51 protein-coding genes, 2 tRNA genes and 1 pseudogene (1 of these 54 running past the window's edge) are annotated in these 56,797 nt (G+C 72.7%); 43 read left to right on the forward strand and 11 right to left on the reverse strand.

The annotated features are described in order from the left end of the window. The 4 genes from KDN32_RS05475 to ettA all read left to right on the forward strand — a co-directional run. On the forward strand, positions 1-268 hold the 3' end of the coding sequence (locus tag KDN32_RS05475) for a dynamin family protein (protein WP_249216364.1). The gene continues 1,520 nt to the left of window position 1, outside the view; the window shows 268 of its 1,788 coding nt (coding positions 1,521-1,788); the start codon falls outside the window, past its left edge; it ends in the stop codon at positions 266-268. A gap of 42 nt (positions 269-310) precedes the next feature. Continuing rightward, on the forward strand, positions 311-1,966 hold the full coding sequence (locus KDN32_RS05480) for a YfjP family GTPase (protein ID WP_211731057.1): 1,656 nt from the start codon (positions 311-313) through the stop codon (positions 1,964-1,966). Between the two features lie 143 nt (positions 1,967-2,109). Next, positions 2,110-2,508, forward strand: coding sequence for a single-stranded DNA-binding protein (locus KDN32_RS05485; RefSeq protein ID WP_211731058.1), 399 nt, complete (start codon positions 2,110-2,112; stop codon positions 2,506-2,508). A 44-nt stretch (positions 2,509-2,552) separates the two neighbouring features. Further along, the gene (gene ettA, locus KDN32_RS05490; RefSeq protein ID WP_211731059.1) at positions 2,553-4,235 is read left to right on the forward strand and encodes an energy-dependent translational throttle protein EttA; all 1,683 of its coding nucleotides are present in this window, start codon (positions 2,553-2,555) and stop codon (positions 4,233-4,235) included. Positions 4,236-4,367: 132 nt separating this feature from the next. Here ettA and KDN32_RS05495 read toward each other — a convergent pair whose 3' ends face one another. The 3 genes from KDN32_RS05495 to KDN32_RS05505 form a co-directional block, all read right to left on the reverse strand. Beyond that, positions 4,368-4,856: a MarR family winged helix-turn-helix transcriptional regulator gene (locus KDN32_RS05495; protein WP_211731060.1), complete on the reverse strand. Its 489-nt coding sequence runs from the start codon at positions 4,854-4,856 to the stop codon at positions 4,368-4,370. A 15-nt stretch (positions 4,857-4,871) separates the two neighbouring features. Then, on the reverse strand, positions 4,872-6,086 hold the full coding sequence (locus KDN32_RS05500; protein ID WP_211731061.1) for an acetyl-CoA C-acetyltransferase: 1,215 nt from the start codon (positions 6,084-6,086) through the stop codon (positions 4,872-4,874). A 90-nt stretch (positions 6,087-6,176) separates the two neighbouring features. Beyond that, positions 6,177-6,773, reverse strand: a complete 597-nt coding sequence (locus KDN32_RS05505; protein ID WP_211731062.1) for a TetR/AcrR family transcriptional regulator — start codon at positions 6,771-6,773, stop codon at positions 6,177-6,179. Positions 6,774-6,896: 123 nt separating this feature from the next. Between KDN32_RS05505 and KDN32_RS05510 the strand changes: the two genes are divergently transcribed. Then, the gene (locus KDN32_RS05510) at positions 6,897-7,079 is read left to right on the forward strand and encodes a hypothetical protein (protein WP_211731063.1); all 183 of its coding nucleotides are present in this window, start codon (positions 6,897-6,899) and stop codon (positions 7,077-7,079) included. A gap of 81 nt (positions 7,080-7,160) precedes the next feature. After that, the gene (locus KDN32_RS05515; protein WP_211731064.1) at positions 7,161-8,009 is read left to right on the forward strand and encodes an acyl-CoA thioesterase; all 849 of its coding nucleotides are present in this window, start codon (positions 7,161-7,163) and stop codon (positions 8,007-8,009) included. Here KDN32_RS05515 and KDN32_RS05520 read toward each other — a convergent pair. After that, a complete protein-coding gene (locus tag KDN32_RS05520; protein WP_211731065.1) occupies positions 7,993-8,370 on the reverse strand; it encodes a globin in 378 nt (125 codons plus the stop codon). The genes KDN32_RS05515 and KDN32_RS05520 overlap by 17 nt on opposite strands. Then, positions 8,367-9,479, reverse strand: a complete 1,113-nt coding sequence (locus KDN32_RS05525) for a mechanosensitive ion channel family protein (protein WP_211731066.1) — start codon at positions 9,477-9,479, stop codon at positions 8,367-8,369. The genes KDN32_RS05520 and KDN32_RS05525 overlap by 4 nt, the downstream gene beginning before the upstream one ends. A 31-nt stretch (positions 9,480-9,510) precedes the next feature. Here KDN32_RS05525 and KDN32_RS05530 point away from each other — a divergent pair, with 31 nt between their 5' ends. Continuing rightward, entirely contained in the window at positions 9,511-10,260 is a 750-nt protein-coding gene (locus KDN32_RS05530; protein WP_211731067.1) for a DUF5130 family protein, read from the forward strand. A gap of 305 nt (positions 10,261-10,565) precedes the next feature. On the opposite strand, the gene pepN is transcribed toward KDN32_RS05530, so the two are convergent. Beyond that, positions 10,566-13,106, reverse strand: coding sequence for an aminopeptidase N (pepN, locus tag KDN32_RS05535; protein WP_211731068.1), 2,541 nt, complete (start codon positions 13,104-13,106; stop codon positions 10,566-10,568). Between the two features lie 79 nt (positions 13,107-13,185). Here pepN and KDN32_RS05540 point away from each other — a divergent pair, with 79 nt between their 5' ends. The 13 genes and pseudogenes from KDN32_RS05540 to tig all read left to right on the forward strand — a co-directional run bounded on the left by KDN32_RS05540 (position 13,186) and on the right by tig (position 24,630). Further along, positions 13,186-13,785, forward strand: coding sequence for a mycothiol-dependent nitroreductase Rv2466c family protein (locus KDN32_RS05540; protein ID WP_211731069.1), 600 nt, complete (start codon positions 13,186-13,188; stop codon positions 13,783-13,785). 76 nt (positions 13,786-13,861) lie between these two features. Next, positions 13,862-15,655: a methionine--tRNA ligase gene (gene metG, locus KDN32_RS05545; protein ID WP_211731070.1), complete on the forward strand. Its 1,794-nt coding sequence runs from the start codon at positions 13,862-13,864 to the stop codon at positions 15,653-15,655. Beyond that, complete coding sequence (locus KDN32_RS05550) at positions 15,652-16,221, forward strand: LURP-one-related family protein (RefSeq protein ID WP_249216365.1); 570 nt, start codon at positions 15,652-15,654, stop codon at positions 16,219-16,221. Before metG ends, KDN32_RS05550 begins: the two co-directional genes overlap by 4 nt. Before the next feature lie 7 nt (positions 16,222-16,228). Then, complete coding sequence (locus tag KDN32_RS05555; RefSeq protein WP_211732381.1) at positions 16,229-17,110, forward strand: alpha/beta hydrolase; 882 nt, start codon at positions 16,229-16,231, stop codon at positions 17,108-17,110. 3 nt (positions 17,111-17,113) lie between these two features. Continuing rightward, positions 17,114-17,914 carry a DUF3626 domain-containing protein gene (locus KDN32_RS05560; protein WP_307853747.1) on the forward strand — a complete coding sequence of 267 codons (801 nt, stop codon included), beginning with the start codon at positions 17,114-17,116 and terminating at the stop codon, positions 17,912-17,914. Positions 17,915-17,966: 52 nt separating this feature from the next. Further along, positions 17,967-18,476: a ribose-5-phosphate isomerase gene (locus KDN32_RS05565; RefSeq protein WP_211731071.1), complete on the forward strand. Its 510-nt coding sequence runs from the start codon at positions 17,967-17,969 to the stop codon at positions 18,474-18,476. Beyond that, positions 18,469-19,376, forward strand: a pseudogene (locus KDN32_RS05570) (Fpg/Nei family DNA glycosylase). Before KDN32_RS05565 ends, KDN32_RS05570 begins: the two are co-directional and overlap by 8 nt. After that, positions 19,373-20,455: a PP2C family protein-serine/threonine phosphatase gene (locus tag KDN32_RS05575; RefSeq protein WP_211731072.1), complete on the forward strand. Its 1,083-nt coding sequence runs from the start codon at positions 19,373-19,375 to the stop codon at positions 20,453-20,455. The pseudogene KDN32_RS05570 and the gene KDN32_RS05575 overlap by 4 nt, the downstream one beginning before the upstream one ends. 72 nt (positions 20,456-20,527) lie before the next feature. After that, positions 20,528-20,601 (forward strand) — tRNA-Gly (locus KDN32_RS05580). Between the two features lie 44 nt (positions 20,602-20,645). Further along, a tRNA-Pro gene (locus tag KDN32_RS05585) sits at positions 20,646-20,721 on the forward strand. 200 nt (positions 20,722-20,921) lie between these two features. Next, complete coding sequence (locus tag KDN32_RS05590) at positions 20,922-21,515, forward strand: hypothetical protein (protein ID WP_211731073.1); 594 nt, start codon at positions 20,922-20,924, stop codon at positions 21,513-21,515. Between the two features lie 97 nt (positions 21,516-21,612). Beyond that, on the forward strand, positions 21,613-23,085 hold the full coding sequence (locus KDN32_RS05595) for a PepSY-associated TM helix domain-containing protein (RefSeq protein WP_211731074.1): 1,473 nt from the start codon (positions 21,613-21,615) through the stop codon (positions 23,083-23,085). Positions 23,086-23,235: 150 nt separating this feature from the next. Beyond that, on the forward strand, positions 23,236-24,630 hold the full coding sequence (tig, locus tag KDN32_RS05600) for a trigger factor (protein ID WP_211731075.1): 1,395 nt from the start codon (positions 23,236-23,238) through the stop codon (positions 24,628-24,630). A 72-nt stretch (positions 24,631-24,702) separates the two neighbouring features. Here tig and KDN32_RS05605 read toward each other — a convergent pair whose 3' ends face one another. Further along, entirely contained in the window at positions 24,703-25,902 is a 1,200-nt protein-coding gene (locus tag KDN32_RS05605; protein WP_211731076.1) for a phosphotransferase, read from the reverse strand. Positions 25,903-25,925: 23 nt separating this feature from the next. Here KDN32_RS05605 and KDN32_RS05610 point away from each other — a divergent pair, with 23 nt between their 5' ends. The 6 genes from KDN32_RS05610 to KDN32_RS05635 all read left to right on the forward strand — a co-directional run bounded on the left by KDN32_RS05610 (position 25,926) and on the right by KDN32_RS05635 (position 30,528). Continuing rightward, the gene (locus KDN32_RS05610; RefSeq protein ID WP_211731077.1) at positions 25,926-26,354 is read left to right on the forward strand and encodes a MarR family winged helix-turn-helix transcriptional regulator; all 429 of its coding nucleotides are present in this window, start codon (positions 25,926-25,928) and stop codon (positions 26,352-26,354) included. Positions 26,355-26,409: 55 nt separating this feature from the next. Then, positions 26,410-26,880 carry an SRPBCC family protein gene (locus KDN32_RS05615; protein ID WP_211731078.1) on the forward strand — a complete coding sequence of 157 codons (471 nt, stop codon included), beginning with the start codon at positions 26,410-26,412 and terminating at the stop codon, positions 26,878-26,880. A gap of 104 nt (positions 26,881-26,984) precedes the next feature. Continuing rightward, positions 26,985-27,590, forward strand: coding sequence for an ATP-dependent Clp protease proteolytic subunit (locus tag KDN32_RS05620; RefSeq protein WP_211732383.1), 606 nt, complete (start codon positions 26,985-26,987; stop codon positions 27,588-27,590). A gap of 4 nt (positions 27,591-27,594) precedes the next feature. Further along, positions 27,595-28,203, forward strand: coding sequence for an ATP-dependent Clp protease proteolytic subunit (locus KDN32_RS05625; RefSeq protein WP_211731079.1), 609 nt, complete (start codon positions 27,595-27,597; stop codon positions 28,201-28,203). Positions 28,204-28,333: 130 nt separating this feature from the next. Next, a complete protein-coding gene (gene clpX, locus KDN32_RS05630; protein ID WP_211731080.1) occupies positions 28,334-29,614 on the forward strand; it encodes an ATP-dependent Clp protease ATP-binding subunit ClpX in 1,281 nt (426 codons plus the stop codon). Positions 29,615-29,745: 131 nt separating this feature from the next. Continuing rightward, positions 29,746-30,528 (forward strand): flotillin family protein, encoded by a 783-nt coding sequence (locus KDN32_RS05635; protein ID WP_211731081.1) that lies wholly within the window; start codon positions 29,746-29,748, stop codon positions 30,526-30,528. 387 nt (positions 30,529-30,915) lie between these two features. Here KDN32_RS05635 and valS read toward each other — a convergent pair whose 3' ends face one another. After that, positions 30,916-33,549 carry a valine--tRNA ligase gene (valS, locus tag KDN32_RS05640; protein ID WP_211731082.1) on the reverse strand — a complete coding sequence of 878 codons (2,634 nt, stop codon included), beginning with the start codon at positions 33,547-33,549 and terminating at the stop codon, positions 30,916-30,918. A 75-nt stretch (positions 33,550-33,624) separates the two neighbouring features. On the opposite strand from valS, the gene KDN32_RS05645 reads away from it, so the two are divergent. Then, positions 33,625-34,557 (forward strand): GNAT family N-acetyltransferase, encoded by a 933-nt coding sequence (locus KDN32_RS05645; RefSeq protein WP_211731083.1) that lies wholly within the window; start codon positions 33,625-33,627, stop codon positions 34,555-34,557. Between the two features lie 10 nt (positions 34,558-34,567). Continuing rightward, positions 34,568-35,587, forward strand: coding sequence for a hypothetical protein (locus KDN32_RS05650; protein ID WP_211731084.1), 1,020 nt, complete (start codon positions 34,568-34,570; stop codon positions 35,585-35,587). A gap of 13 nt (positions 35,588-35,600) precedes the next feature. On the opposite strand, the gene KDN32_RS05655 is transcribed toward KDN32_RS05650, so the two are convergent. Together KDN32_RS05655 and KDN32_RS05660 are read right to left on the reverse strand one after the other, a co-directional pair. Continuing rightward, complete coding sequence (locus KDN32_RS05655) at positions 35,601-36,533, reverse strand: quinone oxidoreductase family protein (RefSeq protein ID WP_211731085.1); 933 nt, start codon at positions 36,531-36,533, stop codon at positions 35,601-35,603. 24 nt (positions 36,534-36,557) lie between these two features. After that, positions 36,558-38,498: a M48 family metalloprotease gene (locus tag KDN32_RS05660; RefSeq protein WP_211731086.1), complete on the reverse strand. Its 1,941-nt coding sequence runs from the start codon at positions 38,496-38,498 to the stop codon at positions 36,558-36,560. A 50-nt stretch (positions 38,499-38,548) separates the two neighbouring features. Between KDN32_RS05660 and folC the strand changes: the two genes are divergently transcribed. The 9 genes from folC (at position 38,549) to rodA (ending at position 47,405) form a co-directional block, all read left to right on the forward strand. Next, complete coding sequence (folC, locus tag KDN32_RS05665) at positions 38,549-39,916, forward strand: bifunctional tetrahydrofolate synthase/dihydrofolate synthase (protein ID WP_211731087.1); 1,368 nt, start codon at positions 38,549-38,551, stop codon at positions 39,914-39,916. Further along, the gene (locus KDN32_RS05670) at positions 39,913-40,314 is read left to right on the forward strand and encodes a DUF4233 domain-containing protein (RefSeq protein ID WP_249216366.1); all 402 of its coding nucleotides are present in this window, start codon (positions 39,913-39,915) and stop codon (positions 40,312-40,314) included. Before folC ends, KDN32_RS05670 begins: the two co-directional genes overlap by 4 nt. Beyond that, the gene (locus tag KDN32_RS05675) at positions 40,311-40,745 is read left to right on the forward strand and encodes a GNAT family N-acetyltransferase (RefSeq protein WP_211731088.1); all 435 of its coding nucleotides are present in this window, start codon (positions 40,311-40,313) and stop codon (positions 40,743-40,745) included. The genes KDN32_RS05670 and KDN32_RS05675 overlap by 4 nt, the downstream gene beginning before the upstream one ends. Before the next feature lie 9 nt (positions 40,746-40,754). Continuing rightward, positions 40,755-41,186: a nucleoside-diphosphate kinase gene (ndk, locus tag KDN32_RS05680; protein WP_211731089.1), complete on the forward strand. Its 432-nt coding sequence runs from the start codon at positions 40,755-40,757 to the stop codon at positions 41,184-41,186. 458 nt (positions 41,187-41,644) lie between these two features. Next, positions 41,645-42,646, forward strand: a complete 1,002-nt coding sequence (locus tag KDN32_RS05685) for a rod shape-determining protein (RefSeq protein ID WP_443678609.1) — start codon at positions 41,645-41,647, stop codon at positions 42,644-42,646. Then, a complete protein-coding gene (mreC, locus tag KDN32_RS05690) occupies positions 42,646-43,584 on the forward strand; it encodes a rod shape-determining protein MreC (RefSeq protein WP_211731091.1) in 939 nt (312 codons plus the stop codon). The genes KDN32_RS05685 and mreC overlap by 1 nt, the downstream gene beginning before the upstream one ends. Beyond that, the gene (gene mreD / locus KDN32_RS05695) at positions 43,581-44,093 is read left to right on the forward strand and encodes a rod shape-determining protein MreD (protein ID WP_211731092.1); all 513 of its coding nucleotides are present in this window, start codon (positions 43,581-43,583) and stop codon (positions 44,091-44,093) included. Before mreC ends, mreD begins: the two co-directional genes overlap by 4 nt. Continuing rightward, a complete protein-coding gene (gene mrdA / locus KDN32_RS05700) occupies positions 44,090-46,210 on the forward strand; it encodes a penicillin-binding protein 2 (RefSeq protein WP_307853750.1) in 2,121 nt (706 codons plus the stop codon). Before mreD ends, mrdA begins: the two co-directional genes overlap by 4 nt. 4 nt (positions 46,211-46,214) lie before the next feature. After that, positions 46,215-47,405, forward strand: coding sequence for a rod shape-determining protein RodA (gene rodA / locus KDN32_RS05705; RefSeq protein ID WP_211731093.1), 1,191 nt, complete (start codon positions 46,215-46,217; stop codon positions 47,403-47,405). Here rodA and KDN32_RS05710 read toward each other — a convergent pair. Then, positions 47,397-48,365 (reverse strand): endonuclease/exonuclease/phosphatase family protein, encoded by a 969-nt coding sequence (locus KDN32_RS05710; RefSeq protein ID WP_211731094.1) that lies wholly within the window; start codon positions 48,363-48,365, stop codon positions 47,397-47,399. The two genes, rodA and KDN32_RS05710, sit on opposite strands and share 9 nt — an antisense overlap. 190 nt (positions 48,366-48,555) lie before the next feature. On the opposite strand from KDN32_RS05710, the gene KDN32_RS05715 reads away from it, so the two are divergent. The 6 genes from KDN32_RS05715 (at position 48,556) to KDN32_RS05740 (ending at position 56,628) form a co-directional block, all read left to right on the forward strand. Continuing rightward, positions 48,556-50,529 (forward strand): TIGR03960 family B12-binding radical SAM protein, encoded by a 1,974-nt coding sequence (locus KDN32_RS05715; RefSeq protein WP_211731095.1) that lies wholly within the window; start codon positions 48,556-48,558, stop codon positions 50,527-50,529. Between the two features lie 71 nt (positions 50,530-50,600). Further along, a complete protein-coding gene (locus KDN32_RS05720; RefSeq protein ID WP_211731096.1) occupies positions 50,601-51,443 on the forward strand; it encodes a hypothetical protein in 843 nt (280 codons plus the stop codon). Continuing rightward, the gene (locus KDN32_RS05725; protein WP_211731097.1) at positions 51,440-52,135 is read left to right on the forward strand and encodes a hypothetical protein; all 696 of its coding nucleotides are present in this window, start codon (positions 51,440-51,442) and stop codon (positions 52,133-52,135) included. Before KDN32_RS05720 ends, KDN32_RS05725 begins: the two co-directional genes overlap by 4 nt. Positions 52,136-52,145: 10 nt before the next feature. After that, positions 52,146-52,688, forward strand: a complete 543-nt coding sequence (locus KDN32_RS05730) for a hypothetical protein (protein WP_211731098.1) — start codon at positions 52,146-52,148, stop codon at positions 52,686-52,688. Beyond that, positions 52,685-55,138, forward strand: coding sequence for a rhamnan synthesis F family protein (locus KDN32_RS05735; protein ID WP_211731099.1), 2,454 nt, complete (start codon positions 52,685-52,687; stop codon positions 55,136-55,138). The genes KDN32_RS05730 and KDN32_RS05735 overlap by 4 nt, the downstream gene beginning before the upstream one ends. Positions 55,139-55,389: 251 nt before the next feature. Then, positions 55,390-56,628: an HNH endonuclease signature motif containing protein gene (locus KDN32_RS05740; RefSeq protein ID WP_211731100.1), complete on the forward strand. Its 1,239-nt coding sequence runs from the start codon at positions 55,390-55,392 to the stop codon at positions 56,626-56,628. Positions 56,629-56,797 lie beyond the last annotated feature (169 nt).

Below are 56,797 nucleotides of genomic sequence, written 5' to 3' on the forward strand. Positions count from 1 at the left end.
GGCGGTGCTCGGCCAGAAGCTGCTGGAGGCCGTGTTCGGCGACCAGGCGGTGCGCTCGCTGGCCGAGCGGGCGCGGCAGCAGCTGGAGGCATCGGTGACCGACCTGCTCGACGCCGAGCGCCGTCGCTACACCGACCTCCTCGACAGCCTGGAGGTGCAGCCGGAGGCGCCGGAGCGGATGCGGTCGGCGGCCCGCAAGGTCGACGACCTGCGCTATGCCGCAACCCACACCCCCTCGGGTTCGGACACGGGCGGCGACGCCCCCTAGGGTTGAGGGAAAGCAAAGTCCGCCGGGTGCAGTGAGGGAGTCATGACGTCGTTGCTCGAAGGGGCCAAGAAGCTGGTCACCAGGAGCTCGGACGTCGGTGCCCGCGTCGAGGGCCTCGAGCGCGCCGCCGCCGCGGCACGCGGTCGCGTCGACGACGCGGTCGTCGACGAGGCACAGGCGGTGGCCGACCGCGCCGCCAGCCGGCTGCGACTCTCCGCCGACCACACGGTGGTCGCCCTGGCCGGAGCGACCGGGTCCGGCAAGTCCTCCACCTTCAACGCCCTCACCCAGCTCGAGCTGTCCGCGGTCGGCGTCCGCCGCCCCACGACCTCCTGGGCCACCGCCTGCGTGTGGGGCAAGGAGGGCGCCGAGGAGCTGCTGGAGTGGCTCGGCATCCCCGCCCGCCACCAGGTCACCCGCGACTCCATGCTGTCCAAGGCCGACGAGGACGCCGAGATGCGGGGCGTGGTCCTGCTCGACCTGCCCGACCACGACTCCACCGAGGTCTCGCACCACCTCGAGGTCGAGCGGCTGGTCCAGCTCGCCGACCTGATGGTCTGGGTGCTCGACCCGCAGAAGTACGCCGACGCCGCGATCCACGACCGCTTCCTCAAGCCCCTCGCCGGGCACCGCGACGTGATGCTGGTGGTGCTCAACCACATCGACACCGTCCCGGAGGACCGCCGCCCGACCATGGTCGAGGACGTACGCCGGCTGCTGGAGGCCGACGGCCTCGCCGGCGTGCCGGTCGTGCCGGTGAGCGCGCGCAACGGCTGGGGCGTCGACGAGCTCCGCGCGATGATCGTCAAGCGGGTGGCGGAGAAGAAGGTCACCCGCTCGCGCCTCGAGGCCGACGTCCGCACCGCGGCCGAACGGCTCCAGGAGGCCGTCGGCACCGGCACGCCGCCGAAGCTGTCCGCGGAGCGCGTCGCCGCGCTCGACGACGCGCTCAGCGAGGCCGCCGGGGTGCCGACGGTCGTCCGCGCGGTCGCCGACTCCACCCGCCTGCGGGCCAACCGCGCGACCGGCTGGCCCGTGACCGCGTGGTTCTCGCGGCTCAAGCCCGACCCGCTGAAGCGCCTCCACCTCGACCTCGGGTCCGCCGGCAAGGAGCTCACCGGCGCCGCGCGCACGTCGGTGCCGAAGGCGACCGGCGTCCAGCGCGCCCGGGTCGACACCGAGGTGCGGGCCCTGGCCGACCAGGTCGGCGAGGGGATGGCACCGTCGTGGGCCAACGCCGTGCGTGCGGCCTCCGTCTCGCGCCTGCCCGACCTCACCGACCGCCTCGACCGTGCGGTCGCGACGACCGACCTCGGCGCCGACCGGATCCCGGTCTGGGCCGGGCTCGTGCGGGTCCTGCAGTACGTCCTGATCGTCTCCGCGATCGTGGGAGCCGGCTGGCTGGCCATGCTCTCCCTGGGGTCCTACGCCCGCCTGCCCGAGCCGCCGACACCCGACGTCGGGGCCTTCCCGCTGCCGACGCTGCTGCTGGTCGGCGGCATCGTGCTCGGCCTGCTGCTCGCCCTGGTGTGCCGCTGGCTGGTCGCGCTGACCGCCCGCTCGCGGGCCCGCGCCGCCGACAAGCGGCTGCGCGACGCGATCTCGGCCGTCTCCGACGAGGTGGTGGTCGCGCCGGTGCGGGCCGAGCTCGCCTCCTACGCCGAGGTGCGCGAGGCGCTGGCCGCCGCGCTGCGCTGACGCGGACCGCGATCCGTCCACAGGCGCGGCCCAGGACGACCCGTCCACAGGTCGACCGCCCGTCGGTCGGCTCCTGTCGGCGATCCCGTCCAGCCTTGTCTCGTCGCGGCGGTCCGGCCGTCGCCGAGGAGAGGAGACTGCACATGTACGAGCCCGAGGTCACCCTGACCGGACTGGTCGGCGGGGACGTCCACCTGCACGAGCTGTCCGAGGGTCGCTGCGTGGCGTCGTTCCGCGTCGCCTGCACGCCGTCGCTGCTGCGTGACGGCGCGTGGGTCCGCGGCACCACGTCGTGGCACACCGTCAAGGTCTGGAACCGGCTCGCCCGCCACGTCGCCGCGTCGGTCCGCCGCGGCGAGCCGGTCATCGTCCACGGTCGGCTCGTGGCCGACGTGTGGGAGCGCGACGGCACGCCGCGGACCTCCTTCGAGGTGGTCGCCAGCGCCGTCGGCCACGACCTGACGCAGGGCACGACGAGCCTGGTGCGACCGGAGCGGGTCGAGGCGGAGCCGCAGGCGGCGGGCGAGCCGCGGGCTGCCTAGGTGCGATTGTCGGTGCGGGCGCGCCGCACCGTAGGCTCGCCCGCATGGCTGAGTACGTCTTCACGCTGCGCAACGTGCGCAAGGCCCACGGTGACAAGGTCGTCCTCGACAACGTCACCCTCTCGTTCCTCCACGGCGCCAAGATCGGCGTCGTCGGACCCAACGGCACGGGCAAGTCCTCGCTGCTCAAGATCATGGCGCAGCTCGACCACGCCAACAACGGCGACGCGATCCTCGACCCCGAGGCCACGGTCGGCATGCTCCAGCAGGAGCCGCCGCTCACCGAGGGCAAGACCGTCCTGGAGAACGTCGAGGAGGCGGTCGGCGACCTGAAGGCGAAGATGAAGCGCCTCGAGGACGCCTACATGGAGATGGGCGACCCCGACGCCGACCAGGACGCCCTCATGGCCGAGACCGGCGACCTCCAGACCGAGCTCGACAACGCCGGTGCCTGGGACCTCGACAGCCGCCTCGACCAGGCCATGGACGCGCTGCGCTGCCCGCCGCCGGACGCGATCGTCGACAACCTCTCCGGTGGTGAGCGCCGCCGCGTGGCGCTGTGCAAGCTGCTGCTCCAGCAGCCCGACCTGCTGCTCCTCGACGAGCCCACCAACCACCTCGACGCCGAGTCGGTCCAGTGGCTCGAGGGCCACCTCGCGTCCTACCCCGGCGCCGTCCTGGCCGTCACCCACGACCGGTACTTCCTCGACAACGTCGCGCAGTGGATCCTCGAGCTCGACCGCGGCAAGGCGCACCCCTACGAGGGCAACTACTCCACCTACCTCGAGACCAAGAAGGACCGGCTCAAGGTCGAGGGGCAGAAGGACGCCAAGCGCGCCAAGATGCTCGAGAAGGAGCTGGAGTGGGTGCGCTCCAACCCCAAGGCCCGCCAGGCCAAGAGCAAGTCGCGTCTGGCGCGCTACGAGGAGATGGCGGCCGAGGCCGACCGGATGCGCAAGATCGACACCTCGGAGATCAACATCCCGGCGGGCCCCCGTCTCGGCGACATCGTGCTCGAGGCCGACGACCTGACCAAGGGCTTCGAGGGCCGCACCCTCATGCACGACCTGTCCTTCAAGCTGCCCCGCGCCGGCATCGTCGGCGTGATCGGTCCCAACGGCGTCGGCAAGACCACGCTCTTCCGGATGATCACCGGGTCGGAGGAGCCGGACGACGGCACGCTCACGGTCGGCCAGACGGTCAAGCTGTCCTACGTCGACCAGAGCCGCGGCGGCATCGACCCGGAGAAGAACGTCTGGGAGGTCGTCTCCGACGGCCTGGACTTCATCAAGGTCGCCAACTTCGAGATGAACAGCCGCGCCTACGTCGCCTCGTTCGGCTTCAAGGGTCCCGACCAGCAGAAGAAGGCCGGCGTGCTGTCCGGCGGTGAGCGCAACCGCCTCAACCTCGCGCTGACGCTGAAGATGGGCGGCAACCTGCTGCTCCTCGACGAGCCCACCAACGACCTCGACGTCGAGACCCTGTCCTCGCTGGAGGACGCGCTGCTCGACTTCCCGGGCTGTGCCGTGGTCACCTCCCACGACCGGTGGTTCCTCGACCGCGTCGCGACCCACATCCTGGCGTGGGAGGGCGACGAGGAGGACCCCGCCAAGTGGTTCTGGTTCGAGGGCAACTTCGCGTCCTACGAGGAGAACAAGATCGAGCGGCTCGGCATCGAGGCCGCCCGCCCGCACCGCGTCACGCACCGCCGCCTGACCCGCGACTGACCAGCGCCTCGCTGGTCGAGGAGGGACGAAGTCCGGTCCGGCCGTTGGTCGAGGAGGGACGAAGTCCCGTCACGAGACCCCTCAGCCGGGTCTCGTGACGGTCGCTGCGCGACCTCCTCGACCAGCGATCCGTCAGCGGATCTCGGACTCCGGGTGCCGGGCGACGAGGTGGTCGGCGACCGCGTCGAAGACCCGGCCGACCGCCGCGAAGTCCTCGGCCGGCACCAGGTCCACGACGTTGCGCCGCACGCTCTCGACGTGGCAGGGCGCGGCACGGACCAGCAGGTCGTAGCCGGCCTCGGTCATCGTCGCGACGACCCCGCGTCCGTCCTCCGGGGTGGTGCCGCGGGTGACGTAGCCGGCGCCCTCCATCCGGGCGACGGTGTGGGTCACCCGGCTGCGCGAGTGGGCCATCGCGTCGGCCAGCTGGGCCATCCGCATCGCCCGCCCGGGACGCTCGGAGAGCCGGACGAGGACCTCGTACTCGGTCAGCGACATCCCGAACTCGCGGCTCAGGTCGTCGTCGAGGCGCTCCATCAGGAGCGTCATCCCCATCATCAGCGCGCGCCACGAGCGCTGCTGACCGTTGTCGAGCCAGCGCGCCTCCCCCTCAGTGGTCATGGGGAGAGCCTAGTGTCAGGACATCCGCTCGAGGATCAGCGCCATGCCCTGGCCGCCGCCGACGCACATCGTGATGAGGCCGGTGGACTTGTCGTGCCAGTCGAGGCTGTTGAGCATCGTGTTCTGCAGGCGGGCGCCGGTCATGCCGAAGGGGTGGCCGACGGCGATCGCGCCGCCGTTGACGTTGAGCCGGTCGAGGTCGATGCCGAGGTCCTGGTAGGACGGCACCACCTGCGCGGCGAAGGCCTCGTTGATCTCGACGAGGTCGATGTCGTCGATGCTCATGCCGGCGTGCTTCAGCGCGTTGCGGGTCGCCTCGACCGGGCCGAGGCCCATGATCTCCGGCGACAGGCCCGAGACGCCGGTGGAGACGATGCGGGCGAGCGGCGTGAGGCCGAGCTCGGCGGCGCGGGTGTCGGACATGACCACCACCGCAGCTGCGCCGTCGTTGAGCGCGCAGCAGTTGCCGGCGGTGACGACGCCGTCGGGGCGGAAGACCGGGTCGAGGCCGGCGATGGCGTCGTACGTCACGCCCGCGCGCGGGCCGTCGTCCTTGGTCACGACGGTGCCGTCGGGGGTGGTGACCGGGGTGATCTCGCGCTCCCAGAACCCGTCGGCGATGGCCTTCTCGGCGAGGTTCTGCGAGCGGACGGCGAACTCGTCGAGCTCCTTGCGGTCCAGCCCGCGCAGCCGGGCGACGTTCTCGGCGGTCTGGCCCATGGCGATGTAGATGTCGGGCAGCTGGCCGTCCTCGCGGGGGTCGTGCCAGTCCTGGCCGCCCTGGGCGAGCTCGTCGGTGCGGGCGCCCGCCGCCTCGAAGAGCGGGTTGCGGGTGCCGGGGAGGTGGTCGGAGGTGCCCTTGGCGAAGCGGGAGACCGTCTCGACGCCGGCGGAGACGAACACGTCGCCCTCGCCGGCCTTGATCGCGTGGAACGCCATGCGCGTGGTCTGCACCGACGACGAGCAGTAGCGCGTCACGGTGGCACCGGGGACCTCGAGGCCCATCAGCGTCGTCACCACGCGCGCCATGTTGTTGCCGGACTCGCCGCCCGGGAGGCCGCAGCCGAGGAGCAGGTCCTCGATCGTGGTGGGGTCGAGGGCGGGGATCTTGTCGAGCGCGGCCTGCACGACCAGGGCGGTCAGGTCGTCGGGGCGGAAGTCCTTCAGCGAGCCCTTGTTGGCGCGGCCGATGGGGGAGCGCGCTGCGGAAACGATCACTGCCTCGGGCATGGAGAACTCCGGTTACTGGTCGGTTGCTCGGTCTCCCGGCACCCTAGTCCGCGCGGCGAGCGCGAGGAACGCGGCCCGGTGTGGCCGACGTCACGCCTCGGGGGTCTCGCCGCCGAAGGCTGCGAGCAGCTGCTCGACGCTGTCGTCGACGAACGCCCGCCGGTGCGACGCCGGCTGCAGGAGCGAGGCCAGGAGCACTCCGTCGAGCGCGGCCACCAGGGTCTCGGCGGACGCCGTGCCCGCCTTGCCGGCCTCGGCCATCACGGCGTCCACGGTGCGGACCAGGTCGGCGCGCCACTCCGCGAACCGCTCGGCCAGCCCGGGGTCGCGGATCGCGGCGACGCTCAGCTCGAGGCGCGCGGCGAGCAGGTCGGGCTGGTCCAGCCACCGGGAGAACAGCTGGGAGACCTCGGCCACCGCACGCTCGTGCTCGCCCGGGCAGGACGCGAGCCGGGCGCCCAGCGCCTCGACGTCCGCGGCGAGCCGGTCGGCGACGAAGTCGCCCAGGGCGTTGACGAGCGCCTCGCGGGTGCGGAAGTACGACGACGAGCTGCCCTCGGGGAGCCCGGCCTCGCGGTCCACCGCGCGGTGCGTCAGCCCGCGGTTGCCCTGCCGGGCCAGCACGGTCGTGGCCGCGGCCAGGATCTCGCGGCGACGTGGCGTCAGCCGTTCGTGGGCGGGACTCATCGGCTCCTCGGGACGGGGTGGGCAGGTCGTGGCGCAGGACACTACCGCCGGGACTTGCACTACAGGCGTAGAAGAGTATCGTTCTACATACGTAGTAACTACATCCGTAGAAAGGAACCGATCATGCAGCTCATCGACCCCGCCGCAGCCATCACCCTCCTCGTCGTCGTCGGCATCGCCGCCGTGGCCGCCATCGCGATGGCCGCGGTCGTCCTTCCCGCCACGCTCCGCGTCACCCGCGAGGACCGCCAGTCCCGCCGCGAGTCCATCCCGGCCTACTACGGCCGGCTGCACTTCGCCCACTGATCCACGGCCGGCCGGTGGACCCGTGTCCACCGCCCGCGTCCCGACCCACGCCCCGGTCGCGCACTCTGCGACGATCGGGGCGTGCGTCATCTCTACCGCTGCCCGCTGAGGTGGGCCGACCTCGACCTGCTGGGCCACGTCAACAACGTCACCTACGTCGACTACCTCCAGGAGGCGCGGGTCGACCTGTTCCGCACGCACGCCCCCGACAGCCGTGCCGACGACCTGGCCGAGGGCGTGGTGGTGGTGCGCCACGAGGTCACGTACGTGTCCTCCCTGACCTTCAGCCCGGAGCCGGTGTCGGTCGAGTGCTGGGTCACCGAGATCCGCGCGGCCAGCTTCACCATGGCCTACGAGGTCTTCACCGAGGACGCCGCCGGCGAGCGCACGGTCTACCTCCGCGCCCGCACCGTCCTGACGCCGTACGTCTTCGCGACCGAGCGTCCCCGACGGCTCGACGCGTCGGAGCGCGAGTCGCTCGGCCGGCTGCTCGAGCCCGATGAGCCGGTGCGCCCGACGCCGGTCCCCGAGGTGGTCGACGTGCCCGGCGGGCACTACCCCGTGCAGGTCCGGTTCAGCGACGTCGACGTCTACGGCCACGTCAACAACGTGAAGTACTTCGAGTACTTCCAGGAGGCGCGGATCCAGCTGCTGACCGCGCGCGGAGGCGACCTGGGCGAGGGCTTCCACCTCGTGGTGGCGCAGACCGACGTCGACTACCGCCGCCCGATCCTCTTCCGTCCCGAGCCCTACGACTGCCGGACGTGGGTCTCGCGGATCGGCACCACCTCGCTGGTCTTCGAGTCGGTCGTGCGCGACGGCGACGAGCTGCTCGCACGCGCCCGGATCGTCGGCGTCTGCATCGACAACGCCACCGGCCGCCCCGCGCCGGTCCCCGAGGAGTTCCGGGCCGTCACTCCAGGGTGTTGACCATGAACTGGGCCGCGTGCCTGACGTAGTCCCAGAAGCGCTCGTCCTGCTCGGGCGTCAGGTCGGCCGCGTCGAGCCCGGCGCGGAAGTGCACCAGCCAGCGCTCGGCGGCGGCCGGCGTGACCCGGAACGGCGCGTGCCGCATCCGCAGGCGCGGGTGACCACGCTCGTCGGAGTACGTCGTGGGGCCGCCCCAGTACTGCTGGAGGAACAGCCGGAACCGCTCCTCGGCCGGACCGAGGTCCTCCTCGGGGTACATCGGGCGCAGCACGTCGTCGCCCGCGACACCCTCGTAGAAGCGGTGGACGATCGTGCGGATCGTCTCCTCGCCGCCGATCTCCTCGAAGAACGTGGTGGTCACAGGTCTCCCTCCGCCTGCGCGGGCCCGGACGCGGCCGGCTGCTGGTCCTCGCTCGAGCGCTGCCGGTCGGGCCGCTCGTCGTCGCGCATCCACACGACCTGCTGGGCGAACGGGACCTCGAAGCCCTCGAGGTCGAAGCGCGCCTTGATCCGCTGGCGCATCTCGCGGGCCACGGCCCACTGCTCCAGCGGCGCGGTCTTGAGCGCGACCCGCACCACGACCGAGTCCGGGGCGAGCTCCTGGACGCCCCAGACCGACGGCTCCTCGATCACCCGGCCCTTGAAGTCCTCGTCCTCCCACAGGTCGTGGGCGATGTCGGCGAGCACCCGCTGGACGCGGGCGAGGTCCTCGCCGTAGGCGACGCGCACGTCGAGCACGGTGCGCGCCCAGTTCTGGCTCATGTTGCCCACCCGGAGGATCTCGCCGTTGCGGACGTACCAGACCGTGCCGTTGACGTCGCGCAGCCGGGTCACGCGCAGGCTCACGGCCTCGACGGTGCCGCTCGCCTCGCCGAGGTCGACCTCGTCGCCCACGCCGTACTGGTCCTCGAAGATCATGAAGATGCCGGACAGGAAGTCCTTGACCAGCGCCTGGGAGCCGAAGCCCAGCGCGACGCCGATGATGCCCGCGCTGGCGATCAGCGGGGCGATGTCGTAGCCGAGCTCGGAGATGAACATCAGCGCGATGACGGTGAACACGACGCCGCTCACGATGCTCTTGAGCAGCGACCCCATGGTCGCCGCGCGCTGGACCCGCCGGGTGTAGCCGGGGTCCTCGGTGAGGTTGAGCGCCGCGCCCATCCGGCCGCCGGTGATCGCGCGGCTGATCCGGTCGGGCAGCACGCCGACCTCGGCGCGCTTGGTCACCCGGTCGATCAGCCGGTGGAGCAGCCACCGGACGACGAGCCCGATCAGGATCAGTCCCACCAGGGCGCTCGGCTTGCCGACCACCCAGTCGGCGGCGTCCGCGAGCCGCGCGTCGCCGGTCCACTCGAAGACCCGCTCGCAGGTGTTCTCGCCGTCCAGGCAGGGGTTGGCTGCCGCACTGGTGCCGGCGCTCCCGGAGCTCGCGGCCGCGGCGATGGTCGTGGTCGTGAGGGGGTGAGACATGCCCGCCAGTATGGGCGATACTCTTCTACCCGTGAGCACCCCCGTCAGCCCCTCCCGTCCCGCAGGACGTCGTGGCCGTCGCCGCGCCGGCCGCCTGGTCGCCCTTGCCGCCGCGCCCGCGCTGGCCCTGTTGGCCGTCCCCGCGCAGGCCGACGTCCCCGAGGGCTGGGCGCCGGAGACGCAGGTCGACGGCCTGCACGCGCTGATGCTGCTGCTCGGTGCGCCGCTGCTGCTGTTCGTGGTGATCGCGCTGCTCGTCTTCCTGCCCGCCATGGTGCGCGGCGAGAAGCTCCTGCCGGACCACTCCGGTGGCGAGGGCCAGTGGATCGGCGGACCCCGCCAGGGCGTCGCCGAGCTCCCCGCCCCGACGGCGAGGACTCCCGAGCGGGTGGCGCCAGTGGCGGCTGGTGAGCTGCTGAGCGAGGCCGACCGCCTCGCCCTGGACCGTTCGATCCGGCTCGCCGAGCAGTCCTGCCGCTTCGAGTTCTCGGTGTACGTCGGCCCCAGCGAGGGCGACGACACCCGTGCGTGGGCCACCCGCCTGCACAACCGCCTGGTCGCCCCCGCACGCAGCGTGCTGGTGCTCGTCGACCCGCAGCGCCGCGCGGTGGAGGTCGTCACGGGCGGTGAGGTACGCCGTCACCTGACCGACGCCGAGGTCGAGCTCGCCGTCCTCGCGATGTCGTCGGAGTTCGCCTCCGGCAGCCTGCTCGGCGGCCTGCAGCGCGGCATCGCGATGCTCGCCGAGCACGCCCGCCCGCAGAACACCCTCCACGCCTGACCCGCGCCGACCCGGCGCGAATGTCGCGCTCAATCACGCCTAGTCGGCGCGAATGTCGCGCCGGATCACGCCGAGTCGGCGCGAATGTCACGGGCCGGATCACCCCGAGTCGGCGCGAATGTCGCGCTGGATCACGCCGAGCCGGCGCGAATGTCAGGGGTCGGATGACATTCGCGCCGACTCGACGTGCATCTCCAGCACATTGCTGCCGGCTCGACGTGCATCTCCAGCACATTTCTGCCGAGTCGACGAGGCCCCCTCACCGCGGACGGTGAGGGGGCCTCGTCGTGCTGCCGGGTCGTACGTCAGCGGGCGTCGCAGGCCTGGGCGGCGAGGGCCCGGGCGATCTCGGCGCGTGCCTCGCCGATGTAGCGCTGCGCGCCCTTGGGGGCGTCGTTGTCGGCGAGCCAGGCGTCGAGGCGCGCGAGCGTCGCCTCCGAGCCGAGCGGCTTGGGGAAGCCGTACTCGAGGACGGTTGAGGCCTTGTGGAAGCCGAGCGTGTCGATCAGCGTGGTCGCCGCGTCGAGGAACGTCTCGAGGTAGGGCTCGAGCACGTCCTCCTGGCCGAAGCGGAAGATCGACATCGCCATCTCGCGCGACGTCTCGTTGGGCGTCGCCGGGTCGACGATCGCGGCCCACCCGGCCGCCTTGGCCTCCGCGGTGGGCTGCGCGACGCGCGCGGCCGCGGCCTGCTCCTTGCCGGAGATGGTCCGGTCGACGTCGAGCTCGGCGTCGATCTCGGCGTCACCGAAGCGGCCGTTCTTCGCGAGCGCGGTGATCAGGCCCCAGCGCAGGTCCTGGTCGACCGCGAGGCCCTCGACGACGAACGAGCCGTCGAGCAGCCCGATCAGGTCGTCGAGCGCGGCGTCGCGGTGGGCGGCGGCGGCGTAGGTCCGGGCGAAGGTCAGCTGGTGGTCGCTGCCCGGCTCGGCCGCCAGCAGCAGCTCGCGCAGGCCGGACTCCCAGGTCGCGCGCAGGTCGGCGCGGTGGGCGGGGTCGGAGTAGAAGGCGACCGCCAGTGCCGTCGACGCGGGGATCCGGGTGACGGCCCACGCGTCGGTCTCGTGCCCGATGTTGGCGAGCACCAGGTCGACCCAGTCGCGGGTGCGCATCTCGCCGTCGCGCGTCATGTCCCACGCCGCGCCCCAGACGAGGGCGCGGGGGAGCGAGTCCTCGAACTGCGCCAGCGAGGAGATCGCGGTGGCCATCGAGCGCTCGTCGAGGCGGATCTTGGCGTAGGCGTGGTCCTCGTCGTTGAGCAGCAGCAGCGCGGGCTGCGCGACGCCGACGAGCTCGGGGACCTCGGTGGAGGCGCCCTCGACGTCGATCTCGACGTACTGCCGGCGCACCAGGCGGCCGTCGACCTCGTCGTAGAGACCGATGCCGAGGCGGTGGCGACGCAGCGTCGGCCAGTCCGGGTGGGCGCTCTGGGCGACCGAGAAGGAGGAGTACGTGCCGTCCTCGGCCAGCTCGAAGGCCGGGGCGAGGGTGTTGACGCCCGCGGTCTGGAGCCACTCCTGGGCCCAGCCCTGCAGCTCGCGACCCGACTCCTTCTCGAGGGTGCCGAGCAGGTCCTTGAACTCCGGGTTCCCGTACTCCCACTCCTTGAAGTAGGCGCGCAGGCCCTGGAGGAAGGGCTCGATGCCGACCCACGCCACGAGCTGCTTGAGCACCGAGGCGCCCTTGGCGTAGGTGATCATGTCGAAGTTGACCTCGACCGCGTGCAGGTCGACGTTGTCGGCCGCGATCGGGTGGGTCGACGGCAGCTGGTCGGCGCGGTAGCCGGTCTGCTTGCGCGCGTTGGCGAAGCCGGTCCACGCGTCGTCGAACTCGGTGGCGTTGGCCTCGCACCAGTAGCAGGCCCACTCGGCGAACGACTCGTTGAGCCACAGGTCGTCCCACCACTTCATGGTGACCAGGTCGCCGAACCACATGTGCGCCATCTCGTGGGTGATGACGGACGCGCGGAACTCGAAGAACGAGCGCGGCTGGCGGCTGCGCGGGAGGTACTCGTCGCGCAGCGTCACGCAGCCGGCGTTCTCCATCGCGCCGGCGTTGTACTCCGGGACGTAGAGCTGGTCGTACTTGCCGAACGGGTACGGGTAGTCGAACTGCTCCTCGAACCACGCGAAGCTCTGCTTGGTCAGCTTGACCAGCTCAGCGGTGTCCATGTGCTCCTTGAGCGACTGGCGGCAGTAGTGGCCCAGCGGGATGGTGCCGAACTTGCCCTCGTAGGTGTCGAACTCGCCGTGGTACTCGCCGGCGACGATCGCGGTGATGTAGGTCGACATCCGCTTGGTGGTCGGGAAGCTCCACGTCGCGACGCCGTCAGCCACAGGGGTCGGCTCCGGGGTCGCGGCGTTGGAGACCACGACCCAGTGGGACGGGGCGGTCACGGTGAAGGTGAAGACCGACTTGAGGTCGGGCTGCTCGAAGGTGGTGAAGACGCGACGCGCGTCGGGCACCTCGAACTGGCTGTAGAGGTAGACCTTGTCGTCGACCGGGTCGACGAAGCGGTGCAGGCCCTCGCCGGTGTTGGAGTAGGCGCAGTCGGCGACGACGACGAGGGTGTTGGTGGCCTCGAGGTCGTCGAGCGCGATCCGGCTGTCGGCGTAGGCGGTGGCGGGGTCGAGGGAGCGTCCGTTGAGGGTGATCTCGCGGACGGTGGGCGCGACCAGGTCGGCGAAGGTGCTCGACCCGGGCTCGCGGCAGGTGAACTCCAGGGTGGTGGTGGAGGCGAAGGTCGTGTCGCCGGTCGTGAGGTCCAGGGTGACGGCGTACGAGGTGACGTCCAGGAGCGCGGCGCGGGTGGCGGCCTCGTCCCGGGTGAGGTTGGTTCCAGGCATGCCCGCATCCTGCCACCGGGATGTGTCGCGCCCCACACCGGCCGGGAATAGCCCGACCGCCTCCGGGATTGGGTCTGGCATGGCTACCGCTGACCTCTGGTTCGACCCGCTCTGCCCGTTCGCCTGGATCACCTCGCGCTGGATCCGCGAGGTCGAGCAGGTGCGCGACATCGACGTGAAGTGGCACGTGATGTCGCTGGCGTACCTCAACAAGGACAAGGACATCCCCGCGGAGTACCGCGAGATGCTCCAGGGCACCGAGAAGCCCGTCCGCGTGGCGATCAAGATCGCCCAGGAGCACGACAACGCGACCCTCGGCGACTGGTACACCGCGATCGGGACCCGCCACCACAACAACGGCGAGGAGCTCACCCGCGAGACGGCCGCCGCCGCGCTCGCCGACGTGGGGCTGCCGGCCGACCTGATCGAGGCGTGGGACGACGCGTCGCTCGACGACGCCGTCGCGAAGAGCCACCACGAGGGCATGGACCCGGTGGGCGACGACGTCGGCACACCGACCATCCACATCAACGGGTCGGCGTTCTTCGGGCCCGTGCTCTCGAAGATCCCGCGGGGCGAGGAGGCCGGCGAGCTGTGGGACGGCGCCGTCGCCGTCGCGAAGTTCCCCTACTTCTACGAGCTGAAGCGCTCGCGCACCGGGGACCTCGACTTCTCCTGAGCCTCCGCGCTCCGAGCGGTGTCCGAAGCCGCCACCCGGGGAAACCGGGTGGCGGCCGGTCACTAGGCTTGCGCCCATGACTCGTGTCCTGTCCGCCGTCGCCTGGCCGTACACCAACGGCCCCCGCCACATCGGCCACGTCGCCGGTTTCGGCGTGCCCTCCGACGTCTTCAGCCGGTACATGCGGATGGCGGGCCACGACGTGCTGATGGTCAGCGGCACCGACGAGCACGGCACCCCGATCCTCGTCCTCGCCGACAACGAGGGGCTGCCGCCGCGCGAGCTGGTCGACAAGTACAACCAGGTCATCGTCGACGACCTGGTCGGCCTCGGCCTGTCCTACGACCTGTTCACCCGCACCACGACCGGCAACCACTACGCGGTCGTGCAGGAGATGTTCGAGACCTGCCGCCGCAACGGCTACATGGTCGAGGAGACCACGAAGACGGCGATCAGCCCGTCGACCGGGCGCACGCTGCCCGACCGCTACATCGAGGGCACCTGCCCGATCTGCAAGTACGCCGACGCGCGCGGCGACCAGTGCGACAACTGCGGCAACCAGCTCGACCCGACCGACCTGATCGAGCCGCGCTCGAAGATCAACGGCGAGACGCCGGAGTTCCGCGACACCCAGCACTGGTTCCTCGACCTGCCGGCGCTCGCCGGCGCGCTGGGGGAGTGGCTCGACCAGCGCGAGGCCACCGGCCTGTGGCGCCCCAACGTCATCAAGTTCAGCCAGAACATCCTCAAGGAGATCCGGCCGCGCGCGATGACCCGCGACATCGACTGGGGCATCCCGGTCCCCGGCTGGGAGGACCAGCCGACCAAGCGGCTCTACGTCTGGTTCGACGCGGTCATCGGCTACCTCTCGGCCTCCATCGAGTGGGCGCGCCGGCTGGGCGAGCCCGACAAGTGGCGCGAGTGGTGGAACGACGCCGACGCCGAGTCGTACTACTTCATGGGCAAGGACAACATCGTCTTCCACTCCCAGATCTGGCCGGCCGAGCTGCTGGCCTACAACGGCGCCGGCGACCGCGGCGGCGAGCCCGGCACCTTCGGCACGCTCAACCTGCCCACCGAGGTGGTCTCCAGCGAGTTCCTCACCTTCGGAGACGCGCAGTTCTCCAGCAGCCGCGGCAACGTGATCTACGTCGGCGACTTCCTCGCCCGCTACGGCGCGGACGCGCTGCGCTACTACATCTGCGCCGCCGGCCCGGAGACCTCCGACGCCGCCTTCACCTGGGCCGACTTCGTCACCCGCAACAACTCCGAGCTGGTCGCGGGCTGGGGCAACCTGGTCAACCGCACCGCGACCATGGTCGCCAAGAGCTTCGGCGAGATCCCGGCCGCCGGTCCGCTCGAGGAGGTCGACGAGCAGGTGCTCGCCGCGGTGCGCGACGGGTTCGGGTCGGTCGGCGGGCTGATCGAGAAGCACCGGTTGCGGGCCGCGATCGCCGAGGCGATGCGGGTGGTCGGCGAGGTGAACAAGTACCTCACCGTCACCGAGCCCTACAAGATGAAGGACGAGTCGCAGCGCGAGCGCCTCGCGACCGTGCTCCACGTCGCCGCCCAGTGCGTCAGCGACTGCAACACGCTGCTCTCGCCGTTCCTCCCGCACGCCGCCAACCAGGTCCACGCCGTGCTCGGCGGGGAGGGCACGTTCATGCCGATGCCGCGCACCGAGCAGGTCGAGGAGCTCGAGGCCGACAACGGCGCCGGGCACACGGCGTACGCGGTGATCACCGGCGAGTACTCCGCGACGCCCCGCTGGGAGTCGCGCCCGGTCACCGTCGGCGCTGCCGTGGCGAAGCCGACCCCGGTCTTCACCAAGCTCGACCCGTCGATCATCGAGGAGGAGCTCGCGCGATGAGTGCCGAGATGTACGTGCCCCACTTCGTGGTGAAGCAGAAGCTCACCATGATGGTCAACCGCTACGAGGTGTCGGAGTCCGACGCCTCCGGCAACCCGACCCGGCTGATGGCGTTCGCGGAGCAGAAGCGGATGGCGTTCAAGGAGCAGGTCACCTTCTTCACCGACTCGGGCAAGCAGCGCCCCGTCTTCGGGTTCAAGGCCCGCAAGACGATCGACCTGAGCTCGGGCTACGACATCACCGACGAGTCCGGCACGCAGATCGGCTTCTTCCGCAAGGACTTCGGCGCCTCCCTGCTGCGCTCGACGTTCCACGTCGAGGGCCCGGGCTACGCCGGCACCGGCCAGGAGCGCAACCAGCTCGTCGGCCTGCTGCGCCGGTTCACCGACCTCGCCTTCCTCCCGGTCCACTTCGACTTCGTCGACTCCTCCGGGCAGCCGCTGTTCTCCGTCCAGCGGGCGATGTCGCTGGGCGACCGCTACACCGTCGACGTCCCCGACCCGCGCGTCGACTTCCGGGTGGCCGCGGCCATCGCCGTCGGCCTCGACGCCCTGATGTCACGCTGAGCCCGTGATGTACCCCGAGGTGCGGGCCGCCGTGGCCGCCGACACCAGCCCCGTGCTCAGCGCGCCGGGCTTCGACGTCGCGGCCCACCGCGAGCAGGTGCGGCAGGCCAACCTCGCGCTGCCGCGCGAGGACGTCGCGTCGGTCGAGGAGGTCGACGCCGACGGCGTGCGCTGCCGACTGTTCACGCCGGCCGAGGCGCTGCCCGGGCTGGTCGTCCACGCCCACGGTGGCGGCTTCGTGCTCAACGACATCGACGTGCACGACGCGATCTGCCGCCGGATGGCCAACCGCGGGCGGCGCGCGGTGCTGAGCGTCGACTACCGCCGCCCGCCCGAGGACCCGTTCCCCGCGGCACCCGACGACCTCGACACCGTCGTGGCGTGGCTGCGGGGCAACGCGGCCGACGCCCGCCTGGCCGGGCCCTACGCCGCGCACGGCGACTCCGCCGGCGCCAACCTCGCCCTGGTCGCCGCGCTGCGCAACCCCGGCTTCTTCTCCGTGGTCGGCCTCGTCTACCCGTTCCTCGACCCGCGCGGCTCCTTCCCGTCCTACGTCGAGGGCGCGCCGTCGGGCTTCGACCCCTCGGAGGCCGCGTGGTACTGGGAGCAGTACGCCCGCACCGAGGCCGACCTCGACGACCCGGACCTCGCGCCGCTGCGCTCCGACCGGCTGCACACCCTGCCGCCGACGTTCGTCGCCACCGCCGAGCACGACCCGTTGCGCGACGAGGGCGAGGAGCTCGCCCGGCTGGTCGCCGAGACCGGCGTGGAGACCGTCGGCATCCGGTGCCTGGGCCAGACCCACGGCTTCTGGCGGCACGCCACCTTCGCCGCCTCCGAGCCGCTGGTGCGCCAGGTGGCCGGCTGGTTCGACCAGCACCTGTCCTGACCCGTGCCGTCCACGGTCCTGCACTTCCACCCCGGCTGGCCGTCGGGCAGCGGGACGGTGCTCGACGCGGTCGTGCGGGACGGCTGCTACCGCAGCCAGTGGGTGACCGGCACCTCCAACGGCGGACTGACCGCCCACCCCGGCGGTGACCGCTGGAGGTGGGAGAGCCGGATCTTCGACGGGCGCTACGACGGCGCCCGCCCCGAGGACCGCCCGGTCTACGGCGCGTGGAACCGACGCGACGACGCGTACGGTGCGGCGTCACGCTTCGGGTCGGCGTACCTCCGGCTGAGACCGCACACCCTGGGACGCACGACGTTCTGCTGGCCGGACAGCGTCTTCGGGCCGCGCGCGAGCGGCGGGCCGGAGGCCCTGGGCGAGCTGTGCCGGCTGGCGGACACGGCCCCGGCCGACCGCAGCCTGCTGCCTGCCTCCGCCGAGGACCTCCCGCTCGACGACCCGTTGGACGACTACGTCGAGGCGCACGTCCACGGCGGGCTCGTCCTGGCCTCGGACGTCGAGGCGGTGGTCCTCGACCCCAGCGACGACCACGCCCGTGCGGACGCCGTCGCCCGTCTCGAGGACCTGGGCGTCGTCGTGGAGCACCATCCCGGCTACCAGGTCACCGCAGCCGGGATCGACCCCGACTACCGCGGCGCCGTGCCGATCGTCCTCGCCCGCCGGCTCGGTGGGGTGCTCACGCCCGCTCGGCTCGGCGCCGCGGCCGGGACCGGCGACCACGACCCGCAGGCCGTGAAGTGGTTGTGGCACTGCCTCGCACGGTTCGGGCGCGTGGACGGCTGAGCGGTCCGGACCGGCTGCCCGTGAGCCCGGGGTGTTCTGGGAGACTTCGCCCATGCGCGTTCACCTGGGATCCGACCACGCCGGCCTCGAGCTGAAGGACCACCTGATGGCCTGGCTGGTCGACCACGACCACGAGGTCGTGGACCACGGACCCTTCGTCCACGACCCCCTCGACGACTACCCCGTGTTCTGCCTGCGGGCGGCCGAGGGCGTCGCCGCGGACCGCTCCGAGGGCCTCGACAGCCTCGGCGTCGTCATCGGCGGCTCGGGCAACGGCGAGCAGATCGCCGCCAACAAGGTCACCGGCATCCGGTGCGCGCTGGCCTGGTCGGAGGAGACCGCGTCGCTGGCCCGCGAGCACAACGACGCCAACGTCGTGTCGGTCGGCGGCCGGATGCACCCGGTCGAGGACATGACGCGCTTCGTCGAGGTCTTCCTGACCACCCCGTTCTCCGGCGACGAGCGCCACGTGCGCCGCATCGGCCAGCTCTCGGCCTACGACGAGACCCACGAGCTGCCGCCGCTTCCCGAGTCGGCCCTGCGCGGACCGGCGGATGCCTGAGGGGCACACCCTCCGCAAGCTGGCCGACGACCTCGCGGCGGGGTTCGCCGGCCGACGCGTCCACGTCAGCTCGCCGCAGGGCAGGTTCGGCGCCGACGCGGCGCTGCTCGACGGCTCGCGGGTCGAGGGCGCCGACTCCGCCGGCAAGCACCTGTTCCTCGCCTTCGAGGGCGACCGGTTCGTCCACGTCCACCTCGGCCTGATCGGCCAGCTCGACGTGCACAGCGCGCTGGCCTCGCCCGCCGACGTGCCCGAGCCCGTCGGCGCGGTGCGGCTGCGCCTGGTCACCGCCGACGCGGACCCCCGCGGCACGACGTACGCCGACCTGCGCGGCGCGATCGTGTGCGACCTGGTCGGACCGGAGAAGCGCGACGCGGTCCTGGCCGGGCTCGGGCCCGACCCGCTGCGGTCCGACGCCGACCCCGACCGGGCGTGGCGGCGGATCTCGCGCAGCGACCGCTCGATCGGCGACCTGCTGATGGACCAGAAGGTGCTCGCGGGGGTCGGCAACGTCTACCGGGCCGAGGTCCTCTTCCGCCACCGCATCCACCCGCTGCGACCCGGACGCACGCTCCGGGTGGGCCAGTGGCGCGCCATGTGGGCGGACCTCGTCGAGCTGATGGGGGAGGGGTGCGCACCGGGCGGATCGACACGGTGCGGCCCGAGCACACGCCCGAGGCGATGGGGCGCGACCCGCGTCGTGACGACCACGGAGGGGAGGTCTACGTCTACCGGCGCACCGCGATGCCCTGCCACGTCTGCGGCGCGGACGTCCGCACGGCCGACCTCGCCGGACGAAACGTGTTCTGGTGCCCGAAGTGTCAACCGGTGTTTCGCTCGCGTGCGGCCGTACAGTCGGCCCACCAGCACACCGACACGTCGCGAGGAGCTCGACCATGAGTTCTTCCGGTGAGCGCCGACCCGGCCCTCGCGCCCGCCTGTCGGACGCCCTCGGCCGGGTCGTGCCGCGCGGGAGCCGGCTGCTCGTCACGCTCGGTCTGGTCACCGTCGTCATCGGCGTCGCGATCCTGCTCTTCCAGGACGCCGTCCCGCTGGTCTCGCTGCTGGTCCCGCTGGTGGTCTCCAGCCTGATGCTCGGACCGCGCCAGCTGCCGTGGTTCGTCGTCTTCCTGCTGCTGGTCCTCGCCCTGGTGGTGCCCGCCCAGGACCCCCTCACCCTGCGCATCATCGTCACCGTCGTGATCATGTACGGACTGGGGTTCCTGGTCCTGCTCTCGTCGTTCCGGCGCTCCCGGCTCGGCGTGGCCGGCCTGCAGGGCGAGCAGATGTTCGTCGACCTGCGCGACCGGATCCTGCGCCAGGGCGGCATCCCCGCGCTCCCGCCGGACTGGTACGTCGCGGCCGAGCTCCGCTCCGCCGGCGGCACCCCGTTCGCCGGTGACTTCGTGGTCGCCGCGCGGGTCGCGGACCGGCTCGAGGTGGCCGTCGTCGACGTGTCCGGCAAGGGCGAGGCGGCCGGCACGCGTGCGCTGCTGCTCTCCGGCGCGCTCGGCGGCCTGCTGAGCGCCCTGCCGCCCAGCGAGTTCCTCGACGCGGCCAACACCTACCTGCTCCGCCAGGAGTGGGACGAGGGCTTCGCGACCGCGATCCACCTGTCCCTCGACCTGACCACCGGGCACTACGAGATGCGCTGCGCCGGCCACCCGCCGGCCGCGCTGCGGCACGCCGGGTCGGGTCGGTGGGAGGTGATCGAGGCCGAGGGCCCGATCCTCGGCGTCCTCGACGACGCGCAGTACGCCGCCACCTCGGGCGAGATGCGCCCCGGCGACGCGCTGCTGCTCTACACCGACGGCATGGTCGAGTCGCGCACCCGCGACATCAGCCTCGGCATCGACAAGATGCTCGGCCAGGCCGAGCGACTGCTGCGCGGGGACTTCGAGGGCGGGGCCGCCCGGCTGGTCGACGCCATCGGCTCGCGCAACGACGACCGCGCGCTGCTGCTGGTCCACCGGCGCTGAGCCGGTTGCGGCGAGGCCCGCGCGGTGTGGCACCATGACACCCGCACCGGCGGCGCACGCCGACCGGGTCGCGCGGATGTAGCTCAATGGTAGAGCCCCAGTCTTCCAAACTGGCTACGCGGGTTCGATTCCCGTCATCCGCTCCAGGCAGGTCGTGCGGTCCCCGGCGCGGGGCCGGACGCCCGCTTGGCGGGGCGTAGCGTAGTGGCTAGCGCGCCTGCTTTGGGAGCAGGAGATCGCAGGTTCGAGTCCTGTCGCCCCGACCACCCCGACCGGTCGTCACCAACGGCGGGGATCGTCGCGGGGGCGAGCCCGGGTGGCCCGCTCCGACGTTCTATCCTCCAGTGTGCGGTGCGGTCTGCCAGGAGCCGACGGGTCGCGTCATCTCGACGTCGCCCCGCGAGCCTCTGCGTCCCTGCGCTGCACTCGCGCAGCCCTCCTGGCAGCGGTCGTCGTCGGCGCAGGCGTGGTGGCCCACGTCTCGGCAGCAGGGCTGGTCCCGGGGTGGCCCAGCCTCCTCACGCTCTACGCGGTAGTCGCCTGCGGGTGCGCCGTCCTGCTGGGCGGTCGCGCCTCGGTCCTGCGCCTGGTCGTGCTGGTCCTCGGCGGCCAGCTGGTCGTCCACGCCCTGCTCGCCGCCCTGTCCGGGCATGCCGGGCACGGGGCCCACGGGGCGACGTCCGCCGCGAGCCCGGGCATGACCGGCGCGGCCGGGGTGACGGGGCTGCCCGGGGCCGGAGCCTGGCTCACGGGCGGTCTGGGCGACCTCGTCGAGCACCCGCTGATGGCGCTGACCCACGCCCTGGCGGCGGTGGCGGTGGCCGCCTGGCTCGCGGTCGGCGAGCAGGCGCTCTGGTTCTTCCTCGGCCTCGCGCGCTGCTCCGCGCGCGCGGCCCTCGCGACGGCCGTCCGTACGGTGGCACTCCACCGGGTCGTCGTCCGGCTCGTGGCCCGCGGCGCGGGCGTGCGCGCCGTGCTCGTCGACCCCCTGCCCGCCCGGCCCGTCTGGGCCCGCGGTCCGGTCCGGCGCGGGCCACCCGGGGCGCTCCTGCCTCGCTGAGCCACCCCTCCGCACGGTGCGGTCGGGTCCCTCGGCGAGCCGTCCGCGCGCCGGCAACCCGCCGGTGCGGTCGACCGACCTCGCACCAGGAGCACCCATGACCACTGACCTGCACGACCCACCCGCGCCCCCCCCCCCCCCCCCCCCCCCCCCCCCCGGCGCAGGACCGTCCGGGGCAGCCGCGCGACGCACGCGCCGGCCCACCCCGTCCGGCCTCTTCCGCGCCTTCTGGCGCTGGCACTTCTACGCCTCCTTCGTGGTGATCCCGGTCTTCGCCCTGCTGGCGGTGACCGGACTCATCTACCTCTTCCGCTTCCAGGTCGAGCCGCTGCTGCACGCCGACGTCATGCGCGTCGAGCAGCCGGCCGGCCAGGAGCTCCCGTACGTCCTCTCCGACCAGCTCGCGCTGGTCGAGGAGGCCTACCCCGACGCCGAGGTCGGGCTGGTCCGCGAGGGCCGTGAGGGCGACGACGCCACCGCGTTCGCCGTGACGAAGGCCGACGGCTCGACCGCCGACGTGTTCGTCGACCCGTGGCGCGGTGAGGTCCTCGGCGAGCTGGACCCCGACACCACGCTGTCGGGGTACGCGGTCCGCCTGCACGGCGACCTGATGACCGGCAAGCTCGGCGACGGCGTCATCGAGGTCGCCGCCTGCTGGGCGATCGTCATGGCGCTGACCGGCTACTACCTCTTCTTCTCGGGTCGCCGGGCGCGGCTGCGACGGCGGCAGAAGAGGGCGTCGGGGGCACGCCTGCGCAGCACGCACGCCGTCGTCGGCTCGGTGGCCGGCGTGGGTCTGCTGATGATGGTCGTCACCGGGTTGCCCTGGACCGGGTTCTGGGGCGAGAAGGTCCAGCAGCTCGCCACGTCGCAGGGCTCCTCGCTGTGGAGCCTCGACCCGGGCGCCCAGTCGGAGCCCGGATCCACCCTCGACGAGTCCCTGCCGCACAGCCATGCGGTCGAGGTGCCGTGGGCCCAGCAGGAGTCCGAGGTGCCGACCTCGGGAGCCGGGGCGGACACCGGGTCGGTCGCCACCGTCGACACTGCGGTCGTGGTCGCCGAGCGGGAGGGCCTGGCCCACCCGATGACCATCGTCCTGCCGACCGGCGAGGACGGCGTGTTCTCGGTCCTGGGCGACGCCTTCCACGACCCGAGCAGGGAGCGGACGGTGCACGTCGACCGCTTCTCCGGCGAGGTGCGGTCCGACTACGGGTTCGACGACTACCCAGCGGTGGCCAAGGTCGTGTCCCAGGGCATCGGGCTCCACGAGGGGCGCAGCCTGGGTCTGGTGAGCTTCTGGAGCGCGGCGCTGTTCTGCGTGGCGATCCTGTTCCTGTGCGTCACCGGGCCGCTCATGTGGTGGCGGCGACGCCCCGCGGGCAACGGCTCGGTCGGCGCGCCGCGCGGCCGGATGCCGGTGCGGGCGACGTGGTGGCTGGTGGCCGCGCTCGTCGCGCTGGGCGTGTTCCTGCCGCTGTTCGGGGCCACGCTGCTGCTCGTGCTGGCGCTCGACCGGTTCGTGCTGCGGCGGGTGCCGCGCCTGCGCACGGCGTTCGACACGGTGGACTGACCGAGACGGACCGCAGCCGCGGTCGATCGGCGGCGTGGGCGTGATTCGGCATGCGTCCACGCCGTCGATAGACTGCCTGAGTTTGCGGGGGCTGCGCCTGGCGCGCCCCCGTACGACGTAACCCATGACCTTCAGCATCAGGAGACATTTGTGAAGAGCGCCGTCGAGACCTTGAGCCCCACACGGGCCAAGCTGACCGTCGAGGTGCCCTTCGAGGAGCTCAAGCCGAGCCTCGACGCGGCCTACCAGAAGATCGCGAAGCAGATCAACGTCCCGGGCTTCCGCCGGGGCAAGGTGCCGCCGGCGGTCATCGACCGCCAGGTCGGCCGCGGTCCGGTGCTCGACGAGGCGATCAACGCCGTCGTCCCGCAGCAGTACATGGCCGCCCTCCAGGAGCACGACCTCGAGCCGCTCGCGCAGCCCGAGATCGAGGTGACCAAGTTCGAGGACAACGAGTCGCTCGAGTTCACCGCCGAGGTCGACGTCAAGCCCGACTTCGAGCTCCCGGCCTACGACGGCCTCGAGGCCAGCGTCGAGGACATCGAGATCAGCGACGCCGACGTCGACGAGCAGGTCGAGGCGCTCCGTGAGCGCTTCGGCACCCTGGTGCCGGTCGAGCGCGCGGCCGCCGACGGCGACTTCGTGACCATCGACCTGGTGGCCGCCAAGGACGGCGAGACCGTCGAGGGCGGCGAGGTCACCGGCATGTCCTACAAGGTCGGCCGCGGCGGCATGATCGACGGCCTCGACGAGGCGCTGGCCGGCCTGTCGGCCGGTGAGGAGAAGTCCTTCGACTCCGAGCTCGTCGGCGGCGACCTGGTCGGCGAGCACGTGCAGGTCACCGTGAAGGTGACCGCCGTGCAGGAGCAGCAGCTCCCCGACTACGACGACGAGTTCGCCCAGCTCGCGTCCGAGTTCGACACCGCCGACGAGCTCACCGCCGACGTGCGCGAGCGCCTCGGCCGCGGCAAGCGCCTCGAGCAGGCCGCTGCCGCCCGCGACGCGGTGCTCGAGGCCCTGCTGGAGAAGGTCTCGATCCCGCTGCCCGAGGTCATGGTGACCGACGAGCTCAACGCCCGCCGCCAGAACGTCGAGCAGCAGCTCGGCTTCGCCGGCATCACCATGGAGAAGTACCTCGAGGACGAGGGCCAGACCCAGGAGGAGTTCGAGGCCGAGCTCGAGCGCCGCGTCCGCGACGCCGTCGCCGCCCAGTTCATCCTGGACAAGATCGCGAAGAAGGAGGAGTTCGGCATCGACCAGGCCGAGCTCTCCGAGCACCTCGTGCGCCGCGCCCAGCAGTCCGGGCAGGACCCGCAGGAGTTCGCGAACCACATGTTCGAGCACAACCACATCCCCGAGCTCGTGCAGGAGATCCTGCGCGGCAAGGCGCTGGCCACCATCGTCGAGGCCGCGACCGTCAAGGACGCCTCGGGCAACGTGGTCGAGCTGAAGAACCTGCGCCCCGACGGCACCATCGGCGAGCCCGCCGACGAGGCGCCCGAGGCCGAGGCCGCCGAGGAGACCGAGGACTCCGAGCAGGCCTGACCCACCGCACCACGCGCGACGGCGCCCGCCCCTCCGGGGGCGGGCGCCGTTCGTCGTACCGGGGCCGGGTGGTCAGACGTCGGTCGCGGCCAGGACGTCGAGGGAGTAGCGCGCGATCCCGGCGCGCTGGCGGGCCCAGAGGTCGAGGGTGGCGAGGAAGTCGGAGTCGACGCCGCCGGCCTCCTCGCGGGCGGCGTGCTCCCACAGCATCTCGGTGGGCAGCGCGGTCAGGCCGTTGAACAGCAGCAGGCTGAGCGCGTGGCCGCGCCGGACCTCCTCGGACGGCACCTCGAGCCCCTCGTCGGCCAGGCCGGCGGCGTACGCCTCGAGGCAGGCGGCGGCGCGCTCGGGCAGATCGGCGACGTCCTGGCGCCCGACCTGGATGTCGCCCACGAGCAGCTGCGAGAGGTCGAAGCCCACCGGCTGCGGCCGCCAGAAGCCGAAGTCGATCAGTGTGAAGCCGTCCTCGCCCACACGGCGCAGCAGGTTGTTGGGGCAGGCGTCGCCGTGGGCGGTGAGGTGGCGGCTCGCGGCGAACTCGGCGGCCAGCGCGTCGAGCCGGCGCACCGCGTCCTCCAGGTCGGCCCGGAGCGCACCGAAGTGCTCGGCCACGACCGGGTGCCGCCAGGTCGCGTCCTCGCTGATCTGCGGCAGCACGGTGTGGCCGAGGCGACCGGCCACGAAGCTGTCGACGTGCCACCGCTGGGGGTCGATCGCGGCCAGCGGCGCCACCCGCTCGCTGGCGGCGAGCCGACCGAGGAGCCGGGCGGCACGCGCGCTGTCGGCAGGTGTCCAGGGGACGGGGTCGCACGCGACCTCCTCCAGCCAGAGCACGGCCGTCTCGTCGGGCCGCTCGTCGACGCGCAGCGCGCGCGCCATGGCGAGGCCCTCGGGCAGCCGGTCGGCGAGGTCGGAGGCGTAGACCAGCGGCTCGGCCCGCCACGGCACGGTCGAGGCCGCCCAGTCGCGGACCTCCGCGGGCACGGAGGCGAACGCAGGGGAGTGGCGCCACGCGTGGACCCTCTTGACGAAGAGGGTGAACGCGCGCGGACCCTCGCCCGCGTCCGCCTCGCCGTGCACCCACGTGCGCGCGCCGGTGAGGATCGAGGGCACGTCGTAGTCGACCGGTGCGGCCCAGGAGTCGACCACCGTCACCTCGGGGACGTCCCAGAGGTCGGCGACCATGGCGGCGAGCGCGGCGTCGTCGACGTCGTCGGCACCGAGCAGGTCGGCCCGGGGCACCCTCTCCGCCGTCACGAAAGCCGCTTTCATGCCTGACAAGGTAAGTTGCTTTCATGACTGACGTCAAGGGGCTTCCCCCCGCCGTCGACCCCCACCTCCCGATGTTGATGGGCCTGGTCTTCGGGCAGCTGCGCGAGCAGCTCGCGCAGGACGTGCCCGAGCTGCGCCCCTCGCAGCTGCGCGTGCTGGAGTGGCTCCCGCCGGAGGGCCTCACGATCAGCGAGCTCGCGGAACGCGTCGACATGACCACCCAGGGGTGCGGGCAGTTCGTGCGCCAGCTCGAGGGGCTCGGCATGGTCGAGGTGTCGGTCGCCGACCACGACGCCCGCGCCCGGGTTGTCCGGGCCACGGACAGGGGGCGCGAGTCGTTGGCGCGCTCTGTCGCCGTGCTGGACCGCTGCGACGCGACCTGGGCAGAGAAGGTCGGGCCGGAGCGCTACCGCGTGTTCCGCGAGGTGCTGGCCGAGGTCGCGCTCGGCTGACCGGTCGCGCGCCACGGCGTCCAGGGCCTCGCCCGGCCTCGCTAGGGTGCGGGGCATGCCGATTCCCTCCGCCGACCGCGAGCTGCGGGCCGAGCGCCTCGTCGCGGCGCCGCCGTCGGAGGTCTGGGCCGCCCTCACCGACCTGTCCCGGATGCCGGACTGGAGCCCCGAGCTGGTCCGGATGGTCGCGCTGCGTCCCGGTGGACTGCGGGTGGGGCAGCACTACCTCGGCATCAACCGGCGCCGAGCGGTGGTGTGGCCGACGCACAGCGTGGTCACCCTGCTCGAGGAGGGCGTGGTCCTCGCGTGGGACACCCGGTCGAGCGGGTCGCGCTGGATCTACGAGCTCTCGCCGGAGGACGGCGGCACCCGGGTCGTGCACCGCCGCCCGGTCCCGGACCGGCTCACCCGTTCGGGGCGGGTGTTCGCGACGCTGGCGCTCGGTGGAGGCGAGTCGCACGCGGACGAGCTCGAGGCGGGGATGGCCCGGACGCTGGAGGGCCTGGCTGCCGCCGCGCAGCGGTGAGTCTGCTGTGGGCGAACAGAGGGGGTCTTCGCGTGGAAGTGTCCGTCGTTGCGGCTAGTGTCGCCAGCGTGAACCAGAACTCCAGCCCAGCCCTCTCGCCGGAGATGAACGGCGCCGGTGGGATGTATGGCCTCGACGACCACATCTACCAGCGCCTCCTCCGCGAGCGCATCGTCTTCCTCGGCTCGGAGGTGCGCGACCAGAACGCCAACGCGATCTGCGCCCAGCTCCTGCTGCTCTCGGCGGAGGACCCCGAGGCGGACATCTTCCTCCACATCAACAGCCCCGGCGGCTCGGTGGACGCCGGCATGGCGATCTACGACACGATGAACTACATCCCCAACGACGTCGCGACGGTCGGCATGGGCCTGGCCGCCTCGATGGGCCAGTTCCTGCTCTGCGCCGGCACCAAGGGCAAGCGCTACGCCCTGCCCCACGCGCGGATCATGATGCACCAGCCCTCCTCGGGCATGGGCGGCTCCGCCTCGGACATCAAGATCCAGGCCCAGCAGTCGCTCCACATCAAGAAGGTGCTGCTCGACCTGATCGCCGAGCACACCGGCCAGACCGTCGAGCAGGTCGTCGCCGACGCCGACCGCGACCGCTGGTTCACCGCCGACCAGGCAGTGGAGTACGGCCTGGTCGACCAGGTCATCACCAGTGCCCGTGAGGCCGCCGACGAGGGCCGCCCGGCCCGGAAGCAGGACTGAGGACATGAACTACTACATCCCCCAGTGGGAAGAGCGGACCTCCTACGGCTTCCGCCGCATCGACCCCTACGCCAAGCTCTTCGAGGAGCGCATCATCTACCTCGGGACGCCGATCAGCGACGACGTGGCCAACGCGGTCATCGCCCAGCTGATGTGCCTGGAGACGATGAACCCCGACACGGACATCAGCATCTACATCAACAGCCCCGGCGGCTCCTTCACGGCGCTCACCGCGATCTACGACACGATGCGGTTCATCAAGCCCGACGTGCAGACCGTGTGCCTGGGCCAGGCGGCGTCCGCGGCGGCGATCCTGCTCGGCGCCGGCGCCAAGGGCAAGCGGATGGCGCTGCCCAACAGCCGCATCCTCATCCACCAGCCCTACACCGAGGGCACCTTCGGCCAGACGTCCGACATCGAGATCCAGGCCAACGAGATCCTGCGCATGCGCGAGCTGCTCGAGCGGATGATCGCCGACTCCAGCGGCAAGGACATCGACCAGGTCAGCGCCGACATCGAGCGCGACAAGATCCTGACCGCGCAGCAGGCCGTGGAGTACGGCCTGATCGACGCGGTCATCGAGTCCCGCAAGGGTGCTCCCGCGCTCGTCTGAGCGCACAATTGAGCCTCGCGACATCCCGTGTCCGGCCTCCGTCGGGGGTCGGCACGGGGTACCGTCGAGGGGCCTGATCACAAGGTGTGGAAGGCCGGGATCGTCCCGGTGGGACTGGAGGACACGACTCGTGGCACGTATCGGTGACGGCGGCGACCTGCTGAAGTGCAACTTCTGTGGCAAGAGCCAGAAGCAGGTCAAGAAGCTCATCGCTGGACCCAACGTCTACATCTGTGACGAGTGCATCGAGCTCTGCAACGAGATCATCGAGGAGGAGCTGGCCGAGGGCGCCGAGGTCAGCCTCGAGGAGCTCCCCAAGCCGCGCGAGATCTTCGAGTTCCTCAACTCCTACGTCATCGGCCAGGAGCACGCCAAGAAGTCGCTCGCCGTGGCCGTCTACAACCACTACAAGCGCGTGCAGGCGGGCCTGCAGCCGGTCAGCGGCAAGGTCAAGGACGACGTCGTCGAGGTCGCCAAGTCCAACATCCTGGTCATCGGCCCGACGGGATGCGGCAAGACCTACCTCGCCCAGACGCTCGCGCGGATGCTCAACGTGCCGTTCGCCATCGCCGACGCGACCGCGCTCACCGAGGCCGGCTACGTCGGCGAGGACGTCGAGAACATCCTGCTCAAGCTGATCCAGGCCGCCGACTACGACGTCAAGAAGGCCGAGACCGGGATCATCTACATCGACGAGATCGACAAGGTGGCCCGCAAGGCGGAGAACCCCTCGATCACCCGCGACGTCTCCGGCGAAGGCGTCCAGCAGGCGCTGCTGAAGATGCTCGAGGGCACCACCGCGTCGGTGCCCCCGCAGGGCGGGCGCAAGCACCCGCACCAGGAGTTCATCCAGATCGACACGACCAACATCCTCTTCATCGTGGGGGGTGCCTTCGCCGGGCTCGAGCAGATCATCGAGCAGCGCGTCGGCAAGAAGTCGCTCGGCTTCACCGCCGAGGTCCGTGGCGCCGCCGAGCGCGAGGCCGACGACCTGCTCGCGCAGGTGCGTCCCGAGGACCTCACCAAGTTCGGCCTGATCCCCGAGTTCATCGGCCGGCTGCCGCTGATCGCCAGCGTGAGCAAGCTCGACCGCGAGGCGCTGGTCCAGATCCTCACCGAGCCGCGCAACGCGCTCGTCAAGCAGTACCAGAAGCTCTTCGACCTCGACGGCGTCGAGCTCGAGTTCACCGAGGACGCCATCAACTCGATCGCCGACGCCGCCCTCGAGCGCGGCACCGGCGCGCGCGGCCTGCGCGCGATCATCGAGGAGGTCCTCCTCTACGTCATGTACGACGTGCCGTCGCGCGGCGACGTGGCCAAGGTCGTCGTCACCCGCGAGGTCGTCCAGGACGACGTGGCACCGACGCTCGTGCTGCGCGAGGCCGAGGCGAAGAAGAAGAAGTCGGCCTGACCCAGCCGTCGACGTAGTCCGTTCGGACTACGTCCGATTGGTCCCCTCGGGTGGTCCCGGGCCATCGACGGGGACCATGCGCCCCGGCTCGACGAGAATCCACGTGGCATCACGCGTGGGAAGGGGAGCCGGTGAAGAGCGAGCAGTGGCGACCGCTGCTGGGGTTCGTCTTCGTGTCGGTCCTGTGCGCCGTCCTGATGACGGTCTCGGCGACTCGCGGCTTCGGCCTCGACCTGTTCCGGCCCGGCCGGCCGATCGCCGCCCCACGCGTCGTCGAGCCGCTCGTGGCTCGGCCCACCCCCGCGGTCAGGGCGCCGATCATGGTGCCCGCCGAGCTCAGCGCCGTCCGGCCGACCGCCGGCGTGCCGGCGCGGTCGACCCGGCCGCAGGCGTCCCGGTCGTCCCGGTGGTCCGGTCGGGCCGTCGACACCCCGGGTGCCCGCGGCCTCGGTGCCCCGGTGCCGACCCCGACACCGATTCCCACGACCGTGCCCGTCGTGCCCACGACCGTGCCCACGACCGTGCCCACGACGAGGCCGGACAAGGACGCCGAGAAGGCCCAGCGCGAGGCGGAGCGGGAGGCCGAGAAGGCCCAGCGCGAGGCGGAGCGGGAGGCCGAGAAGGCCCAGCGCGAGGCGGAGCGGGAGGCCGAGAAGGCCCAGCGCGAGGCGGAGCGGGAGGCCGAGAAGGCCCGGCGGGACGCGGAGCGGGAGGCCGAGAAGGCCCAGCGCGAGGCGGAGCGGGAGGCCGAGAAGGCCCAGCGGGACGCGGAGCGGGAGGCCGAGAAGGCCCAGCGGGACGCGGAGCGGGAGGCGGAGAAGGCCCAGCGGGACGCGGAGCGGGAGGCCGAGAAGGCTCAGCGCGACGCCGAGCGACAGCCGGTCCAGACCACGTCCGACCGAACGGCGTCATGACCTGACGGTCGCGCCGTCTCACCGGTGTGTGGGAAGCAGACCAGGCCGGCGTCGACCGGGTGAGGCCGTTCGTGGGGTTCGCCCTGGCGGCCCTGCTGTGTGCGGTGCTGACGGGCGCCGCCGCCAACGGCGCACGCCTGGGGGACCTGTTCCACCCGGCTCGACCGATCGCCGGTGCGGATGGGGCACCGGCCGTGTGGGACCGGGTCGAGGTGGCTGTCGAGGACGCGCCGAGCATCGTGGGGATGCCGGCCGAGCTCGCCGCACGCGTGCCGGGGACGACCTCCCCGGCCTCCGACCGGGAGTCCACAGGGGAGACCGCCCGGACGGTGCACACGTGGTCGACCTCCTCGCGGCGGGACCTCCCGCCGCGAGGGGCCGACCTCGTCAGTCCTCGGTCGGCGCCAGCTCCGCGCTGACCCGCAGCTCGCCGGCGGACTCGTCCGCGACGAACTCCAGGTCGCCGACGATGGTCCCGACCGCGCGCAGGTCGTCCTGCGCCTCCCGGGCGGCGTCGACCAGCGCCTGCGGGCCGGTGACGACCACCCGTGACAGCGGCGCGCGCATCTTGGCCTTGGCCTGCGACTTGGCGCCACGGATCCCGGTCAGCGCCGCCGCGACCGCGTCGAGGACCAGCGGCTGCGACGCCGCGGCCGAGCCCAGGTCGGCGGCCGTCGGCCACGCCGCGTGGTGGATCGAGCCCTCCTGCCACCACGACCAGACCTCCTCGGTCGCGTAGGGCAGGAAGGGCGCGAGCAGGCGGAGCTGGACGTGCAGCGCGATTGCCAGCGTGGCGCGGGCCGACTCGGTGCCGGCACCGCCGTCGGCGTCGTACGCGCGCTCCTTGACCAGCTCGAGGTAGTCGTCGCAGAACTCCCAGAAGAACTTCTCGGTGACCTCGAGGGCGGTGGTGTAGTCGTAGGCGTCGAAGGCCTCCGTGGCGCGGCGGACGACGACCTCGAGCCGTCCGAGCAGGGCGCAGTCGACCGGCGCGCCGACCGCCGCGGGGCTGAGCGCGGTGGCGCCGACGTTGCCGAGGACGAACTTGGAGGCGTTGAGGACCTTCATCGCCAGCCGGCGCCCGACCTTCATCTGCGACTCGTCGAACGGCGAGTCGAGGCCCGGGCGGCCGATCGCGGCGCGCCAGCGGACGGCGTCGGCGCCGTACTTGTCGAGGATGTCGGTCGGGACGACGACGTTGCCCTTGGACTTCGACATCTTCTTGCGGTCGGGGTCGACGATGAAGCCGGAGATCATCGCGTGCGACCACGGCACGACCTGGTGCTCGTAGTCGGCGCGGACCACGCGGGAGAACAGCCAGGTGCGGATGATGTCGTGCGCCTGGGTGGCGAGGTCGTAGGGGAAGACCCGCGAGAACAGGTCGTCGTCGACCTCCCACTGGCCGGCGATCTGGGGGGTGAGCGAGGACGTCGCCCACGTGTCCATCACGTCGGGGTCGCCGATGAACCCGCCGGGCTTGCCGCGCTGGTCCTCGGTGTAGCCCTCGGGGGCCTGGGTGGAGGGGTCGACCGGCAGCTGCGCCTCGGTCGGCAGCAGCGGGTGGTCGTGGTCGGGCTCGCCGTCGGCGTCGAGCGGGTACCAGACGGGGAACGGGATGCCGAAGAACCGCTGGCGCGAGATCAGCCAGTCGCCGTTGAGGCCGCCGACCCAGTTGTCGTAGCGGTGCTTCATGTGGGCGGGGATCCAGGTGATCTCCTCGCCGCGGACGAGCATCTCCTTGCGCAGCGCCGCGTCGCGACCGCCGTTCTTGATGTACCACTGGCGGGTGGCGATGATCTCGAGCGGCTTGTCGCCCTTCTCGTAGAAGTTCGCCATCCGCTGGGTGGCCTTCGGCTCGCCGTCGAGGTCGCCCGACTCGCGGAGCAGCGCAACCATCGCCTCGCGGGCGGAGAAGGTCGTCTTGCCGGCCATCTCGGCGTACGCCGTCGACGCCGCGTCGGCGGCGAGCCACTCAGGCGTCTCGCGGGTCAGTCGCCCGTCGCGGCCGACGACCGTGCGGACCGGGAGGTCGAGCTCGCGCCACCACATGACGTCGGTGAGGTCGCCGAAGGTGCAGCACATCGCGATCCCGGCGCCCTTGTCGGGCTCGGCGGCCGGGTGGGCGAGGACCGGGACCTCGACGCCGAAGACCGGCGAGGTGACCGTGGTGCCGAAGACGTCCTGGTAGCGCTCGTCGTCGGGGTGCGCGATCAGGGCGACGACGCTCGGGATCAGCTCGGGACGGGTCGTCTCGATGTGGATCGGGGTGCCGTCGGGGCGGTGGAACGCGACGCGGTGATAGGCACCCGGGTAGTCACGCGCCTCGAGCTCGGCCTGGGCGACCGCGGTCTGGAAGGTGACGTCCCACAGGGTGGGGGCCTCGGAGAGGTACGCCTCGCCGCGGGCGAAGTTGCGCAGGAACGCGCGCTGGCTGACGGTGCGGGAGTGGTCACCGATGGTCGTGTAGGTCGGGTTCCACTGGACCGACAGGCCGAGCTGGCGCCACAGCGCCTCGAACGCCTTCTCGTCCTCGACGACGAGCTGCTCGCACAGCTCGATGAAGTTGGGTCGGCTGACCGGGACCTGCTTCTTGGCGTCGGGCTTCTCGGGAGGAGCGAAGTCAGGGTCGTAGGGCAGCGTCGGGTCGCAGCGGACGCCGAAGTAGTTCTGGACGCGTCGCTCGGTGGGCAGGCCGTTGTCGTCCCAGCCGATCGGGTAGAAGACGGCCTTGCCCTGCATCCGCTGGTAGCGCGCGATCAGGTCGGTGTGGCTGTAGGAGTAGACGTGGCCGACGTGCAGCGAGCCGCTGACGGTCGGCGGCGGCGTGTCGATCGAGTAGACGTTCTCCCGCGGCTGCGTGCGGTCGAAGGCGTAGGTGTCGTTGTCGGCCCACGCACGCGACCACTTGTCCTCCAGCCCCTCCAGCGCCGGCCGGTCGGGTACGACGACGGCACGCGGGTCGGTGCTCGTCGTCGTCGCCGGGGCGGAGCCCGGGGCCTGGGTGCTGGGGTTCTCAGTCATGGGGGAAGTCTATTGAGGGCGCTCCGGCCTGCGAAAACGAGTATCGGACCGTGCGCCTACGCCTAGCGTGGGGGCATGTCCGACGACGACGTGACCCTCGAGTTCTTCGACGAGCCCGACGCCTTCCTCCTCGCCGCCGAGGAGGTGCTGGCGGCGGAGCCCGTCCTGGGCAGCGTCATCGCCAGCGTGACGACGCGCACGTCGCGCGAGCTCGCCGCCGGGCACGACTCGTGGGCCGAGGTCGGTGCGCCGTTCTCGCGCTGGTGGGCCGTCGTGCGCGACGGGGACGGTCGGGTGGTGAGCGCGCTCATGCGCACGGCGCCGTTCCGCCCGCACCCGACCTTCGCACTGCCGATGCCGGAGCGTGCCGCCCGGCTGCTCGCCGCGGCGCTGCACGAGCGCGGGGAGCTGCTCGGCGGAGCGAATGGCGCGCTGCCCGGGTCGGAGGTGCTGGCCCGCGAGACCGCCCGGCTGTGGGGCGGCGAGATGGTCGTGGCCAAGGGCAGCCGGTTGTGGGAGGCGGTGTCGGTCGAGGTGCCCGACGCCCCTGCGGGGCGGATGCGGCGGGCGACGGAGGACGACGCCGAGCTGGTGCTGGCCTGGTTCACCGAGTTCCACGCCGAGGCCGACGAGCAGGCCGGGCGCGAGCCGGACCCGGACGGCGGCGAGCACAACACCCTCGACAGCGTCCTCGTCCGGATCCGGGAGGGCGTGGAGTGGCTGTGGGAGCTGCCCGACGGCACCGTGGCCCACCTCAGCGGCGCCGGCCTCCCCGCGTTCGGCGTCTCCCGGATCGGCCCGGTCTACACGCCGAAGGAGCACCGCGGCCGCGGGATCGCGTCCCACGTGGTCGGCGAGCTGACCCGGCGCGGGCTCGACGACGGCGCGCGGATGTGCCTGTTCACCGACACCGCGAACCCCACCTCGAACAAGATCTACGCCGGCCTGGGCTACCGCCCGGTGGTCGACATGGCCGAGCACCTCGTCAGGACCCCGGCCAGCCCCTAGGCTCCCGGGGATGCGGCGCCTCCTCGTCCTGGCCCTCGTGCTCGTCCAGTCCCTCGTCGCCGCCGCGGCCGCCTCGGCCCCGGTCGCGGCCGGCGCCACGCCGGCGGGGGAGCGGCGCGCGACGGTGCACACCGTCGGCGGCTGCGAGGTGTTCCCGGCCGACAACCCGTGGAACCGTCGCATCGACCGCCGACCGGTCTGGCGCTGGTCGGCGGCGATCGTCCGTCGGCAGGCAGCCGGCCACGACCTCCACCTCGACCTCGGCACCACCGAGGCCTACTACGGCATCCCCGTCAACGTCGTCGACGCCGACCAGCCGCTGCTGCCGCTGCAGTTCGGCACCGACGGCGAAGACTACCGCGACGAGAGCGACCGTGGGCCGGTGCCGGTGCCCTCCGACGCGGCGATCGAGGGCGGCAGCGCCGACGACCCGGACCCCGCCGAGGGCGACCGCCACGTCATCACCGTGCGCCGCGGCACCTGCGACCTCGTCGAGCTCTACGCCGCGGAGCGGGTCCGCGACGCGTCCGGAGCGGTCGTGGGCTGGCGCGCCGCCGCCGCCGCGCGCTGGGACCTGTCCTCCAACCGGCTGCGTCCCGCCGGCTGGACGTCGGCGGACGCGGCCGGCCTGCCGATCCTGCCCGGCCTGCTGTCCTACGACGAGGCGGCGTCGGGCCGGATCACCCACGCGCTCCGCTTCACGCTGCCGAGTGCTCGCAGCGCCTACACCTGGCCCGCCCGGCACTGCGGGCCGAGCGGCAGCACGGCCCGCACGCTCCCCGCGTACGGCCTCCGGTTCCGGCTGCCGCGGTCGTTCCCGGCGCGGCGCTACACGGGGGTCGCGCGGACGATCGTCGTCGCGATGAAGAGGTACGGGCTGGTCTACGCCGACCAGGGGTCGTCGATGTTCGTGACCGGAACCGCCGACCCGCGGTGGGAGGACGCGCTCGACCAGTTCCGTGCGCGCCCGCTCGACGGGCGGTCGCTGCAGGTCGTCAAGCCCTGGCGCCGGGTGGTGTCGTGCGGCTGAGCGCGGGGCGAGGTCAGGGTCGCAGGGCGAGCTTGCCGCCGGGGTGGCCCTCCCTCAGCAACCGCGCCGCCTCGACGGCGTCGGCGAGCGCGAACGTGCGGGCGACCGGCACCACCAGGCGCCCCTCGGCGGCCAGCCGCACGAGGTCGCCGCGCACCGCGTCCCGGAAGGCGGCGCTCGCGGGCATCGCCCCGGCGATCGCCCGGAAGCCCTCGGCACGCGCACGGTCGGCGGCGGCGATCGTGACCACCCGGTCGCGGTCGGCGACCAGGGCCAGGGAGACGTCGACCGCCTCGTCGGTGCCGACGCAGTCCAGGGCGGCGACGACGCCGCCGGGCGCGAGCTCGCGGACCCGCTCGGCGAGCCCCGGACCGTACGCCACCGGGGTGCCGCCGAAGCGCGCCACCGTGTCGAAGCTGTGCGGCCCGGCCGTGCCGACGACCGACGCGCCGAGCAGGGCGGCCTGCTGGAGCAGGCTCACGCCCACCGCGCCGGAGGCGCCGTGCACGAGGACCGTGTCGCCCTCGCCCACGCCCGTCACGTGGAGCATCTCGGCGGCCGTGCTGCCGGCGAGCAGCAGGTTGGCGGCCTCGTCGAACGACAGCGCCGCCGGCTTGGCGAACACGTCGCGCGCGGGCACCGTCAGCTCGCTGGCCCATCCGCCCGCGACCCGGAACGCCAGGACCTCGTCGCCGACCGCGACGTCACCGGAGGCGATCGAGGTGTCCGGACCGACCGCGGTCACCACGCCGGCGACCTCGTAGCCGACCGGGCGCGGGAAGTCCTCGGCCCGGCCGCGGGCCACGTGCTTGGCGTCGGCGGGGTTCATCCCCGCCGCGCGCACCTCGACGGTCACCTCACCCGGCCCCGGAGCGGGGACGTCGTGCTCCTCGAGGACCAGGACGTCGAGGTCGCCGGGTCGGGTCGCGATCCACTGCAGCGCCATGTCCCCACCCTGCCAGTCCGGGGGTCAGGCGGTGGCGGCGGACGCCTCCTCCGCGTGGAACCGGTCGCCGAGGAGGTAGGCCAGGGCCGGCAGGAACCGCGGGTCGTCGTGGGTGTCCATCAGCCACTTCAGGATCAGCGTGCGTCCGTCGACGAGGTCGAGGCGGACCCGCTGTCGCCGGCCCTCGGTGAAGGCGTGCGCCCCCCTGATGTCGTCCCACCGCAGGACGCACGCCTTGCGGTCGGTGAGCAGCTCCTCGGGGCGACGCCGCGCCGCCACCGAGACCAGGGCGCGGGGGCTGCCCAGGGAGGCGAACGACTCCGCCCCGTCGAAGGTCCGCATCACCAGCCCGTGGGTGAGGAGGAAGCAGAGCCCGCCGGAGCGGAAGGCGCCCCGGCAGCGCACCCGACCGATCACCGACACCAGCTCCGGCGGCTGGGCGGTGAGCTCCGTACGACCGTCCCTGGTCGCGGGCTGCTCCGCCACGTGGTCGAGCGACGCCCCGTGGGCGGCGAGCCACGCACGGAGCGCGTCGACGCCCGCCGGATCCTCGAGCGCCGCGGCGACGAGGGGCGCCGGGTCGAGCGCCTCGCCGTGCGGTCCCGTCAGGTCGGCCGGCCCGGACCAGCTGGTCCGCGCGCGGGCGCCAGCGGCGACCAGGGCGGAGCGGCACATCGCGTCCAGCAGCTCGCGCCGCGCCTCGGGAGCAGCCTCCGGGTCCACGACCAGCGTCGCGACGTGGCTGCCGAACGTGCCGTCGGCGACCCCGTCGAGGACGCCGTCGAGGTGTGGCTCGCCGCCGTGCTGGCGCGCCGCGGCCGAGACCAGGCCGGACAGGGTGTCCCAGGTGCGCCGGGCGCCGGCGTGGGCGACCTCGTCCCACGAGGCGGGCGTCAGGCCGGAGCCCGCGAACAGCTCGGTCTCGAGGGCGTGCAGCGCCGCGAGGTAGTCGCCGAGCAGCTCGACGGCCGGCGGCGACGGCTCGACGAGGTCGGCCACCGGCACCTGCTCCATCGCGGCCACCCGCTCCTCGACCGACGGGTGGCTGTCCGCCCAGTGCGTGGGTGCCGGTGGGGTCGTGGCGGCGAGCTCGACGAGCTGCTCCTGGCGCTCGGGGGAGCCGAGGAACATCTCGAACCCGCCGAAGAGGTCGGTCGGGCGCAGGCCGTCCTCCCGCGCCGCCAGGGCGTAGGACTCGACGAAGTAGTCCCAGGCCGCGCCGAGGGGACCGACCGACAGCAGCGCGCGCGTGGCGGTCGCCGGGCCGGACACCTCGACCGAGAGCCGGTCGGCCTCGACCTCCTGCGCCCGGCTGGTGGCCGCGGACACCGCGAGGTAGAGGCGGGCGTAGAGGCCGACCACGGCGCGGACGACCGGGTGGGGCTCGAGGCGGTCCAGCGTGCGGCCGATGGCCTCGCGGCTGCGGTAGACCAGTCCGCCCAGGGCGGTGTGGCGCCCGCCGTAGTGGCCCAGCTCGTGCGCGAGCACCGACACCAGCTCGGCCTGGCTGAACGTCGTCACGAGCGGGGCGCCGATGAACATCCGTCGGGTGCCGGGACGCAGCCCGAGCCAGGTGGCGTCCTCGGTGACGCCGGCGTTGACCGTCGCGACCAGGCGGATCTCGTCGGGTGGTCGCGTCCCGACCCGGTCGGCCAGGTCGCGCACGACGCTCCAGAGCAGCGGCTGGTCCTGCCGGGTCAGCAGCACGCCGGCGGGAGGTGCCGGCTCCGGCTCGCGCCGGCGGCCGAACAGCCCGCCGAGCAGCGCGACGGCGACGAGGACCAGGACGACGCCGCCCTTGACGGCCACCCAGGCCAGGGCGCCCGTGCCGGACAGGGCGTCGGGGATCCAGTGGGTGATCGCGTGGACCAGCAGCCAGCCGAGGCCGAGCAGCACCAGGAGGCCGTAGGCGTAGAAGCCGACGAGCATGACGACGGCGACCACCGCGCGGCGGGTGTGCTTCACGTAGGTCCTCCCCCCGGGGCCTCGGACGCCGTGACACTAGACTCCCGGAGGTGTCCGAGGAGACGTTTTCCGCCAATGCCCGGCCCGCCGAGACCTTCGACGAGGTCGAGGACGCACTGCTGTCCCGCTGGCCCGAGACCAAGCTCGAGCCGAGCCTGGACCGCATCGAGGCCTTCCTCGAGCTGCTCGGTGAGCCGCAGCGCTCCTTCCGTGCAGTTCACCTGACCGGCACCAACGGCAAGACGAGCACCAGCCGGATGGTCGAGACGCTGCTGCGCGCGCTCGACCTGCGCACCGGACGGTTCACCTCGCCGCACCTGGAGAAGATGAGCGAGCGGATCACCATCGACGGCGAGCCGCTCGACGACGAGGCGTTCGTCCGCGCCTTCAACGACGTCGCGCCCTACACGCACCTCGTCGACGCCGAGCAGGACCACCCGCTGAGCTTCTTCGAGACGATCGTCGGCATGGCCTACGCCGCGTTCGCCGACGCGCCGGTCGACGTCGCGGTCGTCGAGGTCGGCATGGGCGGCAGCTGGGACGCCACCAACGTCATCGACGCCGACGTGGCCGTGGTGCTGCCGATCGCGGTCGACCACGCGAAGTACCTCGGCGAGGACCCGGCCACCATCGCGGTCGAGAAGGCCGGGATCATCAAGCCCGGCTCCGTCGCGGTGCTCGCCGAGCAGACGCCCGAGGTCGCGGCGGTCCTGCTGGAGCGGGCCACCGAGGTCGGCGCCACGATCGCCCGCGAGGGCATCGAGTTCGGCGTGGTGTCCCGGACGCCCGCCGTCGGCGGCCAGGTGGTCACGCTTCGCGGGCTGCGCGGGACCTACGAGGACGTCTTCCTGCCGCTCTACGGTGCCCACCAGGCCCAGAACGCCGCCGTCGCGCTCGCCGCGGTCGAGGCCTTCGGCAGCGGTGAGCTCGACGACGACCTGGTCCGGGCCGCCTTCGCCGAGGTCACCTCGCCGGGACGGCTGGAGATCGTGCGGCGCAGCCCGACGATCCTCCTCGACGCCGCCCACAACCCGCACGGCGCCGAGGCCCTCGCCGCGGCGCTGGACGACTCGTTCTCCTTCAGCCCGCTGGTCGGGGTGATGGGCGTGATGGAGGACAAGGACGCCGAGGGCCTGCTGGCCGTCCTCGAGCCGCACCTCGCGCAGCTGGTCTGCACCCAGAACTCCACGCCGCGGTCGATGTCGGCCGCCGCGCTGGGTCGCGTGGCCGCCGAGGTCTTCGGCGAGGACCGCGTCTCCGTCGTGCCCGACCTCGCTGAGGCGATCGACCGGGCCGCGACCCTCGCGGAGGCGGGGGAGGCGATCGACGTCTCGATCGGCGCCGGCGCCGTGCTCGTCACGGGCTCGGTCGTCACCGTCGGCGAGGCCCGCTCGCTGCTGACGAGGGGGCGCCGATGAGCGGGGAGCAGGCCGCGACCGACGCGCCGGTCCCCGCCGAGCGCTCCCCGCGGCGCGGGATGGCGGCTGCGGTGCTGAGCCTCGAGGCGATCACCCTCGGCCTCACGACCCCGGTGATGATCACCATCGCCGACGTCGACACCGGCCTCGCGCTCGCGGTCGGCCTCGGTCTCGCGGTGGTCTGCGTGCTGCTGGCCGGCATGCTCCGCGCGGAGTGGGCCTACGCCGCCGGCTACGTCGTGCAGGTCGCCGCCGTCGCGCTCGGCTTCGTCGTCCCCGTGATGTTCGGGCTCGGCGCGGTCTTCGCCGTGCTCTGGACCACCGCCGACCTGCTCGGCCGCAAGATCGAGCGCGAGCGCGCCGCCGCGTGGGCGGCCTGGCGGGAGGAGCAGCAGTGAGCTTCACGACCACCGTCGGCGCCGGCGACCCGGCGCTCGACCAGCGCCTGTCCGACGAGCTCGACTCCTTCAACGCCGCGGCCATGGCGGGTGCGGGGGAGCAGCAGGAGCTCACCGTCCGGATCGAGGACGGCGAGGGGCTCGCCGCCGGCATCAGCGGCTGGACGTGGGGCCTCGCGGCCGGGATCGCGATGACCTGGACGCGCGCCGATCTCCGGGGCGCCGGCCTCGGCACCCGGCTGCTGGACGCCTTCGAGGCGGAAGCCGCGAGCCGCGGTGCGCGCCACGTGTTCGTCACGTCCTTCACCTTCCAGGCGCCCGCCTTCTACGAGCGCCACGGCTACGTCGAGCTGGCCCGCTGGGAGTCCCTCCCGGTGGCCGGTGAGGCCGACGTGCACCTGCGCAAGGACCTCGCCGGCCCCGCTCGCTAGGCTGCGGCCATGACCGACGTCCAGCGCTCCCTCGTCCTCGTCAAGCCCGACGGCGTCCGCCGCGGACTCTCCGGCGAGATCCTGCGCCGCATCGAGGCCAAGGGCTACGGCCTCGTGGCCGTCGAGCTGCGCACCGCGACCGCCGAGGTCCTCGCCGAGCACTACGCCGAGCACGAGGGCAAGCCGTTCTACGGCCCGCTCGTGGAGTTCATGCTGTCGGGCCCGGTCCTCGCCGTCGTCATCGAGGGCGAGCGCTGCATCGAGGGCTTCCGCTCCCTCGCCGGCGCCACCGACCCGACCGTCGCCGCCCCGGGCACGATCCGCGGCGACCTCGGCCGCGACTGGGGCCTCGCTGTCCAGCAGAACCTGGTCCACGGCTCCGACGCCCCCGAGTCCGCCGCCCGCGAGATCGGGATCTGGTTCCCCGAGCTCAGCGCGTAGCCCGCGAGCTCGCTCACGCGCCACGCGCTGAGCGAGGCATCCGTCACGCCAGCCCGAAGCCTCCGCCCCTGACCGGCGGTAGTCCAGTGGCGAGACGCTATCGGACCGTACGGCCGGGGACGTCTGGCCACTGGACTACCCCCACGGGGGCACGGGCCGCCGGCGCCTCCCGTAGCACGCGCCGCTGGGCGTACTTGTCAGGCTCTCGCTGAACGTGTCGGCCCGTGCACGGCCTGACATGTTCAGCGATCCCCGGTCAGCCGGGGATCGCTGAAGGGACCGGCCGCCGACCCCGAGTTCACACGAGTCACACACGCCCCGCGCGTGTCCTGCCGGAATCGCCCGCCCCCGCTCCCTAACCTGAGCGTGGGTCGGCTGGGAGAGGTCGGCCCGACCTTCCCCACCACCCGACCGGCAAGGGCTCCAGCGGCATGGCAAAAAGCTTCATCGGCCGAGACATGGCTGTCGACCTCGGCACTGCCAACACGCTGGTCTACGTCCGCGGCAAGGGTGTGGTGCTCGACGAGCCGTCCGTGGTGGCGATGAACACCACCACCGGCGAGGTGCTCGCGGTCGGCCACGAGGCGAAGCGGATGATCGGCCGCACGCCGGACAACATCGTCGCCATCCGCCCGCTCAAGGACGGCGTGATCGCCGACTTCGAGGCGACCGAGCAGATGCTGCGCTACTTCATCCACCAGGTCCACCGCCGCCGCTACTTCGCCAAGCCGCGGATGGTGATCTGCGTGCCGAGCGGGATCACCGCGGTCGAGCAGCGCGCGGTCAAGGAGGCCGGCTACCAGGCCGGCGCCCGCAAGGTCTACATCGTCGAGGAGCCGATGGCCGCCGCGATCGGCGCCGGCCTGCCGGTCCACGAGGCGACCGGCAACATGGTCGTCGACGTCGGCGGCGGCACCACCGAGGTGGCCGTCATCAGCCTCGGCGGCATCGTCACCAGCCTCTCGATCCGCACGGCGGGCGACGACCTCGACCAGGCGATCATCGCGTGGATGAAGAAGGAGTACTCCCTGATGCTCGGGGAGCGCACCGCCGAGGAGATGAAGATGACCCTCGGGTCGGCCTTCCCGCTCCCCACCGAGCCCGACGCCGAGATCCGCGGCCGCGACATGGTGTCCGGCCTGCCCCGCACCGTCGTGGTCTCCAGCGCCGAGCTGCGCCAGGCGCTCGAGGAGCCGCTGCACAACATCATCGACGCGGTCCGCACCACGCTCGACCAGACCCCGCCCGAGCTCGCCGGCGACATCATGGACCGCGGCATCGTGCTCACCGGCGGCGGCGGCATGCTCCGCGGCCTCGACGAGCGCCTGCGCCACGAGACCGGCATGCCCGTCCACGTCGCCGAGGAGCCGCTCTCGTCGGTCGCCTACGGCGCCGGCCGGTGCGTGGAGGAGTTCGAGGCGCTCCAGCAGGTCCTCGTGTCGGACCCGCGGCGGTTCTGATGGCCGGCCTGGGGGGACACGACGGGCGCGAGCGCCGCTGGCGCGGCACCGCCCGGCTCGAGTCGCGCAACCGTCCACCGCGCTCGCTGCTGGTCGCGCTCGTGCTGGCGAGCATCACGCTGGTCACGCTCGACGTCTCCGGCGGCGGGTCGTCGCCGCTGGAGCCGGCGCGCCGCGTCGTGGGGGAGGCGTTCGGCCCCGCCGAGCAGGCGGCGTCAGCCGTCGTGCGACCGTTCACCGCCGTGCCCGACTGGTTCCGCTCCAAGGACGACCTGGCCGACCGGGTCCGCGAGCTGGAGGCCAGCAACGCCGAGCTCCGCGGGCAGGTCGAGCTCGCCGGCTTCGACCGCAACCGGCTCGAGCAGTACGACGGACTGACCTCCGCCGCCGAGGACCTCGGCTCCGCGCTGGTCCCGGCCCGCGTCGTCGCCATCGGCTCGCGCCAGTCGCAGAGCTTCACCGTCACCATCGACGCCGGCTCCGACGCCGGTGTCGGGCCGGACATGACCGTGGTCAACAACGACGGCCTCGTCGGCCGGGTGCTGCGGGTGACCCGCAGCACCGCGACCGTGCTCCTCGTCATCGACCCCGACTCCACGGTGGGCGGCCGGGTCGGCTCGAGCATGGAGATCGGCTTCGTCACCGGCAGCGGCTCGCTCGACCAGGAGACGGGTCTCGACCTGCGCCTGGTCGACGACACCACCGTCCCGGCCCGCGACGACACGGTCGTCACGTGGGGCAGCGACACCGGCCCGTACGCCCCCGGCGTGCCGGTCGGCACCATCACCGACGTCTACAGCTCGGTGCGGGAGGCCACCCAGCGGGCGGTCGTGAAGCCGTTCGTCGACTTCTCCGCACTCGACGTGGTGGGCGTGATGGTCCCGAGCGGGACGCAGAGCGACCGCGCGGTCGTCGAGGCAGACGGGAGCCTGCGGTGAAGGGCGCACGCACGCTCGTCGCGGTCCTCGCCGTCGTGGTCGCCCTCGTCGTCCAGGTGTCGCTCTTCCCGCACCTCGCGTGGCACGGCATCGTGCCCAACCTGTGCCTGCTGGTCGTCGTCGCGGCCGCGCTGACCGTCGAGGCGCCGTTCGCGATGGTCCTCGGCTTCGCCGCCGGTCTCGCGCTCGACCTCGCCCCTCCCGCCGACCACGTCGCCGGGCGCTGGGCGCTGGCGCTGACGGTCGTGGCGTTCCTCGCCGCCCGGGTGCGCCAGGACCAGAAGCCGAGCGCGCTCGCGGTCGTCGGCACGGTCGCGGCGGCCTCCTTCGTCGCCACCTCGCTCTTCGCCCTCACCGGCGTGCTGCTGTCCGACCCGGCGATGTCGGTGTCGGGACTGCTGGAGGTCGTCCTGGTCGCGGTCGTCTGGGACGTGCTGCTGACCCCGTTCGTGCTGCCGCCGCTGATGCGTCTGTTCGCCCGGCTCAGCCCGCAGTGGGCGACCACGTGAGGCGGCCCTCCAGCACCGGGCGGATGCGCCTGGTCGTGGTCCAGGTGCTGGCGTTCTCGCTGTTCGCCACGCTCTTCGTCCGGCTCTACTACCTGCAGGTGATCGGCGGCGACGCCTACCAGGCGCAGGCTGCCAACCAGTCGGTGCGTGACATCGTCGTGCAGCCCCAGCGCGGGCTGATCGTCGACAGCCAGGGCCGACCGCTCGTCGCCAACCGCACGTCGTGGGTGATCTCGGTCGACCGGACGCTCCTCGGCAAGCTCGGCGCGGGGCAGCGCACCGAGCTGGTCCGCCGGGTCGCCGACGTGGTCAGCGCGACGCCGAAGGACGTCGAGGCCCGCCTGGTCACCTGCGGCGATCCCGGCAGCGTGCGCGACGTGTGCTGGAACGGCTCGCCCTACCAGCCGGTGCCGGTCGCCACGGACGTGCCGAAGAAGGTCGCCCTGCGGGTGCTGGAGCAGCCCGAGGACTACCCCGGCGTGCTCGCCGAGCAGCAGAACGTCCGGTCCTACCCCCGCCCCTTCGGCATCAACCTCGCCCACGTGCTGGGCTACCTCAGCCCGGTCACCGAGGAGGAGTACGACGCCGCGTCCGCACGCGACGACCGCTCGCTCAACGGTGCCTCCGTCGTCGGCCGGGCCGGCGTGGAGAAGCAGTACGACGAGTGGCTGCGCGGGCTGCCGGGCTACCGCCGGGTGGCCGTCGACTCGATGGGGCGCGTGCTCGGCGACGACTCGGTCGTCGAGAGCACCCCGGGCGACACCCTCGTCACCTCGATCGACGCCAAGGTGCAGGCCGTCGTCGAGAAGCAGCTCGCCGAGCGGATCAAGGTCCAGCGCGCCACCTTCGACCCCGTCACCGACCGCAACTACGAGGCCGACTCCGGGGCGGCCGTGGTCCTCGACGCGAAGACCGGCCGGGTGATCGCGATGGCCAGCCAGCCGACGTACGACCCCGACGTCTGGACCGGCGGCATCAGCGAGGACCAGCTCGCCCGGCTCTACTCCGAGAAGGCGGGCACGCCGCTGCTCTCGCGGGCCACGCAGGGGCAGTTCGCCCCCGGCTCGACGTGGAAGCCGTTCATGACGGCCGGTGCGCTCACCAACGGCTACCCGATGGACACCACGCTGCCGTGCTCCTCGGGCTTCCAGGTGGGCAACCGGGTCTTCCGCAACCACGAGTCCGGCGCCTACGGCACGATCGGCTTCGCCAAGGCGCTCGAGGTCTCCTGCAACACGTTCTTCTACCGGATCGGCTACGACTTCTGGCAGCGCTTCGGCAGCGACCCGGCCGACATCGACGCGAAGGACCCGCTGGTCGAGGAGGCCAAGGAGTTCGGCTTCGGCTCGCGCACCGGCATCGACCTGCCCGGCGAGGCGCCGGGCCGGATCGCCGACCGGCACTGGAAGCAGGCCTACTACGAGTCGCAGAAGGACTACTACTGCGACCTGAGCAGCAAGCCGCAGACCGCCGGCACCAGCGACTTCGTCTACACGTTCGCGCGGGAGTTCTGCCTCGAGGGCAACCTCTACCGCGCCGGCGACGCCGTGAACTTCTCCATCGGCCAGGGCGACACGATCGTCACGCCGCTCCAGCTCGCCCGGGCCTACGGCGCGCTCGCCAACGGCGGCACGCTGTTCGCCCCCACCGTCGCCAAGGCGCTCGTGAGTCCCGAGGGCGAGGTGCTGCGGCGGATCACGCCGAAGAAGGTCGCCCACGTCGACGTCCCGCAGAAGTACCTCGACTTCATCGACAGCGCGCTGCAGGGCGTGACCCGCGAGGGCACGATGGCCTGGAAGATGGGCGGCTTCCCGCTCGACCAGGTCACGGTCCGGGCCAAGACCGGGTCGGCCGAGGTCTACGGCAAGCAGTCGACCGGCTGGGTCGCGTCCTACACCAAGGACTACGTCGTCGTGATGATGATCAGCCAGGCCGGCACCGGCTCCGGCTCGACCGGAGACGGCATCCGCAAGATCTGGGAGGCGCTCTACGGCATCGACGGGACCGACGTGCGCCCGGCGCGCGCCGCGACCCCCGGCACCGTGCCGCCGGCGTCGCTGCCGCAGTTCCTCGACGACGGCTCGATCATGCCGCCGGTCCTGAAGGCAGGGGAGTGAGCCGATGACCGTGCTGTCCGTACGCCCGTCCCGCACGTCCCGTCCGTCCCGCCCGGGGCAGGCGACCAGCCTCCGGGCCCCCGGGCTCGACTGGCTGCTGATGGGCGCCACGCTCGGTCTCGTGGTCCTCGGCACCCTCCTGGTGTGGTCGGCGACCTCGACCCGCGCCGACCTGACCGGCGACGACCCGGACGCGTACCTGCGCAAGCAGCTGGTCAACGTCGCGATCGGGCTGGTGCTGATGGTGGCCGTGCTCGCCACCGACCACCGCTGGGTCCGGATCCTGGCGCCGGTCGCCTACCTCGCGAGCATCGCGGGGCTGGTGATGGTGCTGGTCGCGGGCTCCACGATCAACGGCTCCCGCTCGTGGATCCAGCTGGGCGGCATGTCGATCCAGCCGTCCGAGCTGGCCAAGCTGGCCGTCGTGATCGGGATGGCGCTCGTCGTCGCCGAGCGCACCGAGCGCCGGTGGGGCCGGAAGGTCGGCAGCCTCGAGGTGGTGGCGATGCTCGCGATCGCCGGGGTGCCCGCCGTGCTGATCCTCCTGCAGCCCGACCTCGGAACGATGCTGGTGCTCTCGGCGACGGTCTTCGGCGTGCTGGCGGTCGCCGGCGCGGGCCGTCGCTGGCTCGCCGGCCTGACCGTCACCGCGGTCGTCGGCGCGGTCGGCGCCGTCGCGATGGGCGTGCTCAAGCCCTACCAGGTCGACCGGTTCCTCGCGTTCACCAACCCCGACCTCGACCCCCGCGGCGCGGGCTACAACACCGAGCAGGCGCGGATCGCGGTCGGCAACGGCGGGCTCTTCGGCCAGGGCCTCTTCGGCGGGTCGCAGACGCGGTCGGGCTTCGTGCCCGAGCAGCACACCGACTTCATCTTCACCGTCGCGGGCGAGGAGCTCGGGCTGGTCGGCGCCGGCGTGCTGATCGCGCTGGTCGCCGTCGTGGTGTGGCGCGCGCTGGCGATCTCCGCGGCCGCGGGCGACCTGTTCGGACGCGTCGCTGCCGCCGGCATCGCCTGCTGGTGGGGCTTCCAGGCCTTCCAGAACATCGGCATGTGCCTGGGCATCATGCCGGTGACGGGCGTGCCGCTGCCGTTCGTCTCCTACGGCGGCAGCTCGATGTTCGCCGGGATGCTCGCGCTGGGGCTACTGCAGAACATCCACCTGCGCTCGCCGCACCGCGCGCTGTCACGGTGACGCGGAGGCTGACCCACAGGTGTCCGGCGGCGTGAGCCGCAGGTCGGCCCAGAGCCGGTTGTGGTCGGAGGCGCCCGACGGCGCGACCTGGCTGACCAGCGGCTTCAGGCCGCGGGCGAAGAGGTAGTCGATCTTCCGGCCGCCGCGGCTGGTCGCCGAGCGGCCCTCGCCGGCGACGGTCCAAGTGTCGGTGAGCTCCTGGCCGATCGCGGCCACGGTCGCGGAGGCGGGCCAGGCGTTGAGGTCACCGCCGAGCACGGTCGGGACGTCGTCGGCGGCCACCACGCCCGCCACCTGCCGCGCCTGGGCGAGGCGTACGTCCGGGCGGGTGGCGTCGAGGTGGGTGTTGTAGACCCGCAGCGCCTGCCCGGAGACCTCCAGCGTCACCCACTGCAGGCCGCGGCCCTCGGCGCGCGGGCTGCGGACCAGCTGGATCCGTCCCTGCTGCACGATCTGGAAGCGGCTGAGGATGAGGGTGCCGTAGCCGCCCGTGCCGCGGACCAGGTTGGTGCTGAAGGAGCCGTCCATGCCGACCGCCTCGGCGAGCAGCTCGGCCTGGTCGACGCCGCCGGTGCGCAGCATCCGGCGGTCGACCTCCTGCAGCAGCACGACGTCCGGGTCGATCTCGAGGATCTCGCGGGCGATCGCGTCGAGGCTGCCGGTGGAGCGGTGGGTGTTGAAGGACAGCACCCGCAGCCGCACCGACTGGCGGAACTGCTCGCACACGAGCTCGTCGAGGCCCTCGGGCGGGGAGGGGACGGTCTCGGACGCGTCCGCGGTGGGCGACGGCTCGCCCGCCGAGGTGACGTCGCGGTCGTCGTCGGTCGAGGTCGGCGTCGTCGGCGCGGGGACGTCGGCCCGGTCCGGACCGCCGCGCTGGTCGCGGAGGAACAGCACCGCGATGACCGCCACGAGGACGACCACGACGCCGATGCGGAGCCACTCCTCGCGTCGGCCCATCGTGCGTCCCCCTGCTGGATGTACGGGTGGATCGGCGGCCGGGTCGGCGGCCGGATCCGTGGTTAGGCCGCACCGGTCGCGGCGGCGTACCCTTGATGATCGCGCACCGGGCCAACGGTCCGCCCGTCCGGCCCCCTCCACCCCGGCTCCCCGCCGGTCGTCGATCTTCCTCAGGTAGGTGTTCCCCAGCATGTCCGTCGCGTCGGTGTTCCCGCGCCTGGAGGCCAGGCTTCCGTCGGTGCAGAAGCCCATCCAGTACGTCGGTGGCGAGCTGAACTCGGTCGTCAAGGACTGGGACTGCGCCGAGCAGTCCGAGACCGGCGGACCGACCGTCCGCTGGGCCCTGATGTACCCCGACGCCTACGAGGTCGGCCTGCCCAACCAGGGCGTCCAGATCCTCTACGAGGTGCTCAACGAGCGTGAGTGGATCCTCGCCGAGCGCACCTACGCGGTGTGGCCGGACATGGAGGCGGTGATGCGCGCGGGCGACGAGCACGGCCCGATCCCGCAGTTCACCGTCGACAGCCACCGCCCGGTCGGCGCGTTCGACCTCTTCGGCCTGAGCTTCTCCACCGAGCTCGGCTACACCAACATGCTCAACGCCCTCGACCTCGCCGGCATCCCGCTGCACGCGGTCGACCGCGGCGAGGACGACCCGGTCGTGATCGCCGGCGGCCACGCCGCCTTCAACCCCGAGCCGATCGCCGACTTCGTCGACGCCGCCGTGCTCGGTGACGGCGAGGAGGTCGTGCTCGCGATCTCCGAGGTGGTGCGCGAGTGGAAGGCCGAGGACCGCCCGGGCGGTCGCGACGAGCTGCTGCGCCGGCTCGCGGTCACCGGCAACATCTACGTCCCGCGCTTCTACGACGTCGCCTACGCCGCCGACGGCTCGATCGAGGCGGTCGTGCCCAACCGGCCCGGCATCCCGTTCCGGGTGCGCAAGCACACCCTGATGGACCTCGACCAGTGGCCGTACCCGCAGAACCCGCTGGTGCCGCTCGCCGAGACCGTCCACGAGCGGTTCTCCGTCGAGATCTTCCGCGGCTGCACCCGCGGCTGCCGGTTCTGCCAGGCCGGCATGATCACCCGCCCGGTCCGCGAGCGCTCGATCAAGACGATCGGCGACATGGTCGAGAACGGCATCCGCAAGTCCGGCTTCGAGGAGGTCGGCCTGCTGTCGCTCTCCAGCGCCGACCACACCGAGATCGGCGACGTCGCCAAGGGCCTCGCCGACCGCTACGAGGGCTCCAACGTCTCGCTGTCGCTGCCGAGCACGCGCGTCGACGCCTTCAACATCACCCTCGCCAACGAGTTCTCCCGCAACGGCCGCCGCTCCGGCCTGACGTTCGCCCCCGAGGGCGGCTCGGAGCGGATGCGCAAGGTCATCAACAAGATGGTCAGCGAGGAGGACCTGATCCGCACGGTCGCGGCGGCCTACTCCCACGGCTGGCGCCAGGTCAAGCTCTACTTCATGTGCGGCCTGCCGCAGGAGACCGACGAGGACGTGCTGGCCATCGCCGACCTCGCCAAGCGCGTGATCGCCACCGGTCGCGAGGTCTCGGGCCGCAACGACATCCGCTGCACGGTCTCGATCGGCGGCTTCGTGCCCAAGCCGCACACGCCGTTCCAGTGGGCGCCCCAGCTCGACCACGAGGCCACCGACGAGCGGCTGCGCCAGCTGCGCGAGGTCGTGCGCCAGGACAAGAAGTACGCCCGTGCGATCGGCTTCCGCTACCACGACGGCAAGCCCGGCATCGTCGAGGGACTGCTGTCGCGCGGCGACCGCCGCGTCGGCCGGGTCATCGAGGAGGTCTGGCGCGACGGCGGCCGCTTCGACGGCTGGAGCGAGCACTTCTCCTACGACCGCTGGATGGAGTCCGCCGAGCGCGGGCTGGCCGGCAGCGGCGTCGACGTCGACTGGTACACCACCCGCGAGCGCGACTACGACGAGGTGCTGCCCTGGGAGCACCTCGACTCCGGCCTCGACAAGGACTGGCTGTGGGGTGACTGGGAGGACGCCCTCGCGGCCGCCGACGGCGCCGACATCGAGATCGAGGACTGCCGCTGGACGCCCTGCTACGACTGCGGCGTCTGCCCGGAGATGGGCACGGAGATCCAGGTCGGCCCGACCGGCCAGAAGCTGCTCCCGCTGTCAGTGGTCTGACAGCGCCTGACCGGCTGGTGCCCGGCGCGAACGCCGGTGCCGCAGCGTCCGCCGTGGCATAGTCGCCGCTCGTGCTGCACCTCCTCGACCTAGGGACCCGGAAGTTCTGGCGGCTGACCGGGCGACCGGTCGACCTCGCCGGTGCCGAGCACTGGCTCGACGCCCCGATGAGCGGGTCGTCGCGGGTCGCCGCGGACTGGGTCGACGCGGAGGCGGCGCGGCACGGTGGACCGCCCGCCGTCGTCGAGGAGGGCGCGGGCCTGCTGCCGTCGATGTCCCTGCTGGACGGCCCCGGCTTCGACGCGTCCCGGCTGCGACCCGAGGTCCGCGACTTCTACGAGCACACGTCCGCGTGGCAGATGGAGGTGTGGACCGGCTGGTCGCCGCTGTTCTGGCCCGGCGGCGAGGTGGTGTCGCGCGTCTGGGGCCGTCGGGTGGAGCAGCTCGCGCTGCCGATGCGCCCGCTCGACGTGGCGCGCGGGATGGACAGCCGGATCACGCCGATCCGTGACGCGACCGGCGCCCAGGTCGCCGCCGCCTGGACGCGTACGCTGCGCGCCGACGGACGGCCGGTCTTCAGCGGGGCCTACTCCGCGGGCGCCGTGCCCGGCTCCGACGGACCGAGCGTGCACGTCGCCTTCCCGCTCGAGTCCGGCAACGTGCAGGTGTTCCTGCGCCCGACGGTCACCGACGACGGTGGCCTCCTGCTCGAGTCGCCGTCCGGCCGGTTCGGTGACGACGGGGCGTACGTCGTCGTCCGCGACGGCGGCGGCACCCACGCCGCACGGGTGCCGCTGCACGAGACGTTCCACGTCTTTCTCGACGACCACGGGGTGCTGCGCACCGACCACGAGCTCCGGCTCTGGGGCGCGTCGGCGGTCCGCCTGCACTACCGGCTGGACCGCGCCCGGTGACCCTCCACTCCTTCCACCTCGCCGAGGTGCCGGCGCACGTCGGGGCGCGGGCGCTGCTCGGCTCCGGTCTCGCGTCGGACGGCCTCGACCACGCCGAGTGCCTGTCGCTGATGCGGCTCGGTGCGCCGACGGTGTCGCCCGATCGGCTCCAGCTGCGGCGGCTGGCGGTCTTCGCCCAGTGGCGCGACGAGAACGCCCTCGACGCCTTCCTCGACCGCGACCCTGTCGGGCGGCGGCTCGCGGACGGCTGGCACGTACGCCTGGAGTTCCTGCGCCGGTGGTCGACCCTCGCCGCGCTGCCGGGGCTGCCGGTGCGCGCCGGCGCGTGGGACCAGGACGAGCCGGTGGTGGCGGTGACGCTGGCGCGGATGCGGCTGCCGGAGGTGCCGCGGTTCCTGCGGCACGGCAAGCCGGTCGAGCGGCTGGTGCGCGACCACCCCGGGGTGACGCTTGCCCTCGCGGCAGTCCGCCCGCCCCGCACGATCTCGACCTTCTCGGTCTGGCGCACCGTGCGGGAGATGGAGGCGATGGTGCACGGTCGCTCGCAGGTCGCCCAGCCGGCCCGCCACGCGTCGGCGATGGCCGAGCGCGAGCGGCGCGACTTCCACCACGAGTTCGCGACCTACCGCTTCCGCCCGCTGTCCGAGCACGGCGCGTGGCAGGGCCGCAGCGCCGTCGTGCCGGGTCGATAGAGTGCGGCGCGTGAGCGAGCCCGACCCCGAGACCGTGCGCGAGAACCTGCGCGACGAGGTGGACCTGCTGCGACGCGAGCTCGCCGCGGCGCGCGCCGACCAGGAGACGTGGGGCGAGCGGGAGGCCCGGCTGCGCAGGTCGCGCGACCGGGCTGCCAAGGCCGCCGACGTGCTGTCCGAGCTGCTCGCCGAGCGGCTGCGGGTCGAGACCGCGGTGGCCGGCGCGGGGGAGCGCTCGTGGTGGCGGCGCGGCTCGACGTCGGTCAGCGCCGAGGAGGCCGGCCAGCTCGAGCTGATCCGCCAGTCGCCGCTCTTCGACGCCGCCTTCTACCTGCGCACCCACCTCGACGTCGCCCGCCGCGGTGAGGACCCCGGCGTCCACTTCCTGCGCCACTGGGACCACCCGTTCCGCAAGCCGAGCGAGTCCTTCGACATCGCGCAGTACGTCCTCGACCACCCCGAGGTGATCGTCGAGCGGGTCAACCCGCTGGTGCACTTCCTCGCCTCCGACGAGGCCGAGGGCGCCGACTCCTACCCCCCGGCCAGCCGGTGACCGGCGCGTCGACGCCCGGGCTCGACGCGCGCCTGCAGGAGCGGCGCGACCGCCTCGCCGACTTCGAGGCCCGCTGGTCGGTGTTCGTGCGCCGCTGGCGCAAGGCCGCCGCCGAGGGGCCGGAGGCCGCCGCCGCGCTCGTCGAGCAGGCGCTGCGCGAGGGGCTGCCCGAGGCCCCCGACGCCTCCGGGTCCGTCGCGGAGCGTGCCTCCCTGGCCGCAGCGCGCGCCGTCGTCGCGGCCAGCGGCTACCTCGACGCCGACGAGTACGCCGTGCGCCACCGGCTCAAGCGCGGCACCGACCCGTACCGCCACCACGTCGAGTCCGGCTGGCGGCTGCTGCAGAATCCCAGCCCCCGCTTCGACCTGTGGAGCTACTGGGCCGACCACCTCGACCCCACGCAGGACGGCGTCGACCCGCTGCTCCACTGGCTGCTGGTGGGCCGCCACGAGGGACTGCCGCCGGTGCCGCCGACGGTGCCGGCACGTCCGACCACGCCGCTCGACGGCTCGCCCCGTCGGATCTGCCTGTTCGCGGCCTACGACCAGGACGGGCTCGTCGACGACTACGTCGTGACCTACCTGCGCGAGCTCTCCCGCCACGCCGACGTCTACTACCTCGCCGACGGCGTCCTCGAGCCCGGCCAGCTCGACCGGCTCGCCGACGTCACGGTCGGGGCGTGGAGCGTGCCCCACGGCGGCTACGACTTCGGGTCGTTCTCGATGCTCGCGCGCGACCTCGTCGGCTGGGACGTCGTCGACACCTACGACGAGCTGCTGCTGGCCAACGACTCGTGCTTCCTCGTGCACCCGCTCGACGAGGTCTTCGCGACCATGGACGCCCGCGCGTGCGACTGGTGGAGCCTGCAGGCCACGTCGATGGAGCACGACGAGAACTACTTCCGCGACGACTCGCCGATCCCGCTCGCCGAGGCGAAGCGGCGGTTCGTGGGGCAGCGCCACTTCAGCGACGTGCGCTACCTCCACCTCAGCTCGTACTTCCTCGCCTTCCGCCGTCCGGTGACGACCGACCCCGGCTTCCGCTGGCGCCTCGACACCGTCGTGCCGCAGGAGGCGAAGGGCCTCGTCGTGCACAAGTACGAGGTCGGGCTCAGCCGCCACCTCACGGACGCCGGGTTCGACTTCGACACCTGGCTGCCGGACCTCCAGCCGTTCCACCCGCTCTACTCGCGCCACGTCTTCGACCTCCTGGGGCAGGGCTTCCCGCTCGCCAAGCGCAACTTCCTCGGCGAGAACCCGCGCCGCGCGCCCGGCGTGGGGGAGTGGCGCGAGCGGATCGCGGCCCTGGCGCCGACCGCGCGCACCGACGAGATGGCCGCCAACATCGCGCGGGTCACCGACCCTGCGCGGATCCACGACGCCTACGACGTGGTGCTCGACGAGTCCACCGGGCGCCGCACCGTGCGGACCTCCGCGCTCGCCGGGCACCCGTTCCGCCGGATGGACCGGGAGACGCCGTCGTTCAGCCACTGGTGGGCCTTCGCCGCCGGGCCGAGCGGCCGGCTCGACCCGGGCGTCCGCGCGGTCCTGGAGGCCGTGCGCGACGACCCGAGCATCCGGAAGGTCGTGCTGAGCCGCACCCGCCCGCTGCTCGACGACGTCGCCGGCGAGGGCGTCACGGTCGTCCCGGTCGCCACCCTCGAGGGGCAGGAGACGCTCGTGCGCTGCGGCGTCGTGGTCGTCGCCGACCCGCTCGACGCGGCGCTCCCGCACGCCCCGCTGCCCGCGCGGCACCGGATCCTCCACGTCGGCGCGCCCTTCGACGACGCCCGCCCCGCCCCGGACCTCGGGGCGGTCGACGCGGTCGCGGTCGCGTCGCGGTTCGAGGCCGCGAGCCGCCGCGTCGCGAACCCCGCGCTGGGCGAGGACGACGTCTGGCTGTCCGGCCTGCCCCGCCACGACCTGCTGCTGCCCGACGCGGTGCTGCCGGCCGACCTCGCCGCAGCCGAGGCCGCGCTCCGGGAGCGGCTCGACGGCCGCGCGCTCGTGCTGGTCACCGGGTCGGCCGCCGCCTGGTCGGCGGACGACGTCCTGCGCCTGCACGACTGGGCGAGCGGCGCCGGTGCGGTGCTGGGCGTCCGCGAGGCGCGTCCCGACGCGGCCGGCGGGCTCACCCGTCGCTTCGCGCCGGTGGCACCCCTCGGGCTCGGCGACCGCTCGGTCGTGTCCGAGGCCGTCGTGCTGCGCGCCGCGTCGGTGGTGGTCGCCGACACGACCGCGCTGGCGCTCGACGCCCGCGCCGCCGGGTGCGCCCACCTCGTACGCGCTGCCGGGTGCAGCCTCGACGACCTCCTCGAGCGGCTCGGTGCCGCGGCCGACGCCGGGTGGTCCGCCTCGTCCGACCTCCCGGCCGGCACGTTCCCGCTGGACGGCGGGGCTGCGCGTCGGTTCGTGCGGCAGGTGCGGGAGCGCGAGCTCGCGCGGAGCTGAGGAGGACCTCTTGTCATCTGATTCGAACAGGTGTACGATCGTGCGTAGCACGCCGGTCCGGAACGGTTCTCTCGTCTGAGGTGACGGAGTTCCCGGGATCGGGTCAGTCACTCATAGAACCCGTGTTGGTGCTCGCGGGACGCCTGACGGCTCTCGGGTGACGACCTGGCTAGTGGTGCCACCCCATGCCTCACCGCTTCGCCCCGGACCCGGGCGGATGTCAGTGACGTGCGTGCGAGGAGGTGGCCCCGATGGATCAGGATCTACAGCATCCTGTCGTGGGGTGCGCCGGCGACCTGCGCTCCTCCTTGAAGAGCGTGGTGTCGGTGGAGCCGGTGTTCATGTCGGTGGCCGACAAGCGGGCGGCGCTGGTGGAGCTGGCGGCGGCGCGTTCTCAGCTGGACGGTCTGCTGGCGCGGGTGCTGGCGGCCTCGGACGATCTGGGTGCGGTGGAGGGGTCGCGGGACGCGACGGCGTGGCTGGCGCGTGAGACGCGGGTGACGCGGCGGGAGTCGCGGCGGGACCTGGCGTTGGGGCGGGCGTTGGAGGCGCACCCGGAGGTCGGGCGTCAGCTCGCGGACGGCACGCTGCGCTCGGAGCAGGCACGAGCGATCGTCGACGCGGTCGACGCCCTCCCCTCCCGGGTGGACGACGCCGTGCGCGCGGAGGCAGAGTCGCGGCTACTGGCCTACGCGCGTGAGCATGACGCGAAGGGGTTGCGGCAGATCGGGAAGCGGATCCTGGACGTGGTCGCCCCGGAGGTGGGGGAGTCCGCCGAGGCCGACGCCCTCGAAGCCGAGGAGCGTCGGGCGGAGGAGTCGGTGTCGTTCTCGATGTCCGATGACGGTGAGGGGCGTTGCCACGGCCGGTTCACGGTCCCGTCTCACGTGGGGGCGATCCTGCGCCGGATCCTGCTGGCTCTCGCGAACCCGGCCCGCCACACCGAGGCGGACCTGCGGGACGAGGCGGGGGTGTGGAAGCCGTCGCGGCGGCGGATGGGTGAGGCGTTCGTGGAGTACGTCGAGCGCTACCCGACCGACGCGTCCCCGCAGACCGCGGGCGTGAACGCGACCGTGGTGGTGACGATGACGCTGGAGCAACTGCTGGGCGAGCACGCGGCCGTGCTGTTAGACGACGGGTCGCGGATGTCCGCGGCGCAGGCACGTCGGCTGTCGTGCGAGGCCGGCATCATCCCGGTGGTCCTCGGCGGTGACGGGCAGCTCCTGGACCTGGGAAGGTCGCGGCGGCTGTTCTCGAAGGCGCAGCGCATCGCGTTGGGTCTGCGCGACGGCGGCTGCACCACGCGGGGGTGTGAGACGACCGCGGCGGGGTGTCAGGCCCACCACGACGACCCCTGGTCCAACGGCGGCGCCACCGACCTGGTCAACGGCCGGTTGTTGTGTCCGCGCCACCACCGCCTGGCCCACGACCCGCGTTACGCCAAGACCATTCACGCCGACAACCAGGTCACCTTCGTGATGCGGACGTGACGGGGACGGTGACCGAGGAACATCCGCTCATGCCGATGTCAGGATCCCTGAAGGTCCGGAAAGGCCGCGCAGCCACCACGTGCGCGCCCTGCGAGGGCTCGCCCAGTCGGTTCCCCTTGGCATTCCCCGTGGCAATCGACGGAAGGACCCTAGGGCACAGGCGGCAAGG

Origin of the sequence: Nocardioides palaemonis (assembly GCF_018275325.1) — a bacterium.
GTDB lineage: Bacteria > Actinomycetota > Actinomycetes > Propionibacteriales > Nocardioidaceae > Nocardioides > Nocardioides palaemonis.

Excerpts from the sequence above, each read along its gene's own strand:
- KDN32_RS05565 (WP_211731071.1), top strand. The coding sequence starts at position 17,967 with ATGCGCGTTCACCTGGGATCCGACCACGCCGGCCTCGAGCTGAAGGAC.
- pepN (WP_211731068.1), bottom strand. The coding sequence starts at position 13,106 with ATGCCTGGAACCAACCTCACCCGGGACGAGGCCGCCACCCGCGCCGCG.
- KDN32_RS05525 (WP_211731066.1), bottom strand. The coding sequence starts at position 9,479 with ATGTCTCACCCCCTCACGACCACGACCATCGCCGCGGCCGCGAGCTCC.
- KDN32_RS05710 (WP_211731094.1), bottom strand. The coding sequence starts at position 48,365 with ATGGGCCGACGCGAGGAGTGGCTCCGCATCGGCGTCGTGGTCGTCCTC.
- KDN32_RS05575 (WP_211731072.1), top strand. The coding sequence starts at position 19,373 with ATGAGTTCTTCCGGTGAGCGCCGACCCGGCCCTCGCGCCCGCCTGTCG.
- mreC (WP_211731091.1), top strand. The coding sequence starts at position 42,646 with ATGGCCGGCCTGGGGGGACACGACGGGCGCGAGCGCCGCTGGCGCGGC.
- KDN32_RS05645 (WP_211731083.1), top strand. The coding sequence starts at position 33,625 with ATGTCCGACGACGACGTGACCCTCGAGTTCTTCGACGAGCCCGACGCC.
- KDN32_RS05685 (WP_443678609.1), top strand. The coding sequence starts at position 41,645 with ATGGCTGTCGACCTCGGCACTGCCAACACGCTGGTCTACGTCCGCGGC.
- metG (WP_211731070.1), top strand. The coding sequence starts at position 13,862 with ATGACTCGTGTCCTGTCCGCCGTCGCCTGGCCGTACACCAACGGCCCC.
- KDN32_RS05505 (WP_211731062.1), bottom strand. The coding sequence starts at position 6,773 with ATGAGTCCCGCCCACGAACGGCTGACGCCACGTCGCCGCGAGATCCTG.
- KDN32_RS05740 (WP_211731100.1), top strand. The coding sequence starts at position 55,390 with ATGGATCAGGATCTACAGCATCCTGTCGTGGGGTGCGCCGGCGACCTG.
- KDN32_RS05625 (WP_211731079.1), top strand. The coding sequence starts at position 27,595 with ATGAACTACTACATCCCCCAGTGGGAAGAGCGGACCTCCTACGGCTTC.
- KDN32_RS05550 (WP_249216365.1), top strand. The coding sequence starts at position 15,652 with ATGAGTGCCGAGATGTACGTGCCCCACTTCGTGGTGAAGCAGAAGCTC.
- KDN32_RS05485 (WP_211731058.1), top strand. The coding sequence starts at position 2,110 with ATGTACGAGCCCGAGGTCACCCTGACCGGACTGGTCGGCGGGGACGTC.
- KDN32_RS05595 (WP_211731074.1), top strand. The coding sequence starts at position 21,613 with ATGACCACTGACCTGCACGACCCACCCGCGCCCCCCCCCCCCCCCCCC.
- KDN32_RS05480 (WP_211731057.1), top strand. The coding sequence starts at position 311 with ATGACGTCGTTGCTCGAAGGGGCCAAGAAGCTGGTCACCAGGAGCTCG.
- ndk (WP_211731089.1), top strand. The coding sequence starts at position 40,755 with ATGACCGACGTCCAGCGCTCCCTCGTCCTCGTCAAGCCCGACGGCGTC.
- rodA (WP_211731093.1), top strand. The coding sequence starts at position 46,215 with ATGACCGTGCTGTCCGTACGCCCGTCCCGCACGTCCCGTCCGTCCCGC.
- KDN32_RS05540 (WP_211731069.1), top strand. The coding sequence starts at position 13,186 with ATGGCTACCGCTGACCTCTGGTTCGACCCGCTCTGCCCGTTCGCCTGG.
- KDN32_RS05670 (WP_249216366.1), top strand. The coding sequence starts at position 39,913 with ATGAGCGGGGAGCAGGCCGCGACCGACGCGCCGGTCCCCGCCGAGCGC.
- KDN32_RS05655 (WP_211731085.1), bottom strand. The coding sequence starts at position 36,533 with ATGGCGCTGCAGTGGATCGCGACCCGACCCGGCGACCTCGACGTCCTG.
- KDN32_RS05620 (WP_211732383.1), top strand. The coding sequence starts at position 26,985 with ATGAACGGCGCCGGTGGGATGTATGGCCTCGACGACCACATCTACCAG.
- valS (WP_211731082.1), bottom strand. The coding sequence starts at position 33,549 with ATGACTGAGAACCCCAGCACCCAGGCCCCGGGCTCCGCCCCGGCGACG.
- KDN32_RS05555 (WP_211732381.1), top strand. The coding sequence starts at position 16,229 with ATGTACCCCGAGGTGCGGGCCGCCGTGGCCGCCGACACCAGCCCCGTG.
- KDN32_RS05610 (WP_211731077.1), top strand. The coding sequence starts at position 25,926 with ATGACTGACGTCAAGGGGCTTCCCCCCGCCGTCGACCCCCACCTCCCG.
- KDN32_RS05650 (WP_211731084.1), top strand. The coding sequence starts at position 34,568 with ATGCGGCGCCTCCTCGTCCTGGCCCTCGTGCTCGTCCAGTCCCTCGTC.
- KDN32_RS05495 (WP_211731060.1), bottom strand. The coding sequence starts at position 4,856 with ATGACCACTGAGGGGGAGGCGCGCTGGCTCGACAACGGTCAGCAGCGC.
- KDN32_RS05715 (WP_211731095.1), top strand. The coding sequence starts at position 48,556 with ATGTCCGTCGCGTCGGTGTTCCCGCGCCTGGAGGCCAGGCTTCCGTCG.
- KDN32_RS05500 (WP_211731061.1), bottom strand. The coding sequence starts at position 6,086 with ATGCCCGAGGCAGTGATCGTTTCCGCAGCGCGCTCCCCCATCGGCCGC.
- KDN32_RS05615 (WP_211731078.1), top strand. The coding sequence starts at position 26,410 with ATGCCGATTCCCTCCGCCGACCGCGAGCTGCGGGCCGAGCGCCTCGTC.
- KDN32_RS05605 (WP_211731076.1), bottom strand. The coding sequence starts at position 25,902 with ATGAAAGCGGCTTTCGTGACGGCGGAGAGGGTGCCCCGGGCCGACCTG.
- KDN32_RS05510 (WP_211731063.1), top strand. The coding sequence starts at position 6,897 with ATGCAGCTCATCGACCCCGCCGCAGCCATCACCCTCCTCGTCGTCGTC.
- ettA (WP_211731059.1), top strand. The coding sequence starts at position 2,553 with ATGGCTGAGTACGTCTTCACGCTGCGCAACGTGCGCAAGGCCCACGGT.